The 56101-nt window shown below is 58.8% G+C and carries 57 protein-coding genes (1 of these 57 only partly in view); 18 read left to right on the top strand and 39 right to left on the bottom strand.

Going from position 1 to position 56101, the window contains the following annotated elements:
• The first annotated feature begins 211 nt into the window (after nt 1-211).
• Nucleotides 212-676, top strand: a complete 465-nt coding sequence (nrdG, locus tag PFH44_RS00255; RefSeq protein ID WP_045853315.1) for an anaerobic ribonucleoside-triphosphate reductase-activating protein — start codon at nt 212-214, stop codon at nt 674-676.
• Nucleotides 677-682: 6 nt separating this feature from the next.
• On the opposite strand, the gene PFH44_RS00260 is transcribed toward nrdG, so the two are convergent.
• From PFH44_RS00260 to pmbA, 12 genes are all read right to left on the bottom strand, one after another.
• Nucleotides 683-2593 (bottom strand): BglG family transcription antiterminator, encoded by a 1911-nt coding sequence (locus PFH44_RS00260; protein WP_283824043.1) that lies wholly within the window; start codon nt 2591-2593, stop codon nt 683-685.
• Between the two features lie 23 nt (nt 2594-2616).
• On the bottom strand, nt 2617-3768 hold the full coding sequence (locus PFH44_RS00265) for a lactonase family protein (RefSeq protein ID WP_283824044.1): 1152 nt from the start codon (nt 3766-3768) through the stop codon (nt 2617-2619).
• Between the two features lie 86 nt (nt 3769-3854).
• A complete protein-coding gene (dagF, locus tag PFH44_RS00270; protein ID WP_041143765.1) occupies nt 3855-4595 on the bottom strand; it encodes a 2-dehydro-3-deoxy-phosphogluconate aldolase in 741 nt (246 codons plus the stop codon).
• Nucleotides 4592-5710, bottom strand: a complete 1119-nt coding sequence (locus tag PFH44_RS00275) for a DgaE family pyridoxal phosphate-dependent ammonia lyase (protein ID WP_283824045.1) — start codon at nt 5708-5710, stop codon at nt 4592-4594. The genes dagF and PFH44_RS00275 overlap by 4 nt, the downstream gene beginning before the upstream one ends.
• Nucleotides 5694-6827, bottom strand: coding sequence for an amidohydrolase/deacetylase family metallohydrolase (locus PFH44_RS00280; RefSeq protein WP_283824046.1), 1134 nt, complete (start codon nt 6825-6827; stop codon nt 5694-5696). The genes PFH44_RS00275 and PFH44_RS00280 overlap by 17 nt, the downstream gene beginning before the upstream one ends.
• Before the next feature lie 42 nt (nt 6828-6869).
• The gene (locus tag PFH44_RS00285) at nt 6870-7514 is read right to left on the bottom strand and encodes a DUF4310 family protein (RefSeq protein ID WP_032689791.1); all 645 of its coding nucleotides are present in this window, start codon (nt 7512-7514) and stop codon (nt 6870-6872) included.
• Nucleotides 7515-7527: 13 nt separating this feature from the next.
• Nucleotides 7528-8304, bottom strand: coding sequence for a DUF4311 domain-containing protein (locus tag PFH44_RS00290; protein ID WP_041143762.1), 777 nt, complete (start codon nt 8302-8304; stop codon nt 7528-7530).
• Between the two features lie 21 nt (nt 8305-8325).
• Nucleotides 8326-8625, bottom strand: coding sequence for a DUF4312 family protein (locus PFH44_RS00295; protein ID WP_041143761.1), 300 nt, complete (start codon nt 8623-8625; stop codon nt 8326-8328).
• A 2-nt stretch (nt 8626-8627) separates the two neighbouring features.
• Nucleotides 8628-8990: an SFCGS family glycine-rich protein gene (locus tag PFH44_RS00300; protein WP_045853321.1), complete on the bottom strand. Its 363-nt coding sequence runs from the start codon at nt 8988-8990 to the stop codon at nt 8628-8630.
• A gap of 11 nt (nt 8991-9001) precedes the next feature.
• On the bottom strand, nt 9002-9340 hold the full coding sequence (locus PFH44_RS00305) for a glycine dehydrogenase (RefSeq protein WP_041143759.1): 339 nt from the start codon (nt 9338-9340) through the stop codon (nt 9002-9004).
• A gap of 301 nt (nt 9341-9641) precedes the next feature.
• Entirely contained in the window at nt 9642-10031 is a 390-nt protein-coding gene (gene cybC / locus PFH44_RS00310; protein WP_045853322.1) for a cytochrome b562, read from the bottom strand.
• A gap of 111 nt (nt 10032-10142) precedes the next feature.
• Nucleotides 10143-11495 (bottom strand): metalloprotease PmbA, encoded by a 1353-nt coding sequence (gene pmbA / locus PFH44_RS00315; RefSeq protein ID WP_283824047.1) that lies wholly within the window; start codon nt 11493-11495, stop codon nt 10143-10145.
• Between the two features lie 94 nt (nt 11496-11589).
• On the opposite strand from pmbA, the gene yjgA reads away from it, so the two are divergent.
• Entirely contained in the window at nt 11590-12141 is a 552-nt protein-coding gene (gene yjgA / locus PFH44_RS00320) for a ribosome biogenesis factor YjgA (RefSeq protein WP_283824048.1), read from the top strand.
• 555 nt (nt 12142-12696) lie between these two features.
• Nucleotides 12697-13905, top strand: a complete 1209-nt coding sequence (locus PFH44_RS00325; protein ID WP_283824049.1) for an aldose 1-epimerase family protein — start codon at nt 12697-12699, stop codon at nt 13903-13905.
• An 88-nt stretch (nt 13906-13993) separates the two neighbouring features.
• On the opposite strand, the gene PFH44_RS00330 is transcribed toward PFH44_RS00325, so the two are convergent.
• Together PFH44_RS00330 and mpl are read right to left on the bottom strand one after the other, a co-directional pair.
• Nucleotides 13994-14515: a GNAT family N-acetyltransferase gene (locus PFH44_RS00330; RefSeq protein ID WP_283824050.1), complete on the bottom strand. Its 522-nt coding sequence runs from the start codon at nt 14513-14515 to the stop codon at nt 13994-13996.
• A 64-nt stretch (nt 14516-14579) separates the two neighbouring features.
• Nucleotides 14580-15953: a UDP-N-acetylmuramate:L-alanyl-gamma-D-glutamyl-meso-diaminopimelate ligase gene (mpl, locus tag PFH44_RS00335; RefSeq protein ID WP_283824051.1), complete on the bottom strand. Its 1374-nt coding sequence runs from the start codon at nt 15951-15953 to the stop codon at nt 14580-14582.
• Nucleotides 15954-16128: 175 nt separating this feature from the next.
• Here mpl and fbp point away from each other — a divergent pair, with 175 nt between their 5' ends.
• A complete protein-coding gene (fbp, locus tag PFH44_RS00340) occupies nt 16129-17127 on the top strand; it encodes a class 1 fructose-bisphosphatase (protein WP_283824052.1) in 999 nt (332 codons plus the stop codon).
• A 47-nt stretch (nt 17128-17174) separates the two neighbouring features.
• Here fbp and yjfF read toward each other — a convergent pair whose 3' ends face one another.
• The 4 genes from yjfF to ytfQ form a co-directional block, all read right to left on the bottom strand.
• Nucleotides 17175-18158: a galactofuranose ABC transporter, permease protein YjfF gene (gene yjfF, locus PFH44_RS00345; RefSeq protein WP_045853330.1), complete on the bottom strand. Its 984-nt coding sequence runs from the start codon at nt 18156-18158 to the stop codon at nt 17175-17177.
• Nucleotides 18145-19170, bottom strand: a complete 1026-nt coding sequence (ytfT, locus tag PFH44_RS00350; protein WP_045853331.1) for a galactofuranose ABC transporter, ATP-binding protein YtfT — start codon at nt 19168-19170, stop codon at nt 18145-18147. The genes yjfF and ytfT overlap by 14 nt, the downstream gene beginning before the upstream one ends.
• A gap of 9 nt (nt 19171-19179) precedes the next feature.
• Nucleotides 19180-20682, bottom strand: a complete 1503-nt coding sequence (ytfR, locus tag PFH44_RS00355; protein WP_283824053.1) for a galactofuranose ABC transporter, ATP-binding protein YtfR — start codon at nt 20680-20682, stop codon at nt 19180-19182.
• A 74-nt stretch (nt 20683-20756) separates the two neighbouring features.
• Nucleotides 20757-21713, bottom strand: a complete 957-nt coding sequence (ytfQ, locus tag PFH44_RS00360; protein ID WP_041143748.1) for a galactofuranose ABC transporter, galactofuranose-binding protein YtfQ — start codon at nt 21711-21713, stop codon at nt 20757-20759.
• A gap of 401 nt (nt 21714-22114) precedes the next feature.
• On the opposite strand from ytfQ, the gene ppa reads away from it, so the two are divergent.
• Nucleotides 22115-22645, top strand: a complete 531-nt coding sequence (ppa, locus tag PFH44_RS00365; RefSeq protein ID WP_041143747.1) for an inorganic diphosphatase — start codon at nt 22115-22117, stop codon at nt 22643-22645.
• Between the two features lie 139 nt (nt 22646-22784).
• Here the strand turns inward: ppa and PFH44_RS00370 are convergent, their stop codons facing one another.
• From PFH44_RS00370 to tamA, 3 genes are read right to left on the bottom strand one after another with little or no spacing between them, the layout of a single operon-like run.
• Complete coding sequence (locus tag PFH44_RS00370) at nt 22785-23129, bottom strand: gamma-glutamylcyclotransferase family protein (RefSeq protein WP_041143744.1); 345 nt, start codon at nt 23127-23129, stop codon at nt 22785-22787.
• A 2-nt stretch (nt 23130-23131) separates the two neighbouring features.
• Nucleotides 23132-26908 (bottom strand): autotransporter assembly complex protein TamB, encoded by a 3777-nt coding sequence (gene tamB / locus PFH44_RS00375; RefSeq protein WP_283824054.1) that lies wholly within the window; start codon nt 26906-26908, stop codon nt 23132-23134.
• Nucleotides 26905-28638, bottom strand: a complete 1734-nt coding sequence (tamA, locus tag PFH44_RS00380; protein WP_045853334.1) for an autotransporter assembly complex protein TamA — start codon at nt 28636-28638, stop codon at nt 26905-26907. Before tamA ends, tamB begins: the two co-directional genes overlap by 4 nt.
• 209 nt (nt 28639-28847) lie before the next feature.
• Between tamA and msrA the strand changes: the two genes are divergently transcribed.
• The gene (msrA, locus tag PFH44_RS00385) at nt 28848-29486 is read left to right on the top strand and encodes a peptide-methionine (S)-S-oxide reductase MsrA (protein WP_045853335.1); all 639 of its coding nucleotides are present in this window, start codon (nt 28848-28850) and stop codon (nt 29484-29486) included.
• 172 nt (nt 29487-29658) lie between these two features.
• Nucleotides 29659-31002 carry a polyamine export protein PaeA gene (gene paeA / locus PFH44_RS00390; RefSeq protein WP_045853336.1) on the top strand — a complete coding sequence of 448 codons (1344 nt, stop codon included), beginning with the start codon at nt 29659-29661 and terminating at the stop codon, nt 31000-31002.
• 75 nt (nt 31003-31077) lie between these two features.
• Here paeA and PFH44_RS00395 read toward each other — a convergent pair whose 3' ends face one another.
• Entirely contained in the window at nt 31078-31284 is a 207-nt protein-coding gene (locus PFH44_RS00395; RefSeq protein ID WP_041143739.1) for a DUF1107 domain-containing protein, read from the bottom strand.
• Nucleotides 31285-31602: 318 nt separating this feature from the next.
• Here PFH44_RS00395 and PFH44_RS00400 point away from each other — a divergent pair, with 318 nt between their 5' ends.
• Nucleotides 31603-32160, top strand: a complete 558-nt coding sequence (locus PFH44_RS00400; RefSeq protein ID WP_045853337.1) for a YtfJ family protein — start codon at nt 31603-31605, stop codon at nt 32158-32160.
• Here PFH44_RS00400 and cysQ read toward each other — a convergent pair.
• The gene (gene cysQ / locus PFH44_RS00405) at nt 32150-32893 is read right to left on the bottom strand and encodes a 3'(2'),5'-bisphosphate nucleotidase CysQ (protein WP_283824055.1); all 744 of its coding nucleotides are present in this window, start codon (nt 32891-32893) and stop codon (nt 32150-32152) included. The two genes, PFH44_RS00400 and cysQ, sit on opposite strands and share 11 nt — an antisense overlap.
• Nucleotides 32894-33083: 190 nt before the next feature.
• Here cysQ and PFH44_RS00410 point away from each other — a divergent pair, with 190 nt between their 5' ends.
• On the top strand, nt 33084-35024 hold the full coding sequence (locus PFH44_RS00410) for a bifunctional 2',3'-cyclic-nucleotide 2'-phosphodiesterase/3'-nucleotidase (RefSeq protein ID WP_283824056.1): 1941 nt from the start codon (nt 33084-33086) through the stop codon (nt 35022-35024).
• Nucleotides 35025-35032: 8 nt separating this feature from the next.
• Here the strand turns inward: PFH44_RS00410 and PFH44_RS00415 are convergent, their stop codons facing one another.
• Entirely contained in the window at nt 35033-35413 is a 381-nt protein-coding gene (locus PFH44_RS00415) for a winged helix-turn-helix transcriptional regulator (RefSeq protein WP_045853340.1), read from the bottom strand.
• 89 nt (nt 35414-35502) lie between these two features.
• Here PFH44_RS00415 and PFH44_RS00420 point away from each other — a divergent pair, with 89 nt between their 5' ends.
• The 4 genes from PFH44_RS00420 (at nt 35503) to ytfE (ending at nt 39051) form a co-directional block, all read left to right on the top strand.
• Nucleotides 35503-36351, top strand: a complete 849-nt coding sequence (locus tag PFH44_RS00420; RefSeq protein WP_283824057.1) for an SDR family oxidoreductase — start codon at nt 35503-35505, stop codon at nt 36349-36351.
• 80 nt (nt 36352-36431) lie between these two features.
• Nucleotides 36432-37256, top strand: coding sequence for an AraC family transcriptional regulator (locus PFH44_RS00425; protein WP_045853342.1), 825 nt, complete (start codon nt 36432-36434; stop codon nt 37254-37256).
• Nucleotides 37257-37331: 75 nt separating this feature from the next.
• Complete coding sequence (locus PFH44_RS00430) at nt 37332-38306, top strand: DMT family transporter (protein WP_045853501.1); 975 nt, start codon at nt 37332-37334, stop codon at nt 38304-38306.
• Nucleotides 38307-38388: 82 nt separating this feature from the next.
• A complete protein-coding gene (ytfE, locus tag PFH44_RS00435; RefSeq protein ID WP_283824058.1) occupies nt 38389-39051 on the top strand; it encodes an iron-sulfur cluster repair protein YtfE in 663 nt (220 codons plus the stop codon).
• Nucleotides 39052-39383: 332 nt separating this feature from the next.
• Here the strand turns inward: ytfE and cycA are convergent, their stop codons facing one another.
• Nucleotides 39384-40787 carry a D-serine/D-alanine/glycine transporter gene (cycA, locus tag PFH44_RS00440; RefSeq protein ID WP_045853344.1) on the bottom strand — a complete coding sequence of 468 codons (1404 nt, stop codon included), beginning with the start codon at nt 40785-40787 and terminating at the stop codon, nt 39384-39386.
• Between the two features lie 306 nt (nt 40788-41093).
• Nucleotides 41094-41714, bottom strand: coding sequence for an FKBP-type peptidyl-prolyl cis-trans isomerase (gene fklB, locus PFH44_RS00445; RefSeq protein ID WP_041143729.1), 621 nt, complete (start codon nt 41712-41714; stop codon nt 41094-41096).
• A gap of 347 nt (nt 41715-42061) precedes the next feature.
• Here fklB and PFH44_RS00450 point away from each other — a divergent pair, with 347 nt between their 5' ends.
• Nucleotides 42062-42724, top strand: a complete 663-nt coding sequence (locus tag PFH44_RS00450) for a LysM-like peptidoglycan-binding domain-containing protein (protein WP_283824059.1) — start codon at nt 42062-42064, stop codon at nt 42722-42724.
• A gap of 86 nt (nt 42725-42810) precedes the next feature.
• On the opposite strand, the gene rplI is transcribed toward PFH44_RS00450, so the two are convergent.
• The 4 genes from rplI to rpsF are packed head-to-tail and all read right to left on the bottom strand — an operon-like array spanning nt 42811 to nt 44247.
• Nucleotides 42811-43260, bottom strand: a complete 450-nt coding sequence (gene rplI / locus PFH44_RS00455; RefSeq protein WP_041143727.1) for a 50S ribosomal protein L9 — start codon at nt 43258-43260, stop codon at nt 42811-42813.
• Nucleotides 43261-43299: 39 nt separating this feature from the next.
• Nucleotides 43300-43527: a 30S ribosomal protein S18 gene (rpsR, locus tag PFH44_RS00460; protein ID WP_002210155.1), complete on the bottom strand. Its 228-nt coding sequence runs from the start codon at nt 43525-43527 to the stop codon at nt 43300-43302.
• A gap of 4 nt (nt 43528-43531) precedes the next feature.
• Nucleotides 43532-43846 (bottom strand): primosomal replication protein N, encoded by a 315-nt coding sequence (priB, locus tag PFH44_RS00465; RefSeq protein WP_041143726.1) that lies wholly within the window; start codon nt 43844-43846, stop codon nt 43532-43534.
• 5 nt (nt 43847-43851) lie between these two features.
• Entirely contained in the window at nt 43852-44247 is a 396-nt protein-coding gene (gene rpsF, locus PFH44_RS00470; protein WP_004098001.1) for a 30S ribosomal protein S6, read from the bottom strand.
• Between the two features lie 340 nt (nt 44248-44587).
• On the opposite strand from rpsF, the gene PFH44_RS00475 reads away from it, so the two are divergent.
• Nucleotides 44588-44863: a YdgH/BhsA/McbA family protein gene (locus PFH44_RS00475; protein ID WP_283824060.1), complete on the top strand. Its 276-nt coding sequence runs from the start codon at nt 44588-44590 to the stop codon at nt 44861-44863.
• Between the two features lie 76 nt (nt 44864-44939).
• Here the strand turns inward: PFH44_RS00475 and yjfP are convergent, their stop codons facing one another.
• Entirely contained in the window at nt 44940-45656 is a 717-nt protein-coding gene (yjfP, locus tag PFH44_RS00480; RefSeq protein ID WP_283824061.1) for an esterase, read from the bottom strand.
• A gap of 209 nt (nt 45657-45865) precedes the next feature.
• Here yjfP and bsmA point away from each other — a divergent pair, with 209 nt between their 5' ends.
• The gene (bsmA, locus tag PFH44_RS00485) at nt 45866-46174 is read left to right on the top strand and encodes a biofilm peroxide resistance protein BsmA (RefSeq protein WP_041143723.1); all 309 of its coding nucleotides are present in this window, start codon (nt 45866-45868) and stop codon (nt 46172-46174) included.
• Nucleotides 46175-46312: 138 nt separating this feature from the next.
• Entirely contained in the window at nt 46313-46588 is a 276-nt protein-coding gene (yjfN, locus tag PFH44_RS00490) for a DUF1471 family protease activator YjfN (RefSeq protein WP_045853502.1), read from the top strand.
• Here yjfN and PFH44_RS00495 read toward each other — a convergent pair.
• Nucleotides 46579-48216 (bottom strand): isovaleryl-CoA dehydrogenase, encoded by a 1638-nt coding sequence (locus PFH44_RS00495; protein ID WP_283824062.1) that lies wholly within the window; start codon nt 48214-48216, stop codon nt 46579-46581. The genes yjfN and PFH44_RS00495 overlap by 10 nt on opposite strands.
• Before the next feature lie 195 nt (nt 48217-48411).
• Here PFH44_RS00495 and PFH44_RS00500 point away from each other — a divergent pair, with 195 nt between their 5' ends.
• Entirely contained in the window at nt 48412-49704 is a 1293-nt protein-coding gene (locus PFH44_RS00500) for an MFS transporter (protein WP_045853348.1), read from the top strand.
• Between the two features lie 16 nt (nt 49705-49720).
• On the opposite strand, the gene rlmB is transcribed toward PFH44_RS00500, so the two are convergent.
• The 7 genes from rlmB to PFH44_RS00535 all read right to left on the bottom strand — a co-directional run.
• A complete protein-coding gene (gene rlmB / locus PFH44_RS00505; protein ID WP_045853349.1) occupies nt 49721-50452 on the bottom strand; it encodes a 23S rRNA (guanosine(2251)-2'-O)-methyltransferase RlmB in 732 nt (243 codons plus the stop codon).
• Between the two features lie 106 nt (nt 50453-50558).
• Entirely contained in the window at nt 50559-51359 is an 801-nt protein-coding gene (locus PFH44_RS00510; RefSeq protein ID WP_283824063.1) for an ABC transporter ATP-binding protein, read from the bottom strand.
• On the bottom strand, nt 51356-52345 hold the full coding sequence (locus PFH44_RS00515) for an ABC transporter ATP-binding protein (RefSeq protein WP_283824064.1): 990 nt from the start codon (nt 52343-52345) through the stop codon (nt 51356-51358). Before PFH44_RS00515 ends, PFH44_RS00510 begins: the two co-directional genes overlap by 4 nt.
• Nucleotides 52338-53195 (bottom strand): ABC transporter permease, encoded by an 858-nt coding sequence (locus tag PFH44_RS00520; RefSeq protein ID WP_283824065.1) that lies wholly within the window; start codon nt 53193-53195, stop codon nt 52338-52340. The genes PFH44_RS00515 and PFH44_RS00520 overlap by 8 nt, the downstream gene beginning before the upstream one ends.
• Nucleotides 53195-54151 (bottom strand): ABC transporter permease, encoded by a 957-nt coding sequence (locus tag PFH44_RS00525; protein WP_283824066.1) that lies wholly within the window; start codon nt 54149-54151, stop codon nt 53195-53197. Before PFH44_RS00525 ends, PFH44_RS00520 begins: the two co-directional genes overlap by 1 nt.
• Nucleotides 54152-54163: 12 nt before the next feature.
• Nucleotides 54164-55726, bottom strand: a complete 1563-nt coding sequence (locus tag PFH44_RS00530) for an ABC transporter substrate-binding protein (protein WP_045853353.1) — start codon at nt 55724-55726, stop codon at nt 54164-54166.
• A 22-nt stretch (nt 55727-55748) separates the two neighbouring features.
• Nucleotides 55749-56101, bottom strand: partial view of a M20 family metallopeptidase gene (locus PFH44_RS00535; RefSeq protein ID WP_283824067.1) — the 3' portion only. 865 nt of this gene lie beyond the right edge of the window; 353 of the gene's 1218 nt are visible here — the last part of the coding sequence; the start codon falls outside the window, past its right edge; its stop codon occupies nt 55749-55751.

Raw genomic sequence — 56101 nt, forward strand, 5'->3', positions numbered from 1 at the left:
AGTAGCCGTTTGACCATTCAGGAGCCGCTCCCGGATCGCGCCGCAAAGCGCTTTTTATCCGGGGCTACCGCCACTATATGGGTTTCCTCAAATCAGTTGGCGTTGTAGCAAGGCGGCAAGCGAGCAAGTCCCGGGGAGCTTACTGTAGTAAGTGACCTGGGCGCACGAGCGCAGCCAACGCCGCTACAGCGTCAAATGAGAAGAGGAAACAATGAATTACCATCAGTACTACCCGGTAGATATCGTCAACGGCCCCGGCACCCGCTGCACCCTGTTCGTCTCAGGCTGCGTCCACGAATGCCCCGGCTGCTATAACAAGAGCACGTGGCGGCTCAACTCCGGCCTGCCGTTCACCACCGAAATGGCCGACCGCATCATCGCCGACCTCAACGACACGCGCATTCAGCGCCAGGGGATCACCCTCTCCGGCGGCGATCCCCTGCATCCGCAGAACGCATCGGAGATCCTCGCGCTGGTGCAGCGCATTCGCGCCGAGTGCCCCGGGAAGGATATCTGGATGTGGACGGGCTACAGGCTTGAGGAGCTCAACGACGCGCAGATGGCGGTGGTCGACCTGATTAACGTGCTGGTCGACGGCAAGTTCGTGCAGGATCTAAAAGACCCGATGCTTATCTGGCGCGGCAGCAGCAACCAGGTGGTGCACCATCTGCGCTAGCCGCGCTTAAAAGCGGCTGACGCACTCCATTGCCACGGTTTTAAATTCGTCAAAGCTGCCGGTGGCGGCAAGGCGGGTCATCGCGCGTTCGCGCAGGAAAGTCACAAAAATATCGTAGATCGCCATCGCCTCTTCATACTCGCTCTTGCTGATGGCCAGCAGGAAGATGATGTGGGCGGTTTCGTCGCCCCAGACCATGCCGTGCGGGGCAATCACGGTGTAGACCACCGTTTTTTTCGCCAGCAGGCCGAGGGCGTGCGGTAGCGCAATGCCGTCGCCGAGCATGGTGCTGACGATGGCCTCACGCTCGACAACCGAGTCATAAAAACCGGCGTCGACAAACCCCTCCTCCTGCAGCTGCTGGCACAGTTCGGCAAACAGCGTCTGGCGATCGATGGGGGTGTCGATGACCCGGAAATGGGCCTCGTCGAAATACTTATCCAGCATCCACGGACGGGTTCTGTCCACCAGCACCAGCTTACCGATCTGATCCAGCTGATAATCCGTCGGGAACGGGGCGATGGTGACCACCGGCTTATCCTTTTCGCCGATGCGCACGGTGGAAATCACGAAATCCTCGGCAACGGCCGCAAGCTGCTCGTAGTCGCGCTGCGACAGGGTGGCGGCAATTTCCAGCTGCGGATATTTGCGCTGCAGGGTCGCCTCGATCATCCGCACCATCGCGTTGCTGGTATCGCACACCAGCAGCACGCGCGGCTGGCGCTGGTAGCCAATATTGTAATGGCGCTCGAGGCCGACGCCGATATGCAGCACCAGGAAGCCGATCTCGTTTTCGCTTATCGCATAGGGGGTGTATTTCCCCCAGCTGGAGACGGCCGCCAGGGTCATATCCCACGCCATCGGGTAGTGCTGCTTGATGTTATCCAGCAGCGGATTGGGGATCATTATCTGGTAGCGCACCCGGGTGATCATGGTCTTAATATGGGTCAGCAGATCGGCGTGCAGCTGGGCGTCATCGAGCAGGTTGTAGTTATACTGGGTGTTGATATAGCGCAGGATGTAGTTCACCAGCGCTTCGTCGTCGTCGGCGCTGATGGTACCCGGATCGACGTCCTGCACCTGGCGGGCGGCAAGGTGCACGCACAGCCACTCCTCTTCCGCCGCGGAGAGCGCCTTCCCCGCCAGCTGCTGCAGCATACCGACCAGCTCCCTTGCGGCATCGCGCACGTTCTGCGCCACGTCTTCAGCGCTAAATTCCGCCAGCGGATAGCCCTCGCTGGCGCGACGCACCACCACCGCGCTGTAGAGGCGGATAAAGCGCTCGCCCTCATCCGTCAGACGGACGTGGTGGCGGGTGAGGATCTCCTGCAGTTCGCGCGCCAGCCGGGCGGAACCCTCCGCGCTCAGCCCGCCTTTATCCACCGGCAGCGGCAGCCCGCCCTGCTGCGCATGCTCCCACAGGAGATCGGTCAGGCAGGCGCGAATCGACACTTCGCTGCCGAACAGCTTCATGCCGTGGCGCGGGCGCGTCTCGAGGGTCAGCTGGTAGCGCTGGAAACGTTCGCGCACGTCCACCATATCGCTCTGCAGCGTGGCGCGGCTGACGAACCACTCGTCGGCAAGGTCTTCGAGCTTGAGCGAAAAGGCCGAGGTCAAAAAGCGTATCAGCAAAAAGTTGATGCGATCCTGCGCGGTACGCGGAATATGCTGCGCCTTCGGCGCCGTCTCCGCCAGCGTCTGATACAGCGTCGGGTCGTCAACGTTGAGCCGATAGCCGCTGCCGCGGATAAGCATAAACTGCGCCCCGTAGGGCAGCAGCAGCGCGTTAAGCGCCGTGATATCGGCGCGTACGGTACGGGTAGAAACTGACAGCCGCTGCGCCAGTTCATCCTGCGGCAGCGTTTCGTTTTGCAGCAGGCTAAACAGCTGCGCTAAACGTTGGTTGGGAAATCGCATGTCAGTTCCTTCATCTTTACGGCTCAAGGTTGAGCGGATATCACCATCTGTGACGGACTGCCTACCGGAGTATAGTCCGGGGCAAAGGTCAGCCTGCCGCTTTTGGGCGCCACGCTGAAACGGGTGATATTATCGCTACGCTGGTTCATGACGTACAGCCATTGCCCCTGATTATCCAGCGTGAGCGTTCGTGGGTAGTCCCCGCGCGTCCAGATATCTTCCTGATGGCTCAGGCTACCGTCCGCCATCACGCTAAAGTGCGCGATGCTGTTGTGCAGGCGGTTCGCCACGTACAGCTGCCTGCCGTCGGCGCTCAGCGCCAGGCCGGCGCCAAAGCTGGTGCCTTTATAGCCCTTCGGCAGCGCGGAGATCGTTTTGCCCTCGCGCAGCAGGCCGCTGGCCTTATCAAGATGATAGAAGGTTAGCGTAGAGGACTCTTCGTTAATCAGCCACAGCCCGTCGCCCTTCGGCGTGAAGACAAAGTGACGCGGCCCGGCTCCCGGCGAAGACGCGGCGATAAACGGCGGATCGTTGGGCGTCAGCTTGCCGCTGGCGCCGTCCATCCGGTACTGATAGATCCGATCCAGCCCCAGATCGGTGGAGTAAACGTATTTCCCGCTGGGATCGGCCGAGATCATATGGGCGTGGGGGCCGTTATGGTCGCTAATGGCAAAGCTGCCCTCAACCGCCGCCGCCGGGCGCGCCGCGCCGGCCGGACCCTGGTCCTGATGCACGTCCACCGCCTCGCCCAGGCGACCGTCTTCCTGCACCGGCAGCACGGCGGTGGTGCCGCTGACGTAGTTTGCCACCAGCAGATGGCGACCGTCCGGCGTCAGGGAGAGATAAACCGGCCCGGCTCCGCCGGAAGAGACCTGGTTTAGCTCGCTCAGCTCGCCGTTAGCCCCCACGCGCCACGCCTGCACCGCGCCCTTTTCCACTTCGCTGGCGGCGTACAGGGTTTTGCCATCGCGCGAAACGGTGAGCTGCGCGACGTTGGGCAGGGAGCTGACCAGCGTTCTGTTGCTCAACGCGCCGGTTTTCGCCTCGACGGTAAAGCGATACAGGCCTTCACCGTTGGGGTTGTAGGTGCCGACCCAGGCGTACTGCGCCTGGGCACAGGTGCTGGCGGCGAGCAGGGAAAGTGAAGCAACAAGCAGGTGACGAGCGGCAGGCATAGTGACTCCTTGATGGTTCGGTAGGGTAAGGTGGCCGTCCTCCGCCCCGCCCTTGCGGTGGGGTTCGGGGGACGGCAGGGCAATGACTATTTAACCAGCGCCCTGGTCATCTCCAGCAGCTGACGCACGTCCGCCGGACGGGTGTTGCCGCTCTCTTTATCGATAATAGAGCTGTAGATGTGAGGGATGATTTTGCTGACGCCGGCGTCCAGCGCGATCTGCAGGATCTCGCCGTAGTTTTGCAGATCGATCCCGCCGGTCGGCTCCAGCCAGAAATCGTGGCGGGCGCAGGCCTGGGCAACGGCGAGGTACTCATCGCGGTGCTTAAGGCCACCCATCGGGAAGTATTTGATTGAGCTACCGCCCATATCTTTTAGTAACGCAATGGCGGTTTCCAGCGGCACGATCCCGTCCGCCGCGCCGCTGCTCAGCGGGCCGGTGGAGATCTTCACCATCCCCGGCGTGCCGGTCGGGGAAACCAGGCCGTTGACGACGGTTTCGCTCTGCCCCAGCAGCGCGCGGCTGGTGCCGACGCCGGTAAAGACCTGGTTGACGTGCTGCGGCTGCACCTGGCGGGAGATCTCGCTGACCATCGCCGACTGGTTTGGATCCCCCGCGCCGAGGCCCACCGACAGCGCGTTATCGATAAGCCGGGCGTATTCACGCATATCGGCCACCGCGCTCGCCACGTCCGGATAATTTTTAGAGAGCACGCCGACCAGAACATGACCTTCCGCCGCTTCGTAGATGTCGCGGGCGTTGTCTTTGCTGCCCGCCAGGACGTTCAGGCACACGCGATCGCGGTAAAAATTCGGGGTCAGTTTCATGCTTTCTTCTCCATGTTCAGAACTTCGCCGATGCGGCGGGAGACGATCTCCAGCTGCTGTGCGCTAACGCTGCGCACGTCGGCCTCAATAATGCCTTCGTTGGCCTTATAGCCGCGGAAGTAGATGGCGTATTCGCCCTGCTTCAGCGCCTCAACCAGCTCGCCGGTGGCGATGCCGGTCACGGCTTCAGTAAACTTAATTTCCGCCCGCGCGATATCGCGGCCGGCGCTATCCCAGACCACCCGCGCGCTCACCCCGGTGAGGGCGTTGAGCTGGTCAATGAACGGCGTCATCTTCGCCACCATCTCATCGCCGCTCTCCTTGCGCGCCGTCAGGTAGTGTTCAATGGCGCAGGTCAGGCCCAGAATGCCCTCTTTACCGACCTTCATCGCCCGGCCAATGCCGGCAGACTGGCGTTTGACCCACTCGACGTACTGCGTTTTACCGATCACCAGGCCGCTGGTTGGGCCCTCAATCGCTTTGGCGCCGCTGTAAATCACCAGGTCGGCGCCGGCGCTGTAGTAGCACTGCAGATCTTCTTCCGCCGCCGCGTCGACGATCAGCGGCAGGTTGTGCTTACGCGCCACCACCACCGCCTGCTCAACGCTGAGCATGCTTTTCTGCACGCAGTGGTGCGATTTGATGTAGAGGATCGCCGCGGTGCGCGGGGTGATCGCCGCCGCCAGCTGGTCGGCGGAGCATTCGTTGGCGTAGCCGGCTTCCACCAGCCTGCCGCCGCCCAGCGCCACCATCGTGCCCACCGGCGCGCCGAAGTTAACGTTATGGCCTTTCGGCAGGACGATTTCGTTGTTTTCGATCGGCGTGACGTGGAGGTTCTCCAGCAGCCAGCTGCTGTCTTTCACCAGCACCGCCGCCACCGACTGGGCGATCCCCGCGGAGGCGCAGGAGACAACGGTGGCCCCTTCGACGTCCAGCAGGTTGGCGATGTACTCGCCGGTTTTATTGACCAGGTCCTTCATTTCGAAGTAGTGATTCATGCCGCTCATGACGGCTTCAACCACTTCCGGGCGCGGCGTGGATACGCCCAGCGCCGTCATGCGGCCTGAAGTATTAATAACCTGTTTTAAATTGTACTTTTCAAAAATCGAAGGCATTTTCCGCGCTCCCTTGTTCGGTCAGATAGCCCTTGCCTGCGCGAATCGCGGCAAGCGGCACCAGAATATTGTCAGCCTGCAGGCTCTCTTTTTCGGCGTCGACCAGTACCGTCGGCGCGTGCTGCAGAGCAAACAGGGTTAAATCTGCGTCGTAGCCCACGGCCAGGCGCCCTTTTTGCGTCAGGCGCAGCCCATCGGCGGCGCTGGCGGTAACGCACTCCACCACCTGCGGTAGCGACATGCCGATGGCGAGAAACTTCGACATCACCAGCGCCAGCGAACGCACCGGGCCGTCAATACGGTTGCGGCAGTAAATATCGGAGCTGATGGTCTGCGGCAGAATGCCCAGCGCTATCGCCCGGCGCGCCACCTCAAAGCTGAAGCTGGCGGTGCCGTGGCCGACGTCAAGGCGCACGCCGCGCTTGAGCGCGCGGGTCACGGAGGCGCGCAGCTCGCCAGAGGCGGTCAGAATGCGGTTCGGCTTGCCGTTATAGCAGTGGGTGATGATGTCCCCCGAGCTCAGCAGGTCGGCAATTTCATCGAGGTTCGGCGGATTGTTGCCGATGTGCACCATCAGCGGCAGGTCGCCGTTTTCGCGCTGCATCGCCTTCGCCCGCTCCAGCGGGGTAATACCGTTGTCACCGACCACGCTGCTGCTCATGCGCGCCTTCAGGCCGACGATAAAATCAGGGTGGCGCTTCACCGCCTGGCTTACCGCATCGGCATCGACGTTGGCCATATTGGCCAGCTCGTTCTGGGCGATCAGCCCGACGCGAGAGATGTTGAGCAGCGCAAAGACCTCGGTGGCCGCGCTGCGGGTCAGCTGATAAAAGTCGTCGATATCGTCCGCGCCGGTGCTGCCCGCGTCAATGACGGTGGTCACGCCGGTGGCAATGCCCACGCTGTCCGGCTGGTCGTGATAAATCGGCGAGTTCGGGTAGCAGTGAACATGGGAGTCAATCCAGCCGGCGCTGGCGTAGCAGCGGCCGTCCAGCTCAATGGTTTTGCGCGCAGGCGCGCTAATCTCGCCCAGCGCCGCAATCTTCCCGTCCTGAATGGCGATATCGGTCAGGGTATCGTCGACGAGGCGCGCACGGCGCAGGAGTAAATCAAACATGGGTCTCTCCTGTTAAAGCGGGCGCTCGCGCGCCCGCAGGACTTAACCAATTGCAATCGGGAAAAGGGAGCCGAGGATCATCGCGCCAAGGATGGCGCCGCCGGTGATCGGCTTCTGCCAGATGTAAAACAGCAGGGCGCCCACCAGAGAACCGATACCGATAGGAATCGATGCGGTCATCGCGCTGAGGATAATCAGCGGCCCGAGGAAGCGGCCGGAGGCGTTGCCCGCCCCCATCATGACGTCGGCACCGTAGGTGGAGTCGCTCTGATTGATGGTGAACTTACGCGCCAGGATGATGATGTAGCCGACGGCGAGGCCCAGCGCCAGGCCGGTAGCCAGCGAGGCGGCAAAGTTGGCCACCGGGAAGACGAAGCCCGCGCCCAGCAGCAGCGCCGGCACGCCGAGGCCGATACCGGTCTGAATCGCGCCGCCGATATCAAGGATACCCACCAGCGAGCCTTCAATGATGCGCGCAAACAGGAAGCTGGCGCCAAACGCCGCGACCGCCCCGTAGGCGCCGGTATCAATGCCCGCTTTCAGCATCGCCACGAAGGCCACTTCGTTAAACGCGCCGATGCCGTAGAGATAGTACATGTGTGTCCCGGCGAAGACGCCGGAGGAGAGCAGGCCAACGAAGATCGGGAACGACCAGTCGGCATACCAAAAACCTTTATTCTGTTCCATTTAGAGGCTCCTGTTATTTGCCGCTGAGCGAGTTGTGAATCAGATCCAGCCAGTTCGGTACGCCCAGGTGGAAGGATTCCAGGGTCTTAATATCGAAGCCGCGGAAGAAGGCGCTCAGCACGAACAGCGCAACAATGGCGGACATCATCACTTTGGTGACGCGGTGCCAGCCGCTCTCTTCGACGCCCTTACCGATCAGGATGCCCAGCACCAGACCCGGAACGGCGTTACCCATAATCAGCTGCGCGGCGCCGCCGAAAATGGTGGCCCAAAAGCCCGACTTTTTCCCGGCATCGATAGCCGCCAGCCAGAAGATAACCGGCATCACCGTGTTAACCAGCAGGTTAGCGGCGGGAACCAGGACCTTAACGGCGGTAACCTGCAGCGCTTCCGGCACGGAAGAGGCGGTCAGGTTAAGGAAGGAGACCACGAACATGCCGATAACGCCGCAGGCAATCGCCATCTTCTTCGGATCGTGCAGCGTCTCGCCGACGTTGCGGTTTTTCAGCATCAGCGCGGCGGCGCCCCAGTTAGGGATGATGCGGTGATCGACGTCCTGGGTGAAGGAGCCTGCTGCGACGGAAGAGGCCCAGGCGTTAAAGAAGAAGCCGAGGCCAAAGGAGAAGTGGGAAGCCGGATCGCCTTCACAGGAGTTCAGCTCGCCCAACGTACGAAATGCACCCATCCCTTGCGTGGTGGGCGCATGAAACATACGTGCCGCTCCGGCGCCCACGCCGACGCCAACCAGGCCGCCGATAATGAGCGATTTTATTAAAATTATCAGGAACATAGTTTAACCCTATGGTGAAAATCAGGTTTGCGTGACGAAATCCACTTTATCGAGATTAATGGCGGTCACGTTGACGGTGACGTTCAGCTCCACGCTGTAGGTCCGTCGTTCACGGCGCAAAAAGAAGAATAAAAAAGCTTCTTTGCGCACCGCTTCACGCGCATGAACAACCTCCACATCCTGTGGCTCAATACGCAGTAAGATGTGCGGCGAGGTTTTCATCACCGCCGCCTGCACGTGGTTCAGGGCATCGGCGAACGCCCTTGTCTTGCTCTCGCCTTTGCCCGTAACGCTCACCGTGGTGGTGAATTGCTCTTTCATACTCAGGCGCCGTATTTCTTTTTCCAGGCTTCTACCAGGCGCTCGCCCAGCTCTTCTTTATCCATAAAGCCAAAGCCCAGAACGTTGTAGCCTTCGTTGATGGCGGTGACGCCTTCGTCAACGGAACGCATACCGTATTTCGCTTTGTAGCCATGTTTGTTTTGCGCGGTGATGGCGCCTGCGCCGCCGCTGCCGCAGAAGGAGATGCCGAAGGTGGCGTTCTCTGCTTTCATCACGTCGCCCAGCTTCATATCAGCGGCAACGCCCGGTACCACGACTGCACGAGCTCCGGCTTTTTCCGCGCCGGCGGCAACTTTCTGTCCTTTACCCAGGCGATCGCCAATTACTACGGTGATTTGTTCCATTTTTTAGCTCCTTACAGGTTTTCTTTTGCGACTTCGAAGTGGACGGACAGCAGCCAGGACTCTTCTTCTGGCAGGTTGCCGAATTGCGCGACCACTTCGCGGGCCAGCATCATTGAATCTTGTGAAATCTCTTCAAACAGGCTGGCATCCACTTCCGGCAGCGGCTCGCCGCTAATTGACCGGTGGGCCATGGCCCGCACGTGGGAGGTCAGCATCTGCTCCTGGACGGCGTTGGGGATGATGTTACGGCGACCTAGCAGGGTATAAACCTGCTGCAGCATCTTCTCAGCCAGCTGCTCGGTTTGCGTTGCCTGCTCCCCTACGTCGTGTGTTACCGCTCCGTTATTCACTTGTCTTACCCCGTTGATGTCTCTGGGGACAAAACTAACGCCGGGGGTGAGGAGTTTGTAGCGAGTTGTTTTCCACTTCGAAGTGGAAAGGCCGCCGGACGATGCGATCCATTGCACAGAATTGGCCTAAATCTGCCGTTTTCGGCAAAAGAGCGTGAGGAGAGTCACAAGAACGTCATTAAATTAGCGTGCGCAAGCGGCCGAAACGGCGGCAGAGAAGAGCGGGAAAATGTGACAGGGAATGGGTTTTATGCAAAGACGTCGTGCAGGAGGTATCGGCTGATACCTCCTGGAAAAGATCTTAACGATACTTCTGGTGGTAGGTGTTACGGGTGGTTTTGAACGCTTCCGCAGCGGCCTGCGCCTCTTTGACCTTGCCTTCATTGGCCAGCTTCAGGGCGCCGTCAATCTGGCCGATCAGGATATCGAGGCCGTGGCGATAGTCCTTCATCTCCGCGCTGTCCGCCGCCTTGCCTTCCAGCTTCGGCGGGGTCTCTTTCTGCGCATCGGCGGCGGCGTCGCGCATCTTCGTCAGCGCCGCTTTCAGCTCGCCGGCATCCGCGGTCTTCTGCACCACCTGCAGGTTCTGCGCGATGGTATCCATATCCTCGCCCAGATCGGCGGCAAACGCCGACGCTGAACCCATCGCCAGGGCTGAGACAGCCAGCGCTGCTAACAGTTTTTTACGCATTGCTCACTTCCTTTTTTATTATTTAAGCACAAGGAAAAGGCGCCACTCGGGCGCCCTTCTATACCCGCTATTCCTCAGGCCGTGGCCTGAATAATCCGGTATAACACGCCGTTATTGCCCGGCGATTTTCATCTCTGGCAGCAGCACGGAACCACACTGGATGTTGCTGCGCATTTCGATATCGTCGGCGACGGTCACGATATTACGCCACATATCTTTCAGATTTCCGGCGATGGTGATTTCGCTTACCGGATACTGAATTTCGCCATTCTCGACCCAGAAACCGGATGCGCCGCGCGAGTAATCGCCGGTCACGCCGCTGACACCCTGCCCCATCAGTTCGGTGACGACAAGCCCGGTGCCCATCTCTTTAAGCAACTTTTCAAAACTCAGGCCGCGGCCGTTGATTCGCCAGTTGTGGATGCCGCCCGCGTGTCCGGTGCTCTTCATGCCCAGCTTGCGCGCCGAGTAGTTGGTCAGCAGCCACTGCGTCAGAATGCCGTCCTTAATGATGTCGCGACGCTCCGTACGCACGCCTTCGCTGTCGAACGGCGTTGAGGCCAGCCCTTTCAGCAGATGCGGATGCTCCTCAACGGTCAGCCAGTCCGGCAGGATCTGGGTGCCGAGGGCGTCAAGCAGGAAGGTCGATTTACGGTACACCGCGCCGCCGGCAATCGCGCCGACCAGGTGACCAAACAGCCCGGTCGCCACTTCGTTGGCAAAAATTACCGGCGCCTTCATGGTCGAGAGCTTGCGCGGCGCCAGGCGCGAAAGGGTGCGGCGGGCGCACTCGCCGCCCACCCACTCCGGCGACGCTAAATCTTCGATCGCGCGGCCGATGGTATAGGCGTAATCACGCTCCATATCGCCGTTTTCTTCCGCGATAACGCAGCTGGACAGCGAATGGCGGGTTGAGCAGTAGCCCTGCAGCATGCCGTGGCTGTTGCCGAACACCTTGATGCCGTAGTGGCTGTTGAAGCTGCCGCCTTCGGTATTGGTGATGCGTTCATCGGCCTGCAGCGCCACCTGTTCAGCGCGGGCGGCCAGCTCGATGGCCCGATCCGGCGTCACTTCCGCCGGGTGGAACAGGTCAAGATCCGGAGCGTCAAAGGCCAGCAGCTCTTTATCGGCAACGCCGGCAAACGGGTCCGGCGAGGTATAGCGGGCAATATCCAGCGCCGCCTGCACCGTGCGGGCAATCGCCTGCGGGCTAAGATCGGTTGAGGAGGCGCTGCCCTTGCGATGCTGATGATAAACGGTGATGCCTAAGGCACCATCGCTGTTGAATTCTACGTTCTCCACCTCGCCGTAGCGGGTGCTGACGCTGATGCCGGTGGTTTTGCTGACGGAGACTTCAGCCCCGTCTGATTTACCTGCCGCCAGGTCCAGCGCCGTGGTCACGGCCTCTTCCAGCGCCTTACGCTGCTGTGCAACTTGAGAGATGACTTTCATCGCTAATGCCATAATGTAGGAAGGAGTTATTTGAAGTCTAACAGAGAACCGTTTTTCAGTGCGCGCCTTAACTGGTAACATTAGCCTCTTTTTTAAGGAGCCTGAGATGACAAAGCAGCCCGATGACTGGCTCGACGACGTTCCCGGTGATGACGTCGAAGATGAAGACGATGAAATTATCTGGGTCAGTAAAAGTGAAATTAAGCGTGACGCCGAAGAACTGAAGCGTCTTGGCGCGGAAATGGTTGAGCTGGGGAAAAACGCGCTGGATAAAATCCCGCTCGATACCGACCTGCGCGACGCCATTGAACTTGCCCAACGGATCAAAAAAGAGGGCCGCCGCCGCCAGATGCAGCTGATTGGCAAAATGCTGCGCAGCCGCGACGTTGAGCCGATTCGCCAGGCGCTGGACAAGCTGAAGAACCGCCACAACCAGCAGGTTGCGCTGTTCCATAAGCTGGAGATGATCCGCGACCGCCTGATTGCCGATGGCGATGACGCGGTGCCGGAAGTGCTGAACCTGTGGCCAGAAGCTGACCGTCAGCAGCTGCGTTCGCTTATCCGTAACGCGCAAAAAGAGAAAGAAGGCAACAAGCCGCCGAAGTCCGCGCGCCTGATCTTCCAGTATCTGCGTGAGCTGGCCGAAGGCGAAAGCTAATTTAGCTCCCGCCCGCCTGGCTTTCCCGCAGGCGGCGCGTCTGTCCGGGCTACCTGATAACGTTTAACCTGTAGCCCGGCATGCGTGCGCATTGCCGGGAAGGCTGGCTCTCCCCGCGCCGCCCGCAGGGTCTCTCCCGCTATCGCCGCCGTCAGGCCGTCCTGAGTTATGTTCAGCGCCTTTCAGCTTTTTTTGCTCCTGTTTTTCCCCTGTTTTGCCCCTGTTTTGCTTCTCTTTGCCTTCTCTTTTGCTCCCTGCTGCTTGCCTGCATTTTTATCCTGCCTGTACGCCGTTTTGCCGGGCGTCAGCAGACGTGACTTTTTTGCTGCCTCAGCCGGCAATAAAAGCTGAATCGTTAAAGCTAATAATGCATGAACTCACAATTTTAGTGGTAACAATAACAACACATTGCATTAAAATAGGACTTGAATCGCAGTTAAAAACAGCAAATCGCGCATATTCTCACCAGGTGAGGCACTTCACATTTTCATCATCCGCTAACTATTAGATTCCCTTCATTGATAACAATATCGATTCAGCAAAAAGAGACGAAAAATGAAAAAAATAGTAGCGTTGACGGCAGTAGCGATGATGATTTCTGGGCAAGTCGCGGCAAAAACCTGGGTGCTGACAAGCGCTGAAAGCAGTACAGAGAAAGGAAACTGGCAGGTAAGCAGCGATCAGCTGAAGATAAAAGATCGCCATTTCAGCATCGAACAAAAAGTGCTCCACGGCGGCAAGCAGGAGGGGAGTAAAGTTATCGTGATTCGCAGCCAGGACGGCCTGACTATCGCCCTCAGCCCGACTCGCGGCATGAATTTACTCAAAATCGAAGGTTTCGGCACGCGGATGGGCTGGGACTCGCCGGTCAAAGAGGTGGTTAACCCGGCCTTTATTAATCTGGAAAGCCGCAACGGGCTGGGCTGGCTGGAAGGTTTCAATGAGATGATGGTGCGCTGCGGCTACGAATGGACCGGTCATCCGGTCACCGCCGACGGGCAGATTTACACCCTGCACGGCAAAGCCGGGAACACGCCGGCCTCGCAGGTTGAGGTCGAGGTTGCCGATAGCGCGCCGTATGAAATTCGCATTCGCGGGCTGGTGAAGGAGAGCACCTTCAAGAAGGCCGATCTGCAGACCATGACCGAGCTGCGCTACGTGCCGGGCAGCAACAGCTTCAGCCTGCACGATGTCTTAACCAACCATGCCGATTATCCGCATGATTATCAGATAATCTACCACAGCAATTTCGGTACGCCGATTCTCGAAGAAGGCGCGCGTTTCCTTGCGCCGATGGCCAGCATCAGCCCGTTCAACGACTATGCCAAAGCCGGTTTGAAAACGTGGCAAACCTATGCCGGCCCGACCAAAGACTTTGACGAGATGGTGTTTAACATTCAGCCGCTCGCCGATGACAATCACCAAACGCTGGCGGCAGTGGTTAACAAGGCTGGCGATAAAGGCGCGTCAATTCAGTTTGATACCCGCCAGCTGCCGGTCCTGACGCTGTGGAAAAACACCGATAGCCAAAAACAGGGCTATGTTACCGGCATCGAGCCAGGCACCAGCTATGCCTATCCGGTGACCATTGAGCGCGAGCAGAAACGCGTGAAGCAGCTGCAGCCGGGCGCCAGCGCACAGTTTGATCTGACCTATACCCTGCTGCACAACAATAAACAGGTTGCCGACGTTGAGCAGAGGATTGCAGCGATCCAGGGCGACGCGAAGGTTGCGGAAAACGACGCGCCGATCGCCAAAGAGTAACCTCCGGCCGGCGCTGCTCCCGGGCTTAGGGCTGAGGCCGCGCCGGCACCGCACATCCCCTTCCCGGCGCCAGCGCCGGGATATCGGTTTAGGCCATCACCACCTGGCGCAGCTGCTGCGCAAAGCGCCGGTACTGCGCCTCGTCAATCGCCTGCGGGTAGCTCAGCACCATCAGCGCATGATCGGCGATGCCGTAATGATAGGTCGGGTGACGATGTGGCCACGGGTTGTCGCTAAAGCCCATCGCGGCGTAAAACTGCAGCCGCCGGCGGGCGATTTCCGTGGTCAGCGGATCGATCTCGAGGATGGTCAGCGGCGCACGCTCCAGTATTTCCGCCAGCAGGCGCTTGCCGTAGCCGCGCGAGCGCAGGCCGTCGTCAATCGCCAGATGTTCAATGTAGCCATAGCCCGCAAACTGCCAGCTGCCGCTCAGCCCGATAAACTCGCCGTCATCAAACCACGCCTCCAGCGCATAGTGCGGGTCGCGCAGCGCGCGCTGTTTAGCCAGCGGCTCGCGCTGCTCGTGCCAGGGAAAAGCCTTGACGTACAGCGCGTCGAGCGCGGGAAAGTGCGGAGAATCGGTCGAAGTCAGTTTTTCAGAAGTGAGCATGACAAAATCCAGGATGGCAAAAAAGTCTGCCCTCGCGCGGAGGGCAGAGAGACGATCGTCGGAACTACTCTGCCGCAACCGCCTTGCTGGCCAGCTTATCCAGCAGCTTCTGATGAATGCCGCCGAAGCCGCCGTTGCTCATCACCAGAATGTGGTCGCCCGGATGGGCGGTTTTGATGATCATATCCACCAGCACGTCGACATCGGCGCTCCAGTGGGCGGGCTGCACGCAGGCTTCAGCCACCTCGGCGACCTGCCACGGAATATGCTGCGGCTGAAGCAGGAACACTTCGTCCGCGCGGCCCAGCGACGGCGCCAGATCGTCTTTGCAGACGCCCATTTTCATGGTGTTCGAGCGCGGTTCGAGCACCGCCAAAATGCGGGCGGTGCCGCCAACCTTGCCGCGCAGCGCCTGCAGCGTCGCCAGGATCGCCGTCGGGTGGTGGGCAAAATCGTCGTACACGGTGACGCCGTTCGCTTCGCCGCGCAGCTCAAGGCGGCGGCGGGCGTTGATAAAGCTGCCCAGGGCGTTGGCGGCGTCCGCCGGCACTACGCCGACGTGGCGGGCGGCGGCAATCGCCATCAGGCCGTTGTGCATATTATGCTCGCCGACCAGCGCCCACTTCACTTCCCCGACCTTCTCGCCGTCAAGCCAGACTTCCCACTGCGAGGCGTCGGCGTTGAGCTTCTTCGCCTGCCAGTGGCCCTGCTCGCCGACCAGCTCCTGCTCGCTCCAGCAGCCCATCGCCATGGTCTGCTTCAGATTGATGTCGTTTTCCGGCAGGATAATTTTGCCCTGGCCCGGGACAATGCGCACCAGGTGATGGAACTGCTTCTGGATAGCCTTCAGGTCGTCAAAGATATCCGCGTGATCGAACTCAAGGTTATTGAGGATCAGGGTTCGCGGGCAGTAGTGAACAAACTTCGAACGCTTATCAAAGAAAGCGCAGTCATATTCATCCGCTTCGATAACAAAGAACGGGCTGTCGCCCAGGCGCGCGGAAACCTCGAAATTGCCCGGCACGCCGCCGATCACAAAGCCCGGCTGATAGCCGCAGGCTTCGAGGATCCAGGTTGCCATGCCGGCGGTCGTCGTTTTACCGTGGGTGCCGGCTACCGCCACAACCCAGCGATCGCGCAGGACGAAATCATGCAGCCACTGCGGGCCGGACATGTACGGAATGTTGTTTTCCAGCACCGCTTCGACGCACGGATTGCCGCGGGTCATCGCGTTACCGATGATCACCAGGTCCGGCCGAGGCTCCAGCTGGCTGGCGTCATATCCTTGAATTAGATCGATCCCCTGGTTTTCCAGCAGGGTGCTCATCGGCGGATAAACGTTAGCATCCGACCCCGTTACCTCATGACCGAGGGAACGCGCCAGCATCGCCAGCCCCCCCATAAACGTGCCACAGATACCTAAAATATGAATGCGCATTCGTCACTTCCCTCTTTAATCTGGCGCACATTTTACCCTTATGTTCGGCATCAGAGAAATGCATTTCAGGCGAATCCGTTTTTTGCTGGCGCGATTCACCTGTGCGTATTTTTTTTATTCTTTGTTAAGATTGTTGCGTTCGTTTTACTTCACATAAACATGCAGGGAACGGGTTATGAAAACGTTAGGTGAATTTATTGTCGAAAAGCAGCACGAGTTCTCCCACGCAACCGGCGAGCTAACTGCTTTGTTGTCGGCGATAAAACTAGGCGCCAAGATCATCCACCGCGATATCAACAAGGCCGGTCTGGTCGATATCCTGGGTGCCAGCGGTGCTGAAAACGTGCAGGGCGAGGTGCAGCAAAAACTCGACCTGTTCGCCAATGAAAAATTGAAGGCCGCACTGCGAGCGCGCGATATTGTTGCCGGGATCGCCTCTGAAGAAGAAGACGAAATCGTCGTCTTTGAAGGCTGCGAACACGCAAAATACGTGGTGCTCATGGACCCGCTGGATGGTTCCTCTAACATCGACGTTAACGTCTCTGTCGGGACTATCTTCTCCATCTACCGTCGCATAACCCCGGTCGGCACGCCGGTCACCGTTGAAGATTTCCTGCAGCCGGGCAGTAAACAGGTCGCCGCAGGCTACGTGGTTTACGGCTCCTCCACGATGCTGGTTTATACCACCGGCTGCGGCGTGCACGCCTTCACCTACGATCCTTCTCTTGGCGTATTCTGCCTCTCCCAGGAGCGCATGCGCTTCCCGGAGAAAGGCAATACCTACTCCATCAACGAAGGCAACTACATCAAATTCCCGCTGGGCGTGAAGAAGTACATTAAGTTTTGCCAGGAAGAGGATGTCGGAACCCAGCGCCCCTACACCTCGCGCTATATCGGCTCACTGGTAGCGGATTTCCACCGCAATCTGCTGAAAGGCGGCATTTATCTCTACCCAAGCACCGCCAGCCACCCGGACGGCAAGCTGCGCCTGCTGTACGAATGCAACCCGATGGCGTTCCTCGCCGAGCAGGCGGGCGGTAGGGCCAGCGACGGTAAAGAGCGTATTCTCGATATCGTCCCGGTTAGCCTGCACCAGCGCCGCTCCTTCTTCGTCGGCAACAACCATATGGTTGAAGACGTTGAAAACCTGATTAAAGAGTTCCCGGACGCGTAACGCCTCTGGCTTCCCCTCTCGCCCGGCGAGAGGGGATCTTTCTTATGCTAGCTCACCCGCGATACCGGCGAGTTCTGGCGGTTTTCCCACAGCACCGTCAGCCCGCGCTGCAGCGCAATAAAGATAAACAGCAGAATGCCTATCGCAATTTTCGTCCACCACGAGCTGAGCGTGCCGTCGAAGTTGATGTAGGTCTGAATCAGCCCCTGAATCGCCACCCCGAACAGCGTGCCTAATACCGTGCCGACGCCGCCGCTGAGCAGCGTGCCGCCAATCACCACTGACGCAATCGCGTCCAGCTCAACGCCAACTCCGGCCAGCGCGTAACCGGCCTGGGTATAAATAGAAAAAACGATCCCCGCCAGCGTCGCCAGCCCGGTCGAGAGCATGTAGATGCGGATGGTGGTCCCACGCGTCGAAATGCCCATCAGGTTCGCCGAGACGGCGCTGCCGCCCATGGCGTACACCTGATTGCCAAAGCGGGTGCGGTGAGCCATAAAAATGCCCGCCACCACCACCAGCAGCATCAGCAGCCCCATCGCGCTCAGGCGACCGCCGCCGGGAATGGTCCACGCCAGCCCGGAGAGCGTGTCATACACCGGATGATCGATAGGGATGGACTCTTCAGAGACGAGGTAGCTCACGCCGCGCAGGAAGAACATCCCGGCGAGGGTAATAATAAACGCCGGGATCTTCAGCGTATCGATAAGCCAGCCCATCAGCGCGCCAAACGCGCAGCCCATTACCAACACCAGCGGGAACGCCAGCAGCGGCGTAATTCCCCAGACGCCAATCGCTTTTGCGAGGAACACGCCGGTGAAGGCGATGACCGACCCGACTGAGAGGTCGATGCCGCCGGAGAGGATGACGAAGGTCATCCCCACGGCGATGATGCCAAGAAAGGCGTTATCGGTGAGGATATTGCAGATCACCCGCGTCGAGGCGAAGCCGGGAAACTGGGTCAGGCAATAGAGGTAGCCCAGCACGAATACGGCAAGGGTAATCATCAACGGCAAGTTACGTTTTATCACGGCCGCGCACTCCTTTCAGTAAGCTGATAAAGCGCGGCGACTGAACGATCAGTACGCACAGCACCACCACCGCTTTCACTACCTGGTTTAACTCCGGCGGGAAACCCGACAGCAGGATCCCGGTGTTCATCCCCTGGATAATCAGCGCGCCGATCACCGAGAGCAGCAGGTTAAAGCGCCCGCCCATCAGCGATCCGCCGCCGATCACCACCGCGAGGATGGCGTCCAGCTCCAGCCACAGCCCGGCGTTGTTGGCATCGGCGCCGCGAATATCCGCCGCCACGATGATCCCGGCTATCCCCGCGCACACGCCGCTGAGCACGTAGGCCAGCATCACGACGATGCGGGTGTTGACCCCGGCATTTTTCGCCGCCCGAATGTTGATCCCGACCGCTTCAATAAACATCCCCAGCGCGGTTTTGCGGGTGAACAGCCAGAACAGCAGCAGCGTGGCGGCTGCAATCAGCACCGGCGTCGGCAGCAGCAGCAGCGAGCCGCTGCCGAGCCACGCCAGAGGCGGCGAGTCAAAGGTGACAATCTGCCCGGAGGTGATCAGCTGCGCGACGCCGCGCCCGGCCACCATCAGGATCAGCGTGGCCACGAACGGCTGAATCTTCAGCACCGCCACCAGGATGCCGTTCCATAGCCCGGCCAGCGCGCCCGCGCCCAGCGAGGCCAGCAGCACCACCGGCAGGCTATGCCCGGCAACGGTCATCGAGGCGGCGGTCGCGCCGGCAATCGCCATCACCGCGCCGACCGACAGGTCAATCCCGCCGGTAGCGATAACCAGCGTCATGCCAATCGCCAGCAGCGCGACCGGCGCCGCGCGGTTAAGAATATCGATGGGGCTACCGAACAGGCGCCCCTCCTGGAGGGCAATCTGGAAAAAGTGCGGCGCCACCAGGCTGTCGACGGCCAGCACCAGCAGCAGCGCAATGATTTGCGGCATACCCTTCGGCCAGCTGAAGCGACGCTTCGTTTGGCCGGTTTGCGGAAGAGACCCTGGCATCATGATTTACTCCTATGCCGCAATAGCGTTCATGATCGCCGGAACGGAGAGCTCCCCGAGCGGGATCTCCGCCACCTGCTTGCGATCGCGCATAATAATGACCCGATCGGCATAGCCCACCAGCTCTTCCAGCTCTGACGAAATGACCAGCAGCGCCAGGCCATCAGCGCACAGGGTTTCAATCAGGCGGATAATTTCGGCGTGGGCGCCAACGTCTATCCCGCGGGTCGGCTCATCGAGGATCAAAAATTGGGGTTTGGTGAGCAGCCAGCGGGAAAGCAGCACCTTCTGCTGATTGCCGCCGGAAAGAAATTCGATCGGCTGCTCGGCGCTGGGGGTGCGGATACCCAGCTGGCGGATAAAGCGTTCGGCTATTTCATTCTGCTCACGCCGGGAAATCGGACGCAGCCAGCCGCGCTGGGCCTGCAGGGCCAGGACGATGTTCTCCCGCACCGACGCCGCGGCGATAATGCCGTCGGTTTTTCGGTCTTCCGGGCAAAAGCCGATCCCGAGGATGGAGGCCTGATGCGGCGAGCGCAGCGTCTGCGGCTTGCCTTTAATCCACGCTTTGCCGCTATCGGCCGGCTTGATGCCAAAAATCACCTCCGCCGTTTCGGTGCGTCCGGAGCCCAGCAGCCCCGCCAGGCCGACGATTTCGCCGGGGCGGACCTCGAGGTCGAACGGCGCGATGGTGCCCTTTTTACCAAATCCTTCAAAGGCAGCGATCGGCTTGTCGCTCAGCAGGGTGCGGCCCGCGCGCTGTAGCGCGTTGTGCTCCAGCTCGCGGCCCAGCATCATTTTCACCAGCTCAATCTGCGGCAGTTCGCGAGTTTCCCGGCAGCCGACGAAGCCGCCGTTGCGCAGGACGGTGATCCGATCGCTCACGGCATACACCTGATCGAGAAAGTGGGTAACAAAAATCAGGCTGACGCCGCTGTCGCGCAGCTGGCGCATCAGGGTGAAGAGCATCTCCACCTCCTGGGTATCCAGGCTGGCGGTAGGCTCATCGAGGATCAGCACCCTGGCCGACAGGTCGATGGCGCGGCAGATAGCAACAATCTGCTGCATCGCCACGGAAAAGCGGTTAAGCGGTTCACGAACGTCAAGGGAGAAGCCGTAGGAGGCCATCAGATCGGTGGCGCGCTTTTCCATCTCTTTGCGCCGCAGCAGGCCAAAGCGGCGGGGCTCGCGGCCGATAAACAGATTGTCCGCCACCGACATATTCGGCAGCAGGTTCACTTCCTGGTAGACGGTACCGATGCCCAGCTGCTGCGCGTGGGCGGTATTTTTCGGCGCGATGGCCTGGCCCTCAAGCCAGATAGTGCCGCGATCGGCGTGATAAACGCCGGTGAGCGCTTTGATCAGGGTCGATTTCCCCGCGCCGTTTTCACCCAGCAGGGCCATGATCTCACCGCGCCGCAGGCTAAAATCGACGTTATCCAGCGCCTTAACGCCGGGAAAAAATTTGCTCAGTCCCTCGGTACGAAGGATCTCCTGGTGTACTTCGCCGTTCATGGTTTCCCCTCCCCTAACCCTCTCCCCACCGGGGAGAGGGAACTAAACCGAGCGTCCTGATGGCCTACGCTCACTCAATAGCCCATGTTTTTCTTCTTCTCTAACTCTTCTTTCGCCGTATCCGGCAGGTAGAGCGTCGATTTGGTGATGGTCAGCTTCTCAGGCAGGGTGCCGTCTTTCTTGAATTTCTCCAGCGCATCAAACGCCGGCCCGGCCATATTTGGCGTCAGCTCGACGCTGGCGTTAGCTTCGCCGGCGATCATCGCTTTGTAGATATCCGGTACGCCGTCTATCGAGCCGGTCAGAATATCTTTGCCCGGCTTCAGCCCGGCCTCTTTAATTGCCTGGATGGCGCCGATGACCATATCGTCGTTATGGGCGTAAACCATGCAGATGTTCTTGCCGTTGTTTTCCGCTTTGATGAAGCTCTCCATAACCTCTTTCCCCTTACTGCGGGTAAAGTCGCCGGACTGGGAGCGGATAATCTTGATGTTCGAGGCCTTAGCGATGGCGTCAGCGAAGCCTTTTTTGCGGTCAATGGCGACGCTGGCCCCGACGGTGCCCTGCAGCTCAACGACGTTGCACGGCTTGCCGTCGACGGTTTTCACCAGCCAGTCGCCAATCAGCTGGCCTTCCAGCACGTTATTGGCGGTGACGGTGGTCATGTAGAGATCTTTGTCTTTTACATCAATGGAGCGGTCGAGCAGGAAGACCGGGATTTTGGCCTCTTTGGCCTCCTTCAGCACCGGCTCCCATCCCGTCGCCACGACCGGGGCGATAAAGATGGCGTCGACGCCCTGCGCAATGAAGGAGCGCACGGCTTTAATCTGGTTCTCCTGCTTTTGCTGGCCGTCGGCAATCTTCAGAGTAATACCGCGCTTAGCGGCCTCCTCCTTCGCAACGCTGGTTTCGGCCGCACGCCAGCCGGATTCAGACCCGACCTGCGAAAATCCTACGGTCAGAGGGGCAGCTATTGCCATAGATGACATAGCTGCGGAAACTGCTGTGACAAGAAGTAAGCGCTTCCACATAAGGCGATCCTCGTAGGGTTATTGTTAGTGAAATCGTTATCTGCGGACAAACTATAGACAATCAGAGATGTAACTGAATGCGTTACATCACACTTCGAAAAAGTAAACTAAATGTTAATTCATGCCGTTTATGGCAGCTTAGAGCGGATAAGGCTTTCGCAGCGATGCTACCATCGCCACTGATGGCGAAATTTTTAGCACTTTGATAAATCAATCACATGCAATGTAAACGGTTACATAAATTTATTCAGGATGTGGCTATGTTTATGGATTTTCAGGTTGTTTTGCGATGAAAAATGACGCCATCTTTCCGCCACCGGAAACAAAAGAAGCGAAGACATTCGATGTGAGTTGGCTATAATACCGGGCACTTGTTTGCTATACATTTTAAAGGAACAGACATGAGCTTACTCAACGTACCTGCGGGTAAAGATCTGCCGGAAGATATCTACGTCGTTATCGAGATCCCAGCGAACGCAGACCCAATCAAATACGAAGTCGACAAAGAGAGCGGTGCACTGTTCGTTGACCGCTTCATGTCCACCGCGATGTTCTATCCGTGCAACTACGGCTACATCAACCACACCCTGTCTCTGGACGGTGACCCGGTTGACGTGCTGGTCCCGACTCCGTATCCGCTGGAGCCAGGCTCAGTGATCCGCTGCCGTCCGGTTGGCGTACTGAAGATGACCGACGAATCCGGTGAAGATGCCAAGCTGGTTGCGGTACCGCACACCAAGCTGAGCAAAGAGTACGATCACATCAACGACGTGAACGACCTGCCGGAACTGCTGAAAGCCCAGATCACCCACTTCTTCGAGCACTACAAAGATCTGGAAAAAGGCAAGTGGGTTAAAGTTGACGGTTGGGACAATGCTGCTGCAGCGAAAGCTGAAATCATTGCTTCCTTCGAGCGCGCTGCGAAGAACTAAGTTCGCCTCTGCGTGAAGCCAGACCCTGAACGCCGCCTGCCGGCTAGTAAGGGTTTTTTTATGCCTGCAGTTTGCCTGCATCAGGCTAACGGGCGATAGCCATAAAAAACAACGCCACCCGAGGGTGGCGCTGTCGTTTTTAATACTGGTCTCTGTCTAACCAGTTACCGCTTTCTATCCGCGTAAATCCCTCAACCGGACGCTGATAGACATACATCCATGCGCCGCCATACGGCGTCTGGATAAGATGGCGCGCGTATTCGCCGCCTTTGGTACGCAGAGCATCCAGCTCGGCCAGCGTCGATGCGTCAATACGATAGACTTCACCATGTACCGTGCCTTCACCGGGCACCGCGCCTGGATAGTGGCCCAGGCTGTACAGCTGATAATCGTTGACACTATGGGCGCCCAGCCACTGAGCGTTGGTCATCCAGTGGCTGTTGCCTTGTTTGCGTCGTAAACTGCCGTAAACAAATATTCGCATTGCTAAAACTCAAACTGATAGAGCAAATCGAGAGCCTGGTCTACGCCAGACACCGCTTCCATATATAGCTTAGGCATCAGGCGATAGCGTAATGTCAGCGTCGCCAGGGAGTCGAAGATACCGACCCCGTATTTTACCTGCAGACCCGGCAGCACATAGCCGCTGACTACCACCTGGGAAGAGTCGCCTACCCCCTCGGTATCCAGCGCCAGATTGCTTACGCCAAACGTCTCGCCGATTTTACCCACAACCTGACCACTTTGTGCAACCCCCAGGCCAATAAGCATTGACGTCATTGCGGCGCTATCGCTCTGCCCGCTGCTCAATCCCTGGCCGCGCAGCAGATAAGAAAGCGCTTCCTGCTGCGACATGACCGGGTCGGAGAAGATCTCCGCCCGCGGCTGGTCGGCGGAGCCGGTGACGCGAACGCCGGCAATTACGTCGTCTTCTGTGGCATCCGGGTTGCGAATGGCTTCGATATTCAGCGAAGGCTGATCCGGCGGACCGGAGAACAGCAGCTCGCCTTTGCGGACGATCAGATCCTGACCGTAGGCGTGGAAGCGCCCTTCAGGAATATTGATCTGCCCGTTGAGGCCCAGACCCTGTTTATCCTGAGCAACTTTTAAATCGCCGGTCAGGCGCGCCTTCAGGCCAAACGCGCTGAGGCGAACGTTGTTACCGACATGGATAGTCAGGTTGCTGTTGATCGGGATACCGGCGCTCTGCGGCTTAATCGGCTGCAGGGAGTCGTTCAGCATCACCTCATCGGAAGAGACGCCGACCGCGCTCTCCGGCACGTCGTTAACCACAATACGCGCCCACGGAATATCGACGCTACCGTCAAGATTAAACAAGCTCGGCGTCGCGGTAAAGACCACGTCCGGCGAAACGTCCAGCCGCACCATCGGCGGTACCGTAATACGCACCCGGTTGCCCTTCGCCGCAATCTGCGCGCGCCAGTTGTCTATCTGGGTCCAGTCGGCGTTACCGCTCAGGCTAATCTGGCCCTGGCTTGTATTCACCGTGCCCTGCAGCGTCGAGCGAGTGCCGTTGAAGTTCATCGCCAGCTGGCTCGGCTGCATATCGAACGGCATAAAGTTACCGTCAATATCCACACCGTTCAGCTGCATCTGACCAAACAGCTGCGGATTTTTCACATCGCCGCCGAGGCGCAGGTTGGCGTTAAGCCGCCCTTCCGCCTTTTCCCCGCGCGAGAAGATCGGATTAATCATCGCCAGCGAGAAGTTATTGATGTTGATATTGCCGCCGAGATTGCGTCGGCCCTGCGGGTCGGTGACCTGAACCTGCCCGTCAAGCTGACCGTTATTGGTCAGGCGGATCAGCCAGCCGAGCTGCGCGCGGTTGTTGTGCAGATCGGCGGTGAGGTTCAGGGTATCGAAAGCCACCGGCAGCGGCGCATCGTTGACCGTCTGGGTCACCTTCACGTTGCGCCCGCTCAGCGTCACCTTGCCCTGCGGCAGCCCCTCTTTGGTGGTGTCCCAGCTCACGTCGGCGTTACCGCTAAATACGCCGCTGGCCTGGGTGGCTTCCGGCATAAACGGCTTGAGCATCGCGAGGTCGAAACGGTTGAGGTTGACGACCGCCCGTCCGCTCGCGCCCGCATCGATCGTCTGCGGCACGCAAAGCTCGGCGTTAGGGTTGGCCCAGCAGTGCGGCCCAATGCTGATTTTCTGCTCGCGGTTACGGTAGTCCAGCGCGATATTACGCGTCAGCGAAACCGGGCCCACCGGCGTCTGGAAGCGGGTATTGCTCAGCGTTCCTCTCCAGCGCTCCTCTTTGCGGTCAAAGCTTCCCGCCAGCGACAGCTGGCCGGATACCGGGTCGCCCTGCACCCTAAGCTGCAGGTCATGCTGCTTCTCATTCCCCTTCGCATTGAGCTGCACCAGGCTGATATTGACGCCCGGCTGGCTGATACGATCGATACGCACGTCGAGGTTGCCGGCAATCTGATCGCTGGATTTCACGTCGCCTTTGACGTTAACCTGGGCGATCGACAGCTCCTGCCAGCGCAGGGCGCGGGCGGTGATATCCGCCAGCAGCTGCGGCGCCTCCACGGTGCCGCGCACCTTCACCAGCCCTTTCGCCGTTCCGCCAAGGCCCGGCAGGGCGTTGTCGAGATGCGGGGCATCAATGGTGGCGTCGAGATCGAGATCTTTAACCCCCAGCTCACCCTTCACGTCGGCGCTGTTGGGACCTAACGCCAGGTGCAGGCCGGGAATTTTCCACTGCATATAGCTATTGCCCTGCAGGGAACCGCTGACATCAACCTTATTCTGCTTCACGTTACCGGTGATTTTCAGCTCCGGCACCGACATCTGCCAGCTGCCGCCGTAGAGGCTGCCCTGGGTTTTGATCAGACCGTTGAGCTTCGAAGGCCAGTCCGGAACCTCTTTGGCCGTGTTAATGCCGTCGAGGGTCAGCTCGCCGCGCCAGCTAATCGCCTGCTGCCAGTCGAGCAGCGCCTTTAGCTCGGTTTTCCCTTCCAGCGCGGCGACGGTCAGCTTATCAATATTCACCTGCTGTTCGTTGCCCTTAGCATTGAGGCTGATTTTCGCCGGCGGCAGGGATTGCCCCTTCACCGCGGTGCTCATCGCCAGGGCGTAGTCGGTCATCTTGCCGCTGAACGTCAGCTGCAGATCGTCGGCCTGGAACTGCTTTTCCCCGCTAAACGGCCAGTAGAGCTGCTTGCTTTTCAGTTCCATATTGAGCGGCAGCCCGGCTTCCGCCAGCTGCGTTTCGGCGCGCAGCGTCATCGCCACCGGGCCGGCTAAATCAACGCCAACCGTCAGCTTTTTACGCATCTCGCCGCCGACCTTCAGCTGGACCTTCTCGCCCTTGAGCGGGTCAATATTCAGCGCGCCGTTGAGGGTGATATCCACCGGCCAGCTGTCCTGCAGCTGCGCGCTGCCCGAGGCGGTGACTTTGCCCTGGTCGGAATCGACATCCAGCGTATCGAGCTTCATCTGCCCGTCAATGCTGCTGACCTTCAGCAGCAGGCTGTAGATGGTCATATCGGTATCGCCGGTGATCCGCAGCTGCTCGCCGCGGAACTCCTCGATATTGAGGTTGAGCGGCAGGTGGACATCGGCCATTTCCGGAAGCACCGGCTTCTCAAACAGCGCCTTCATCGTCTCGCCGAGCGGTTTCTCTTGCGGCTGCGGATCCTCTATCTTCGGCTCAACGATCTGCTCCTGCGCCACCTTCGCGACTTTCGGCAGCGCGATAAGCAGCCCCTGCAGCGACGTCGGCGTCAGAGTCAGGTTTTTCTCCTGCCAGCGCAGGCCGGTGGAGAAGTCGCGCACCGAGACGGCGGTATCATCAATTTTGACGTTAACGTTTTGCAGCGCGACGCGGCTTAGGGTGATGGGATACGGCGTGGAGAGATTCAGCGGCCCTGAATCTTCCTCTTCTGGCGGCGCGGAAGGCGGCATTTTTGCGGTATCGATAGCGACGTAGATATCGCGCAGCGAAATATCGTTGACGCACAGGCTGCTGTCCCACAGGCAGCGTAATTTGACCGCAAGATGGAACTGACCGGCGGTTACCGCCACGCCCGGCTGGGCAAAGCGCACGTTCTCCAGCGTCAGGTCACGCCAGCCGCCGGTGACCTTGCCGATCTCCAGGCCAGGTACCCAGCGGTCCGCCGCCTTCAGCACCAGGTGTAGGCCGCTGGTGGTGCCGACCAGGAAGCCAACCGTGCCCAGCAGCAGGACCAGAAAGAGCACGACCCCGAGGCTTATCTTCTTCCATAAACTCATAATTCAGGCCCCAGACCGATGTAAAACTGTAAACCGTGTTCGTCTTTATCGCCGACCGGAGCGGCGATATCCAGCTTGATCGGGCCGACCGGCGACTGCCAGCGCACGCCAACCCCGGCGCCGGTTTTGAAGTCGCTTCTGCGGATATCGCTGACCGCTTCACCGCCGTCGACAAACATCGCGCCCCACCATTTTCCGCTGACGTTGTACTGGTACTCCAGCGAGCCGGTGGCCAGCTTCGATGCACCAATCAGCTTGCCATCATCGTCTTTTGGCGAGATAGATTTGTATTTGTAGCCGCGAATGCTGCGGTCACCCCCGGCGAAGAAGCGCAGATCCGGCGGGACCTTGTCGAAATTATCGGCCTCAATCCAGCCGAGGTTACCGCGCACCACAAAACGGTGGCGATCGTAGAGGGTGCGGATCCACACTTCCTGCGCCTGGGCGACGACAAAGTTAATGTCCGAGCCCCACATGGTATTGGAGTAGTCCACCGAATAGCGCTGGGAATCGCCCCAGGTCGGCATCAGGCCGCCCCGCGAGCGGGTGCGGTTAACCGATACCCCGGGATAAATCAGCATGGTGGTATTGGTGACGTTAGCCTGGGTAAAGTGATCGAGGCTCCAGCGCAGGTTGATCGCGCGCTGCCAGCCGCTCGACATCTCCCAGAAACGCGACGCCCCGAGAGTGGTGGAGTCGGCTTTGGTATCGTTGAGATCCGTGCGCTTGAAGCCGCCCTGCATCAGGTAATACTGCTCCAGCGGGCTTTTCAACAGCGGAACCTTATAGCTGAAATCAACCTGCTGCTCCGGCGCGGAGAGGCTGAGGCTGGAGGTCAGGCTGTGGCCGTAGGAGTTCACCCACGGCTTTCTCCACGTCGCCTTCACCCGCGGCCCGACGTCGGTCGAATAGCCGACACCGGTTTCGACGGTATTCTCTTTGCGCGGTGCGACGACGCCCTTCAGGGGCAGAACTTTCGTTTTTCTGGATTTTTCAAACTCCGGCGCGACCACCACCGAGCTGAACCAGCCGGTGGCCGCCAGGCGGCGGTTTAGCTCCGCCAGATCCTCGGAGGTGTACTCATCCCCCTGCTTAAACGGCACCAGATTTTGCAAATATTCGTCGCGGATCTGCGATCCGCTGAAGGTCACGGCGCCGAAGCGATAACGCTCGCCGCTGTTGTAATCGATATCCCAGAAGGCCTGATGGCGATCGAGAGAAACCCCGAGCTGGCTTTTATTGAATTCACTATCAAAGTAGCCTTTGCGCAGCGCAACGCGGGTCAATGAGCTTTTAAAACCGTCGTAATCGCCGTGGTTCAGCACGGTGCCGATTGCCGGACGCGTTTTTAACAAATCCAGATAGTCACGGTCGGTTCGCGCGCCGCCGCGCAGGATCACGTCGGTGCCGCCAATACGCACCGGTTCGCCGGGCGTCACTTTGGCGATCAGCACCTGCCGCCCTTTTGCCGGCGGCGGACGTAAATCAAAATCGATCGTCGGTTCGTAGTAACCCAGCGCTTTCAGGCCTTCACGGATGGCATCATCAACGCGCGCGCGAAAGCGGCGATCCGGCGTGACTTCATCGCTTTGGATCGTCGACAGCCGGGCACGGACGTTTTTTTGCAGCTCCCCGGATAGCCCCTCAACCTGCAAACGCACGCTCGCGGCGCTAGCGACCCCGCTGACCAGCAAAAGGCTGGTGACACATAACTGGCGGATTTGTAGCACGTTTTCTCCTGAATATCCTTGTTTCCCCCCGAAGGAAACGAAAGCGCCGATCCCCGGCTTAACAAAACCCTAACAACTAAGGGTTGAAAAAGTGACGATAACCCAAATAATTCTTATGTTTAATCCAGACGTACCGATCGTGTTTATTGTGTAAAAAGACACGCATCGTTACAACCTTAACTACGACTTATGTTTCAGAGAGGCCAACCGTGAGTCTATTTGATAAAACGCATCTTGTCGCCCAGGCGGATGCGCTACCCGGACGCAACACCCCCATGCCGGTGGCAACGCTCCACGCCGTCAATGGCCACTCCATGACTAACGTTCCTGCGGGAATGGAAGTTGCGCTGCTGGCGATGGGCTGCTTTTGGGGAGTTGAGCGCCTGTTCTGGCAGCTGCCCGGCGTTTACAGCACCGCCGCAGGCTACACCGGCGGCTACACCCCTAACCCCACCTACCGCGAAGTCTGTTCCGGCGACACCGGCCACGCCGAGGCCGTACGCATCGTGTATGACCCGCAGGTCGTCAGCTATGAGCAGCTGCTGCAGGTATTCTGGGAAAACCACGACCCGGCTCAGGGAATGCAGCAGGGCAACGACCGCGGTACCCAGTATCGTTCGGCCATCTATCCGCTGACGCCGGAGCAGGATGCGGCCGCCAAAGCGAGCCTGGCGCGTTTTCAGGCGGCGATGCGCGACGCCAACGACCCGCGGCAGATCACCACCGAGATAGCCACGGCGAAGCCGTTCTACTATGCTGAAGACGACCACCAGCAGTATCTGCATAAAAATCCGTACGGATACTGCGGGATCGGCGGGATCGGCGTATGCCTGCCGCCACAGGCCTGATAGTGAATATTACCGGGGCGCACAATTAACGCTCTGGCGGCTTTACAGTACCTTACGCTATACTAGGCAGTGTTGTAGCCGGTCCAGTGCCTTCGGACCGGTTTTTTATGTATTCCACATTAGCGTTATCAACTTCCCTTCCGAGGATCTGGCCTCAACGGCTAGATAAACTATGTTAAACAGTATTTTAGTAATACTTTGTCTGATTGCCGTCAGCGCATTTTTTTCGATATCCGAAATCTCGCTGGCCGCCTCACGTAAAATCAAACTCAAACTGCTGGCCGATGATGGTCACGTGAACGCTCAGCGCGTTCTCAAAATGCAGGAAAACCCCGGGATGTTCTTCACCGTTGTGCAAATCGGCCTCAACGCGGTGGCGATTCTCGGCGGTATCGTCGGCGATGCGGCATTCTCCCCGGCCTTCAACGGCCTGTTAAGCCGCTATATGTCGCCGGAACTCTCCGAGCAGCTCAGCTTTATTATCTCCTTTACTCTGGTCACCAGCCTGTTCATCCTGTTTGCTGACCTGACCCCGAAACGCATCGGTATGATTGCACCAGAAGCCGTGGCTTTGCGCATCATCAACCCGATGCGCTTCTGCCTGATGGTGTTCCGCCCGCTGGTGTGGCTGTTCAACGGCATGGCCAACAATATTTTCCGGCTGTTCAAAATACCGATGGTGCGTAAAGACGACATCACCTCCGACGATATTTACGCGGTCGTTGAGGCCGGCGCCCTGGCCGGCGTGCTGCGTAAGCAGGAGCATGAGCTGATTGAGAACGTGTTCGAGCTGGAATCGCGTACCGTTCCGTCGTCGATGACCTCGCGTGAAAACGTGATCTGGTTCGATCTCCACGAAGACGAACAGAGCCTGAAGAACAAGGTTGCGGAGCATCCGCACTCCAAGTTCCTGGTCTGTAACGAAGATATCGACCATATCATCGGCTACGTGGACTCCAAGGATCTGCTGAATCGCGTGCTGGCGAATCAAAGCCTGGTGCTGACCGGCGGCGTGCAGATCCGCAATACGCTGATTGTCCCCGATACCCTGACGCTCTCCGAAGCGCTGGAAAGCTTCAAAACCGCCGGCGAAGACTTTGCGGTCATCATGAACGAATATGCGCTGGTGGTGGGGATTATTACCCTGAACGACGTCATGACCACCCTGATGGGCGATCTGGTTGGCCAGGGGCTGGAGGAGCAGATCGTCGCCCGCGATGAGAACTCGTGGCTGATTGACGGCGGTACGCCGATTGATGACGTGATGCGCGTGCTCGATATCGACGATTTCCCGCAGTCCGGCAACTATGAAACCATCGGCGGCTTTATGATGTTTATGCTGCGTAAAATCCCCAAGCGTACCGACGCGGTGAAATTCTCAGGCTACAAGTTTGAGGTGGTGGACATCGATAACTACCGCATCGATCAGCTGCTGGTCACCCGCATCGATAACAAGCCGACGGTGCTGGTACCGAAGCAGTCGGAAACGATGACAGGCGAAAAAGAGTCGGCATAATCGCCGCCTTCAGAAACACTAACGGCTCCTATCAGGAGCCGTTTTTCTTACCGTACAGCTATACCACTTTTCAGATTAAGCCATCTCTGTTTGCAGACGCAGAACCTGACGATTGACCTCGGACATCACAGAAAAATGCTGTTTGTCCTTTACCTTCGGGATAAGGATTTTGCCCTTATCAAACTCAAAAGCGCCAACATCCTTGATATATAACCGTCCACGGAACAGGATCTTCACGTACTTCGCCACTTGCAGCGGATTGTAGCGTTGGAAAATTTTCATTGTTGTCTCCTGCCAGGGTTACGCTCCTGTGGTGCCACACTTAGCCCACGAATCCAGAGCGCAAATTTTAATGCCCTGAAACTATAGTCCAGAACTTCTGTAATACCCAGCATGCATAAGTTTATTTACCTTTTGATGACATTAATTAAGAATTTTCTTTTCATACATACGTAGAAGTGAGTATAAGTCACCGATTTTATTCGAATATGTGCGTTAACACGCAATCTGGCACTCTGATTGCGTGTCATGCCGTTAAATCGCACTTATGCTTAAGCCAGACCAAGTGGTCGGATCACCTGTACATAATAAGGAAACATCATGACCCTACGTAAAATTCTGGCGGCCTCACTCCTTCTGCTTCCGCTGATCGCCTCGGCGCATAATTTTGTCGATGGCCAGCGCGTCGCGCCGGTTGGCATCGCCGACCGGGGAGAACTCATTCTGGATAATGATAAGTTTAGCTATAAAAACTGGAATAGCTCGCAGCTGGCAGGAAAAGTGCGCGTGATACAGCACATCGCCGGGCGCACCGCGGCAAAAGAGAAAAACGCCACGCTGATAGAGGCGATCAAGGCCGCGAAGCTGCCGCACGATCGCTATCAGACCACCACTATCGTCAACACCGATGACGCGATCCCGGGCTCAGGAGTGTTCGTGCGCAGCAGCATTGAGAGCAACAAGCAGCTCTACCCGTGGTCGCAGTTTATCGTCGATGATAACGGTCTGGCGCGTAAGGCGTGGCAGCTGCAGGAGAAGAGCTCGGCCATCGTGGTGCTGGATAAAGACGGCCGCGTTCAGTGGGCTAAAGACGGCGCGCTGACCCAGGATGAGGTGCAGCAGGTTGTCGCCCTGCTGCACAAGCTGCTCAGTAAATAGATACCCGGAAGCCGGGGTTGAGGAAGGATTCACGCGGCGTGTAGTCGAGCGTTCTGCCCTGCCAGTCGTGAACGTGCGCCCCGGCGGCAACCGCGACCGCATGACCTGCGGCGGTATCCCAGCTATTGGTCGGCCCGAAGCGCGGATAGAGCTGGGCCTGACCTTCCGCCACCAGGCAGAACTTCAGCGATGAGCCGATCGAGGTGGTTTGGTGTTCGCCAAGCTGCTCGAGGTACTCCTCCAGCTCCGGATCGTTGCCGTGGGAGCGGCTGATGACCACCAGCGGAGGCCGGGCGTCGCGAACCTGAATTTGCTTACGCCTGCCGCACTCCTCTTTCCAGGCCTTGCCGTTTTCCGCGCAGTACAGCACCTTCATCACCGGCGCATAGACCACGCCAAGCACCGGTTTGCCCTTCTCAATCAAGGCGATATTGACCGTGAACTCGCCGTTGCGCTTGATAAACTCTTTGGTGCCGTCCAGCGGATCCACCAGCCAGTAGCGCTCCCAGTGCTGGCGCACCTGCCACTCCTGGGGGTCTTCTTCAGACAGGATCGGGATATCGGGGGTCAGCGCCAGCAGGCCGCTCATAATGACTTTATGCGCCGCAATATCCGCCGCGGTGACCGGAGAATCATCCTTCTTGCTGGCGACGTCCATCGGCTGATTTCCATCATAGACTTCCATAATGGCATCGCCGGCGATCCGTGCAAGCTGACATACTTGTTCTAACATTCTCCACCTCATCTGGTTGCAGTGGCGTTAACTCGTTGTTTTATTTATATCGCATCGCTGCGAGTTGCGCTATCTGTGATAGCGATGACGGTTTCAATTGTCGTTTTTCTGGCATGATTCACAATTCTGTAAGCAACAGAATGTAAATACATTTTCTTCTGTGCCATTGCTCATAAAAAGGACGCCTCTGATGATTAAGTTTAGCGCAACGCTCCTGGCCACGCTGGTCGCTGCCAGCGTAAACGCGGCGACGGTCGATTTGCGGATCATGGAAACCACCGATCTGCACGGTAATATGATGGATTTTGATTATTACAAAGACGCCGCTACGGAAAAATTTGGCCTCGTGCGCACCGCCACGCTGATTGAAAAAGCCCGCCAGGAGGTGAAAAACAGCGTGCTGGTCGATAACGGCGACGTTATTCAGGGTAGTCCACTGGGCGATTATATGGCGGCGAAAGGTCTCAAAAGCGGCGATATTCACCCGGTTTATAAGGCCATGAACACGCTGGATTACGCCGTGGGCAACCTCGGCAACCACGAGTTTAACTACGGCCTCGATTTCCTGCACAAGGCCCTCTCCGGCGCGAAATTCCCCTACGTCAACGCCAACATTATCGACGTAAAAACCGGCCAGCCGATGTTCACCCCGTACCTGATTCAGGATACCAAAGTCGAGGATAGCGAGGGCAAAACGCAGACCTTGCGCATCGGCTATATCGGCTTCGTGCCGCCGCAAATCATGACCTGGGATAAAGCCAATCTCGCCGGCAAAGTGACCGTTAACGACATCACCGAAACCGCGCGCAAATTCGTTCCACAAATGCGCGAGAAAGGCGCGGACCTGGTGGTGGTTATCGCCCACTCGGGGCTCTCCGCCGATCCGTATCAGGTGATGGCGGAAAACTCGGTCTACTACCTCAGCCAGGTTCCGGGCGTTGATGCCATTATGTTCGGCCACGCGCACGCGGTATTCCCGGGGAAAGATTTCGCCAACATCAAGGGCGCGGATATCAAGCAGGGCACGCTTAACGGCGTTCCGGCCGTGATGCCCGGCATGTGGGGCGATCATCTCGGCGTCGTCGATCTGGTACTGAACAACGATGGCGGAAAATGGCAGGTCAGCCAGGCGAAGGCCGAAGCCAGGCCAATCTACGATCCGCTGGCGAAGAAGTCGCTGGCCGCGGAAGATGGCAACATGGTGACGGTGCTAAAAGCCGACCACGACGCGACGCGCGAATTTGTCAGCAAGCCTATCGGCCGCGCCTCCGACAATATGTACAGCTTCCTTGCGCTGGTGCAGGACGACCCGACCGTGCAGGTGGTCAATATGGCGCAGAAAGCCTACGTCGAGCACTTTATTCAGGGCGACCCGGACCTGGCGAAGCTGCCGGTCCTCTCCGCCGCCGCGCCGTTTAAAGTCGGCGGACGCAAGAACGATCCCGCCAGCTTCGTCGAGGTGGAGAAAGGCCAGCTCACCTTCCGCAACGCCGCCGATCTGTATCTCTATCCGAACACCCTGGTGGTAATGAAGGTCAGCGGCAAGGAGGTTAAAGAGTGGCTGGAGTGCTCTGCCGGACAGTTCAATCAGATAGACCCGAGCAGCAGGCCGCAGTCATTAATCAACTGGGACGGTTTTCGCACCTATAACTTCGACGTGATTGACGGGGTCAATTACCAGATTGACGTCAGCCAGCCGGCGCGCTACGACGGCGAGTGCCAGATGATTAACCCGCAGGCGCAGCGCATTAAGGATCTGACCTTTAACGGCAAGGCCATCGACCCTGCGGCCACCTTCCTTGTCGCGACCAACAACTACCGCGCCTACGGCGGCAAGTTCGCCGGTACCGGCGATAGCCACATTGCTTTTGCTTCCCCGGATGAAAACCGTTCGGTGCTGGCGGCGTGGATTAGCGCTGAGTCGAAAAAGGCGGGGGCCATCCACCCGGCGGCGGATAACAACTGGCGCCTGGCGCCGATCCACGGCAAGGTGCCGCTGGACATCCGCTTTGAAACCGCGCCAACCGAAAAAGCGGCGGCATTTATTAAAGAGCAGGCGCAGTACCCGATGCGTCAGGTCGCCACCGACGATATCGGCTTTGCCATCTATCAGCTGGACCTGAGCAAGTAGCTCTCTGCTCAGGCAACGGTCTGCTCGTGGTTCGCCAGAACCGCGGGCAGATTCAGCTCAATCCAGTCGGCCAGCGCCGCCACCTTCTCGCTCACCTGCTCACCCAGCGGAGTCAGGCTATATTCAACGTGCGGCGGGACCACCGGATACGACACCCGGTCGATAAAGCCATCCTGCTCCAGCGCCTGCAGCGACTGGGCCAGCATCTTTTCACTCACCCCGCCCATCTTGCGGCGCAGATCGCTGAAGCGGTGGGTTCCCGCGCGCAGCGCCACGAGGATCAGCACGCCCCAGCGGCTGGTGACGTGCTTCAATACATCGCGGGACGGGCACTGCTCGGCAAACAGATTGCCGTCGCGCAGCTGTTCACTTAGCGTCAGATTCGCCATTTCATACTTACCTTTTTGTACGTACTTACTAAAAGTTAGCTAAGGTGTTAGCTTACCACAACAGTCAATAAACACGAAGGAGAACACCCATGATCGCAATTACCGGCGCCACCGGCCAGCTAGGCCACCACGTTCTGCAAGAGCTGTTAAAAACCGTTCCCGCCAGCCAGATTGTGGCGATTGTCCGTAACCCGGCGAAGGCCGAATCCCTGAGCCAGCAGGGCCTCGTCGTCCGTCAGGCGGATTATACCGACCAGGCGGTGTTCACCGCCGCGCTGCAGGGCGTGGATAAGCTGCTGCTGATCTCATCCAGCGAAGTGGGCCAGCGTGCGTCCCAGCATCGCAACGTCATCCAGGCGGCCAGGGCCGCCGGGGTCAAATTTATCGCCTACACCAGCCTGCTGCATGCGGATCAATCTCCGCTTGGCCTGCACGTTGAGCATGTGGAAACCGAGAAGATGCTGGCCGAATCCGGCATCGCCTATACCCTTCTGCGCAACGGCTGGTACACCGAGAACTATCTCGCCAGCGCGCCGCCGGCTCTGGAACACGGCGTCTTTATCGGCGCCGCCGGCGACGGTAAAATTGCCTCAGCCACCCGTGCCGACTATGCCGCCGCCGCCGCCCGCGTCATCGCCGAAGAGGGCCACGCCGGGAAGGTTTACGAGCTGGCGGGCGACGAGGCCTGGACCCTCAGCGAGCTGGCCGCCGAGCTGAGCAAACAGAGCGGTAAGAACGTGGTTTATCAGAACCTTAGCGAAGCCGACTTCGCCGCGACTCTGAAGAGCGTGGGCCTGCCGGCCGGGCTGGCGGATATGCTGGCGGACTCCGATATCGGCGCCTCTCAGGGCGGCCTGTTTGACGATAGCCATACCCTGAGCAGCCTGATTGGCCGCCCGACCACCTCCCTGGCGGAGAGCGTCAAAGGCATTCTGTAACTGTTGCAAACTGGTTAATTTTTGTAGCATCCCCGCAGGTCATCTCCGATAATCAGGGATGGCCTACGGGGAGAAAGCAGATGCAGGGCGTACCGGAACAGTTCAGCGATGAGAGAGACAGCGCGCGCTTTCGCCATCTGGCGCAGGTGCCGGGCGTGGAGCTGTATCACGCCCATATCTCCCGCTACGCCTTCGAACCGCATACCCACGAAGCCTTCGGCATTGGCGCGATTGAGCTGGGCGCCGAGCGCTTCCGCTATCGCGGCAGCCAGTACGTCGCCGCGGTGAACTCCATCGTCACCATGAATCCCGACGAGCTGCACACCGGTGAAGCGGAAACCGCCGACGGCTGGCGCTATCGGATGGTCTACCTCGATCCCGCGCTGCTGGAAGAGGTGACCGGCACGCGCCACTGGTGGTTCAGCGAAGTGGTGCGCCAGGATCCAAAGCGCTCGCGACAGCTCTGCCATCTCATATACGGCCTGTGGCACACCGACGATCCGCTGGCCCAGCAGGGCCTGCTGCTCGACGTTATCGACACCTTTCGCCCGTTTGCCCATCACGCGCCGGTACTGACGGAAGCGGCCCATCGCTTCGAGCGCGTGCGCGAATATCTGCACGATAACTATATGCGCGCGGTCACCCTGGATGAGCTGGCGCAGGTTGCCGCCCTCAGCCCGTGGCACTTTCAGCGCCAGTTTAAAGCCCATTTCCACGTCACGCCCCATCAAATGCTGATGGCTATTCGCCTGTGGCGCGCCAAAGCCTTCCTGACGCACGGGATGCCCGCCGCCGAAGTTGCCGCCGCCGCCGGCCTTACCGACCAGTCGCATCTCACCCGCGCCTTTACCCGCCGCTACGGGATTACCCCGGTGCGCTATCAAAAGCAGGTCATCCGGCGCTAATGCGCAATCTCATACAATATTCCCGCGCCGGCCTCCCCTACACTTTTGCCAGGGATAACGATGATGGATGGCAAGATGATTAGCGGCGTGCTGTATGCCCTGCTGGCAGGGTTGATGTGGGGGCTGATTTTTGTCGGCCCTCAGGTGGTGCCGGAGTACCCGGCGGTATTGCAGTCAATGGGGCGCTATCTGGCGCTGGGGCTCATCGCCCTGCCGCTGGCGTGGCTCGGCCGCGTGAGGCTGCGCCAGCTTTCGGCACAGGACTGGTGGGTTGCCTGCGGGCTGACCATGATGGGCAACCTTATCTATTATATTTGCCTGGCCAGCGCTATCCAGCGTACCGGCGCCCCGGTCGCCACCATGATTATCGGCACCCTGCCGGTGGTGCTGCCGGTGTTGGCTAACCTGCTCTACAGCCAGCGCGACGGCAGGCTGCCGTGGCGGCGCTTATTCCCGGCGCTGGCGTGCATTGCGCTTGGCCTGACGTGCGTTAATATCGCCGAACTGCGCCAGGGCATGGAGGCGTTTAGCTTCTGGCGCTACGGCTCCGGGATCGCGCTGGCGCTGATCTCCGTTGCCTGCTGGGCGTGGTACGCGCTGCGCAACGCCCGCTGGCTGCGCGAAAATCCGGATAAGCATCCGATGATGTGGGCAACGGCACAGGCGCTGGTGACGCTGCCGCTGTCGCTGGTGGGCTACGTCGCCGCCTGCTGGTGGCTGCACGGCCAGCAGGTCAGCTTCCCCCTTCCCTTTGGCCCGCGTCCGCTGGTCTTCGTGACGCTGATGCTGGCTATCGCCGTGCTCTGCTCATGGGTCGGGGCTTTGTGCTGGAACATCGCCAGCCAGAAGCTGCCGACGGTGATCCTCGGGCCGCTTATCGTCTTCGAAACGCTTGCCGGTCTGCTGTATACCTTCCTGCTGCGCCAAAGCCTGCCGCCGCTGCTGACGCTCAGCGGTATCCTGCTGCTGGTATTAGGCGTTATCTCCGCCGTGCGCGCCCGACCGGAAAAGCCGCGGCTGGTGGCGCAGGTCAGCGCGAATAAAAAATAGCCTGGTATCCGAAAGGGGTATTCCCTTGTCGATAAGATGCATTTAAAATACATTTTATATTCTTGATGACGAGGTAATTGCTATGGCTTTCCGTGACCAACCTTTAGGCGAGCTGGCGCTGACGATCCCGCGCGCCTCCGCGCTGTTCCGTAAATACGACATGGACTACTGCTGCGGCGGGAAACAAACGCTGGATCGCGCAGCATCGCGTAAAGAGCTGGACGTCGCGGTCATCGAAGCGGAGCTGATGAAGCTTGCGCAAGAGCCGGCAGAGCGCGACTGGCGCATCGCGCCCTACGCCGAGATCATCGACCACATTATCGTGCGCTATCATGACCGCCATCGCGAGCAGCTGCCGGAGCTCATTCTGCAGGCCACCAAAGTTGAGCGCGTGCATGCCGATAAGCCTAACGTGCCGAACGGCTTAACCAAGTACCTGACGATGCTGCACCAGGAGCTCTCCAGCCACATGATGAAAGAGGAGCAGATCCTGTTCCCGATGATTAAGCAGGGCATGGGGACCCAGGCCGCTGGTCCCATCAGCGTGATGGAAAGCGAGCACGACGAAGCGGGCGAGCTGCTGGAAGTGATCAAGCACATCACCCATAACGTGACGCCGCCGCCGGAAGCCTGCACCACCTGGAAAGCGATGTACAACGGCATCAATGAGCTGATCGACGATCTGATGGAGCACATCAGCCTGGAAAATAACGTCCTGTTCCCGCGCGCCCTTGCCGGAAACTAAATAAAAAAGGCGCCCGCGGGCGCCCTCGATACTGTCAGTCTTATTGGCCACTCCGGGTGGCCTTTTTTTATGGCGGGCCGTTGCAGGCAACGTTGAAAATCGCTCCCGAAGATTTTTTATGACGGGCATCCTGCCCGTCCCCCTACGGGCCGTTGCAAGCAACGTTAAAAATCGCTCCCGAAGATTTTTTATGACGGGCGTCCTGCCCGTCCCCCTACGGGCCGTTGCAAGCAACGTTAAAAATCGCTCCCGACGATTTTTTATGACGGGCGTCCTGCCCGTCCCCCTACGGGCCGTTGCAAGCAACGTTAAAAATCGCTCCCGGCGATTTTTTATTTCGCCAGACGCTTCTTACCGGCAAAGAACCAGCCCACCGCCAGCAGAATAAACCACAGAGGCGTCACCATCAGCGCCTGGCGCGTGTCGGTCTCCAGCGTCAGCAGCACCAGAACGAAGACGAAGAACGCCATACAAACCCAGCACATCAGCTTGCCCAGCGGCATCTTATACTTCGACTGCTCGTGCAGCTGCGGGCGCTTTTTGCGATAGACCAGATACGAGCACAGGATAATGGTCCAGACGAACATAAACAGGATCGCCGAAACCGTGGTGATCATGGTGAACGCGGAAATCACGCTCGGATTCACCATCAGCATCACCACGCCGCCCAGCAGGCACATGCAGGAGAAGGTTAGGCCTTTCGCCGGTACCGCACGTTTCGACAGTTTGGCGAACATCGACGGCGCCTGACCATCCTGCGCCAGGCCAAACAGCATACGGCTGGTGGAGAATACGCCGCTGTTGGCCGAAGAGGCCGCGGAGGTCAGCACCACGAAGTTAATCAGGCTGGCCGCAGCCGGCAGGCCCACCAGCACAAAGAGTTCGACGAACGGGCTCTTGGTCGGAACCACCGAGCTCCATGGCGTCACCGACATAATCACGATCAGCGCGAAAACGTAGAACATAATAATGCGCAGCGGGATAGAGTTAATCGCGCGCGGCAGGGATTTCTCCGGATCTTTGGTTTCCGCAGCGGTGGTGCCCACCAGCTCAATCCCAACGAAGGCGAAGACCGCAATCTGGAAGCCGGCAAAGAATCCGCTGATCCCTTTCGGGAACCAGCCGCCGTCATTCCACAGATGAGCAAAAGAGGCTTCTACGCCGGTCGGCGATTTGAAGTGCATCATCACCATGACCAGGCCGACGACAATCAGCGCCACGATAGCGACGATCTTGACCATCGCAAACCAGAACTCCATTTCCCCGAACATTTTCACGGTGGCAAGGTTCAGGCTCAGCAGCAGCAGGATAACCGCCAGCGAGGCCACCCAGTCGGAGAGGCCCGGGAACCAGAACTGGGCGTAGGCGGTAATCGCCACGACGTCCGCCATCCCGGTCACCACCCAGCAGAACCAGTAGGTCCAGCCGGTAAAGTATCCGGCCCACGGCCCCAGAAGATCGGCGGCGAAATCGCTGAACGATTTATATTCCAGATTCGACAGCAGCAGTTCGCCCATCGCACGCATGACGAAAAACAGCATGAAGCCAATGATCATATAAACAAAAATGATGGATGGCCCGGCGAGACTGATGGTTTTACCGGACCCCATAAATAAGCCGGTACCAATAGCGCCGCCGATGGCAATAAGCTGAATATGCCGGTTTGTGAGATTTCGCCGCAGCGTTTGTTCCGTCGGAGCCTGCTCTTCAGCAGCGACTTTAACCTGATCTACCATGTGATATTTTCCTGTTGTACCTGTCTGTGTTGTTCAGGCTCTACTGGCCCGTCATTAGTCATCACCCCTGGAAAAGGGCTTATCGATATTAGGTAAGAATCGGAAGGATGAATACTATGATTTAGATATAATGTTAATTTTATGTTTAAAGTGAGTGTTATATCACTCCGGTCACGCGAAACAGCTCACAAAACTACGCCAAAAAATCATTTAAGCAACATTAAACTCTAACTAAATTCAAACTTAAGCGTTTTACGCTATTTTTAAGCGCTTCCCCGCCCCATGGGGAGAGGAAGCCACTACTGCTTAGATAATATCCAGCAGCTCTACTTCAAAAATCAGGGTGCTGAACGGAGGAATCGATGCGCCCGCGCCGCGCTCGCCGTAGGCCAGGTTGTGCGGAATGGTCAGCTCCCATTTTGAGCCAACCGGCATCAGGGTCAGCGCTTCAATCCAACCGCCGATCACGCCGGTTACCGGGAATTCAGCCGGCTCGCCGCGCGCAACGGAGCTGTCAAAAACGGTACCGTCGATGAGCTTACCGGTGTAGTGCACGCGAACGTGGTCGGTACGCGCCGGGATAGCGCCTTCGCCCTGGGTCAGGACGCGGAACTGCAGGCCAGATTCGGTGCTGTTCACGCCTTCGCGCTCGCGGTTTTCATCGAGGTATTTCTGGCCATCTGCCGCCAGCTCCTGGAAACGTTCGCGGCGTACCGCATCGGCACGTTCGTGAATTTCACGCAGCGCGCGGTGAACGGCTTCTACCGGCACCTGCGGCTGATTGCCTTCCAGCGCATCAGCAATACCGGCTACCAGCGCTTCAGGCAGCAGCCCCTGCAGGCCAGATTCGCTCAGCTGTTGTCCAACCTGCAAGCCGATACCGTAACTTGCCTGCGCTTCGATAGTGTCAAAAGTCGGGGTTGCCATCTTAGTTCCTTTTTTGGGGGGAAAATTCATACTCTATAAACGTCGGCCTGCGGGAAGGCGGCAGGCTCCTGAGCCTTAGCGGTATAAATAACGCCATAAGCGAAGCGAGCGGCACTGCCGGCGAGCCGGCAACCCGAAAGACGACGAGTATAAAGCGGTGGGCAGCATATCAGCCACAGCGCGATGGGTAAAACTTTGTCGCTGGATGATGACAAATCTGAGGGAAACAGAAACAATAGGCAATATCAGGCTAACCTCACGAAACATATCTTTGTCTCGTCCATCAGGAAGTTAGCCATCTATACTCTACGGAGCAGCATAAAAATATGCGGAGCAGGAGGAAAGCCATGCCCGGGCGCTTTGAAATGACACCTACCCTGGCGAAGATCTGGCACGCCCCGGATCATATTCGCATTATGGATCCGCTGCCGCCAATGCACCGTCGGGGCATTATCGCCGGAGCCCTGCTGGTGGTTATCGGCATACTGCTCCCCTCCGAGGACAGCAGCACGTCCGCCCAGGTCAGTCGCGACGCCAGCCTCGATATGCAGTCGCAGTCCCAGCCGCAATCGTCGTCGCAGGCGATGCCGCTGCCGCCCATTACCTCAACCCCTACGGTGAGCGACGCCGATCAGATGGCGCCGGTGGCGCCAGAGCCGGTTCAGGACGAGCAGCCGACCGAGCAGCAGAATCAGACCTACTCTCCGCCTCAGCAGCAGCAACAGCAATCTGCCCCGGGCATCGAGCAGCAGTGGCGCACCTATCGCATCGAATCAGGGAAAACCCTGGCCCAGCTGTTCCGCGACCATAACCTGCCGCCAACCGACGTTTACGCTATGGCTCAGGTCGAAGGTTCGGGAAAACCGCTCAGCTCGCTGCAAACCGGGCAAACGGTACAGATTAGGCAGAATGCGAATGGGGTGGTAACCGGCCTGACTATCGATATCGGCGGTGGGCAGCAGGTGCTGTTTACCCGTCAGGCAAACGGCAGCTTTATTCGTGCGCGATAGCCTATCGCGAATAGATTAGCGTGAGGGAAGGCAGAAAAGCAAAACGCCGGCACAAGGCCGGCGTCTCGACGCGAGCAGAGTAAAAATTACTCAGCTACAACGTTAACAACCAGTTTCGCGAAGACTTCGCTGTGAACCTGGAAGTCCACTTCGTGCTCACCGGTGGTGCGCAGAACGCCGTTAGGCAGACGAACTTCGCTCTTAGCGACGGCAACGCCAGCTGCAGTTACAGCGTCAGCGATGTCGCGGGTACCGATGGAACCGAACAGTTTACCTTCGTCGCCTGATTTAGACGCGATGGTAACGTTGCCCAGTGCATTGATTGCTTCAGCACGTGCGTTAGCAGCTGCCAGAACGTCAGCCAGTTTGGCTTCCAGTTCAGCGCGACGCGCTTCGAAGAATTCAACGTTTTTCTTGGTAGCTGGAACAGCTTTACCCTGTGGAACCAGGAAGTTACGAGCGTAGCCCGCTTTAACATTAACCTGATCACCCAGGCTGCCCAGGTTTGCTACTTTATCAAGCAGAATAACTTGCATTACCTTATCCTCTTAAAGTCGTTAATAGACAGCGGCCGATTACTGATGACGATCGGTATATGGCAGCAGGGACAGGTAGCGAGCGCGCTTGATGCAGCGAGCCAGCTGACGCTGGTATTTTGCGCGAGTACCGGTAATACGGCTCGGGACAATTTTACCGCTTTCGGTAATGTAGTTTTTCAGCGTAGCGATGTCTTTGTAATCAATCTCTACAACGCCTTCCGCGGTGAAACGGCAGAACTTGCGACGACGGAAATAACGTGCCATTTGGCTAGTCTCCAGAATCTATCAATTCAATCTGCTCGGCATGCAGAACCATTTTGCTCAGGCCGTTCTTTGCCTTGTGGCAAGAAATGAACCCCCGAACGATTACTGCACTACCGACCGTTATACTGTGAGTAATGGCCTGGTTTTGGTGTCCGCTAATGATAACGGGCATTTGGCACCATGCCTGCCGGTGAAAACCGGCTTCCTCCTGCACTGAACGATGCTCAAGCACGAACTGGCAGTGTGGAATTCCTGACGGGCTGACCTTACGAATTGGCGTCCTGCAGATAATGCCGGACAGCTCCAGACGGTTGGTCATCAGGATTACTCTTCAGAATCCCCAGCTTCGGAATCATCTGCGGTTTCGTTTGCGAAATCTTCGCGACGCTCACGGCGCTCGTCTTTCGCTTTAACCATCGGAGATGCTTCGGTAACAGCGTGCTTAGTACGCATTACCATGCTGCGGATAACGGCGTCGTTGAAGCGGAAGTTTGTTTCCAGCTCATCGATCGCTTCCTGCGGGGCTTCAACGTTCAGCAGAACGTAGTGAGCTTTGTGCAGTTTGTTGATCGGGTAAGCCAGCTGACGGCGGCCCCAGTCTTCCAGACGGTGGATCGTACCTTCTGCTGCAGTGATTGCACCAGTGTAACGTTCGATCATACCCGGAACCTGTTCGCTCTGGTCAGGATGGACCATAAAAACGATTTCGTAATGACGCATCGAATTGCTCCTTACGGATTATTCAGCCTCCTGTCTGGGTCAGCCGCGGCCCATGGAGGCAAGGAACGTGGTTAAAGGGCGGCTGAAAAATTGACGCGTCATTCTAATTGCGAACCACCATAAACTCAAGCTGATTGCGCAAATAATTCGCACTAACGGCAAAGCCGCGCTAAGTCAGTGATTTAAAATTAATCAACGGCAGCAGCGACATTTTTTTGAACAACTTCATCAGAAATGGTCGCGATGCACCCGGCAGGGAGTGATTACACTTACAGCAAGAGCAATCTGTAGCCCAAGGGAGCCCGGGTTAACGTCAGGACAGTTATAAGGAGCGTAGATTATGAAATACATCCTCATTGCCGTAATGGCTGCGCTTTTACTGAGCGCCAACGCGCTGGCAGCCATCAAAATCGATGGACGTCAGGCACGTAACATGGACGATGTACAGAGCCTGGGCGTTATCTATATCAACCACAATATGGCCACTGAGCAAGAGGCCGATAAGGCCCTTAACCAGCTGAGCGACGAACAGGGGGCAAAATACTTCCAGCCGATCCTGATCCACGAACCGGAAAGCAACGGCACAATCCACGCCAGCGCCGCGCTCTATCGCTAACCCCTCTTATCTAACCCCTCTTATCTAACCCCTTCGTCTCCGCTACGGGGACGAAGGGTCCAGCCCGCCGCCGCGCCTAAAGGGTGCGCTTAAAGAACTCAACCGTTTCGGCCAGCGCCTCTGGCGTAATGCGATGGCGCACGCCCTGCTGCCAGACGCAGGTCAGGTTTTCGGCCAGGCCGCTTTGCTGCAGGGCCTGCTGGAGGCGGAAGGTTTCGCCAGGCGGTACCACGTCGTCCTCATCGCCGTGCCAAAGCAGCAGCGGCCTGCTGGCGAGCGTCGCCAGCTGATGGCTGACGTCCCACTCCGTCAGCCGCGCCGCGTCCAGAGAGGGTGAGGGAAACAGGCTTTGCGCGAGGCTGCTGAAATAGCCGGATCCCATCAGACAGGCGACGCTTTTCAGCTGCGGATGATGAGTCATAATGCCCAGCGCCGTCATTCCGCCCATCGAGGCGCCGGCGACCGCCAGCCTGTCATCCGCAATCCACCCCTGCGCGGCGATCGCCTCGCGCAGCGCGGCGAATTCGGTGAAGTTCTCCAGCAGAATGGGCCAAAAGCGCTGCAGGCGCCCTTTTTCATCACCGCGGTAGCGCGCGCCATGCTCCGGGGCATCGGGCATAATGACCCGAAATCCCGCTTCCGCCAGCGCCACGGCAAAATAGCTATAGACCAGCTTCGAAGAGGTGAATCCGTGATAAAAAACGATACACGGCAGAGGCCGGTCTGACGCATTTTGCGGACAGGCATGAAGCACCTCGCCGCCCGCAAGATTACGCACTTCCAGTACAATCATTTATCGTCTCCCGTCTCTAGAGTAGCGCTGTACCATGGGCTAACATATAGCCCGAGGCGTGGGTTCCGCCGCGATTTATAATGTTGAGAACTGGGTTACGCTTTCACAACATTTTCATTCGAAAATCGCGTCAGAGATAACAATTCGGGAACATTCCCCGGAAATGTCATTCAGGCTACCACTACACTGTGACTAACAGGAAACGAGATATGGTTATGCGTAGGTTTACTCCGTGGTTACTGGCGATTGTTCTGAGCGGCTGTAGCGCCCTGCAGGGAACGCCTGAAGCCCCGCCGCCTGCGACCAGCCATCCGCAAGAGATTCACCGTAACCAGACCAGCGGGCTACAAAAAATGGGGACGGTGAGCGTGCTGATGTACGGTTCGCCGATGGATGTTGAAGCTGCGCTGAAGGTCAAAGCAGAAGCGGCTAAAGCGGATTACTACGTCATCATAATGATTGATGACACCCTGGTTCCCGGCCAGTGGTATTCGCAGGCAATTCTGTATCGTAAATAACGGTGCGACGCCTTTAACCCCGCTTTACATTGCTTTGCATCCGTTCACGTTCTCCTGTGCATAATAACGTTCAGCCAGTCAAACCTGGCAGGACGTTAGCAACGGACTGCCCTCGGGCCACGCGAAATGGAGCTGACGATGAAACGATCATTTACCCTACCCAGCCTGCTGTTTAACGCTACAACGGCACATACTGCAGCACAGTCCGCAGAATTTGCCAGCGCGGACTGCGTCACTGGCCTGAATGAAATCGGCCTGATTTCCGTCAACAATATTGCCGGCAGCCAGCAGGACGCCGAGCATGCCATCGCCGTGAAGGCCGATGAGCAGGGCGCTTCCTGGTACCGCATCGTCCAGATGTACGAGGAACAGCAGCCGGACAGCTGGCGGGTACAGGCCATTCTCTACGCCTGAGGCGCCTGGCGCCCGCGCCCGGTGCCGCGCAGCAGCAGGTCATCGAGCGTTTGCGCATCCAGCCGCACGCCGCCGCGCGGGTCGAGCATCATTCGACACCAGGCCTGAGCCAGCGGCGGCGAGGCGTAGCGCAGCATCTGCGCTCCCGCGCCTAGCCGGTACACCAGCCGGGTTATCTCCCGGCCCTGTTCTTCCGCTGGCCGCCTCAGCAGCTGCTGCAGCTGGCGCCATGCGCGATCGAAATGGCGATTCTGCCCTTTAACTTCCGCACACTCTGTCGCCAGCAGCTCCAGCGCCGCCGGCTGCTTGCCCAGCACCCGCATCACGTCGAGACACATAATATTCCCCGAACCTTCCCAGATACTGTTCACCGGCATCTCCCGGTACAGGCGCGGCAGCTCGCTCTCCTCGCAGTAGCCGATACCGCCCAGCACCTCCATCGCTTCGCCAACAAAGGGGATCCCGGATTTGCAGATAGCAAACTTCGCCGCCGGGGTAAACAGGCGGGCCCACAGCGCCTCCTGCCCATCGTCGCGCTTATCCCACGCGCGCGCCAGGCGGAATAAAAAGGCGGTTTGCCCCTCAAGCTGCAGCGCCATCTGGCCCAGCACCTGGCGCATCATCGGCTGCTCGACCAGGCTTTTACCGAACGCCTGGCGCTGAAAAGCGTGATAGAAGGCGACCGACCACGCCCGACGCATTAAGGCATGGCTGCCCAGCACGCAGTCGAAGCGGGTCAGGCTGCCCATTTTAAGGATTTGCCGTACGCCGTCCCCCTCTTCGCCCACCAGCCAGCCGCTGGCGTCATAGAACTCCACCTCGCTGCTGGCGTTAGAACGGTTGCCGAGCTTATCTTTGAGCCTTTCGAGGTGCAGCGCATTGCGCTGGCCGTCCGGCAGAAGGCGCGGCACAAAGAAACAGGAGAGCCCGCCGGGCGCCTGCGCCAGCACCAGGTGCGCATCGCTTTGCGGTACCGAGAAAAACCACTTGTGGCCCACCAGACGATAAAACCCGTCGGCGCTCTTTTCGGCGCGGGTGGTATTACTCAGCACATCCGATCCCCCCTGCTTTTCCGTCATTCCCATGCCGATCAGCAGCCCGCGCTTCTGGCTGCCCGGCGCCAGGTGCGGATCGTAGCGATCGCTCAGCAGCGGCGACAGCCAGTCGCTAAACGGTCTGGGGAGCGACTGCAGCAGCAGAGGCGTGGCGGCGAACGTCATGGTTATCGGGCATAGCGTCCCGGCCTCCACCTGGGCATGCAGCGTAAAGCGCGCCGCCCGGGCCACGAAAGCGCCGGCGCGCGCGTCGTCCTGCCAGGCGAGATTATGCACCCGGTTAGCGCACAGACCCTGCATCAGCAGGTGCCAGGCGGGATGAAAGCGCACATCGTCAAGCCGCGTGCCGGTCGCGTCATAGCGCAGCAGCTCCGGCGGGTTAACGTTCGCCAGCCTCCCCAGCTCCAGCGACTCTGCCGTTCCCAGCTGCTGGCCGATGCTGGCCAACAGATCGCCATCCCAGGCGGCGCCCTCCCGGGCCACGGCTTCGCGCAGCGCGGTATCGGACAAGAATAAGTTGCTGTTCAGCAGCGGCGTCGGCTGATTAAACACGGTATGAGTTGGCCAGTGCATAGTGCTTCCCTCCGTCAATGGCGTTGTACTCAGTATGGTCAGCCAGGGCCGGGAGCGCCCGCGAGCCGGGTCACAAAAAAACCATCCCCCCCTTCGTGAGGCGCATCACAGGCATAAGAATTTAAAATTTCACAAGGCTAAAGTTGTGGAATAATTTATTCACTTGTTATTTTTTTGTTGAAATCAGGATGGCCTATGCAGACCGCGACACGCCCTGCGGGCGCGCACAAGCGCGCGCTGATCGCCGGATCTATCGGCAACTTTATTGAATGGTATGAGTTTGCGGTCTACGGCTTTCTGGCGACGGTTATCGCGCGGAACTTCTTTCAGCTGGCCGGCGAGGCGCCGCTGACGGGCCTGATCCTGACCTACGCCTCCTTCGCTATCGCCTTTTTCTTCCGTCCGCTAGGCGCCATTATTTTTGGCCGCATCGGCGATCGAATCGGCCGCAAGCCGACGCTGATCGTCGTCCTGGTGATGATGACGCTCGCCACCACGGCAATTGGCCTGGTGCCGACGTATGCCAGCATCGGGGTAGCGGCCCCGCTGATTTTGACCGGGCTGCGCATTCTGCAGGGGCTGTTTGCCGGCGGGGAATATGGCGGTGCTGTCTCGCTGATGACCGAGTTTGCGCCTCGCGGCAAGCGCGGCCTGTATGGCGCATGGCAATCCTTCACCGTCGCCCTCGGCCTGCTGGCCGGCGCCGGGGTCGTCGCCCTGATATCCGCGGCGCTGAGCCCGGAAGCGCTCCATGCCTGGGGCTGGCGAATTCCGTTCTTCCTCGCCATCCCGATGGGGGGAGTCGCGCTCTGGCTGCGGGTGAAAATGGAAGAGACGCCGGGGTTTCTCCGCCAACAACAGCAGCAGCGTCCGCAGGCCAGCGCCGACCTGAGCCATACTCTGAAAGCAATTATCACCGGCATCGGCCGCCTGATGGTCTGGTCCGCCGCAGGCTACACCTATCTGGTGATTATGCCCGCCTACCTGCAGTCGGCGCTGCACACCGGCTTTAACCAGGCGCTGCTGATCGCGGTGATCTCCAATATTGGTTTTGCGCTGACCATTCTTCCGGCCGGGATACTCAGCGATAGGTGGGGTCGGCGTAACGTGATGGTGATGGCCGCGGTGCTGCTGCTGATCCTGGCGCTGCCGCTGCTGAAAATTCTTCAGGCGGAATCCAGCACGCTGCTGATAAAAGGCGCGGTGGTGCTCGTTGCCGGCGGTCTGGTGGGGGTGCTGGCAGGGCCGGGACCGGCGATGCTGGCAGAGATGTTCCCGACAAGGGTGCGCTATACCGGCCTTGGGCTGGCCTATTCGCTCTCTAATGCGGTGTTTTCCGGCTGCGCCGGGCTGATTATTACCGGCCTGATTAAACAGACCGGTAATCTTGATATTCCGGCTTACTACGTCATGGCGACGGCGGTGGTCAGCATCATCGCGCTGATGACGCTCAATAAGAACGATCATCTGCGCTCGCTGGACGAGTAGCCGCGCCCGGCGTTAATCAGCTGCGCTGGCGCACGGCTTCAAACAGGCAAATGCCGGTCGCGACGGAGACGTTCAGCGAGGAGACGCTGCCGGCCATCGGAATGCTGATCAGCTCATCGCAGTGTTCGCGCGTCAGGCGACGCATCCCTTCACCCTCGGCGCCCATCACCAGCGCCATCGGGCCGGTCATCTTGCTCTGGAAGAGGGTATGGTCCGCTTCACCGGCAGTGCCGACGATCCAGACGTTCTCTTCCTGCAGCAGACGCATGGTGCGCGCGAGGTTAGTCACGCGGATCAGCGGTACGTTTTCCGCCGCGCCGCAGGCGACTTTTTTCGCCGTCGCGTTCAGCTGCGCCGAACGGTCGCGCGGCACGATCACCGCGTGCACGCCGGCGGCATCGGCGCTGCGCAGGCAGGCGCCAAGGTTATGCGGATCGGTAACGCCGTCGAGAATCAGCAGCAGCGGCTGATCGAGAGAGGCGAGCAGGTCAGGCAGGTCGTTCTCCTGGTACTGACGTCCCGGCTTCACGCGGGCAATAATCCCCTGATGCACGGCGCCTTCGCTTTTCTCGTCGAGAAACTGGCGGTTAGCGACCTGAATCACCACGCCCTGGGCTTCCAGCGCATGGATCAGCGGCAGCAGGCGTTTATCCTCGCGGCCTTTGAGAATATAGACTTCCTGAAAACGCTCGGGAGCGCGCTCCAGCAGGGCCTGCACCGCGTGGATGCCGTAAATCATTTCACTCATTAAAGGTACTCATCTGGGGCGATATGCGCCGGGTTAATAGGGCCGTGAACCACTTCACTTGCGCCTATTATAACCGACATGGCGTTCAAATCGACTCCTGTCCTCGTTAACCGTTGGCCATCGCGCGCCTCTCGCCCGCCACCGCCGGATGCGCGGGTAAAATGGCGTTAAGTAAATAGCGCGTATAGTCATGACCGGCCTGGGTGAAAATGCGCTCCGTCTCACCCTGCTCAACGAGCTTGCCCTGGTACATTACCCCCACGCGATCGGCAATGTGCCGGACCACGTTTAAATCATGAGAGATAAACAAGTAAGCCAGCCCATATTCGCGCTGCAGCGCCATCAGTAAATTGAGTATTTGCGACTGGATCGACACGTCTAAGGCCGAAACGGGCTCATCGCAGACGATCAGTTTCGGCTTGAGGATCAGCGCCCTGGCGATGCCGATACGCTGGCGCTGGCCGCCGGAAAACTCATGCGGGTAGCGGGCGGCGTCCTGCGGGCGCAGGCCAACCTGCTCCAGCATTTCGGCGACCCGCATTTTACGCTTGTCTATGCCGTGAATAATGAGCGGCTCTTCCAGGCTGTAGCCGATACGGCGCCGGGGATCGAGCGATGAGAGCGGGTCCTGGAAAATCATCTGCATATCCCGGCGCACGCTGCGCCAGCCTGCGGCATTAAGCCCCGTCAGCGAGCGCCCTTCAAAGACTATGTCACCGTCGGTCGCCGGCGTTAACCCTAACACCAGCCTTCCGGTGGTGCTTTTACCGCTGCCGGACTCCCCCACCAGCGCCCAGGTCTCGCCCGCCTGGAGGCTGAAGCTTATGTTATCTACCGCGCGCACGGAATTCCCGCGGCGCAGGAACGTCTTTGATAGCTGGTTGACCGTCAGCAACGATGTCGTCATTGCACAATTCCTCCTTCTTCAGCTCGCCAGCAGCGAACCTGATGTCCCTCGTTGCCAACGGGGCGCAGCGCTGCCGCCTGTGTCCGGCATCGGGGCTGCGCCAGCGGACAGCGATCGGCATAGGCGCACCCGACGGGTAACGCGTGCAGAGAGGGCACCTGCCCGCTAATTTCCGCCAGCGGCGTTTTCGGCGGATGATTTGCCGAAGGCCGCGCCGCCAGCAGCGCGCGAGTATACGGATGGCGAGGCCGCTCGAAGAGCGTATACACGTCCGCTTCCTCCACCACCTGCCCGGCATAGAGCACCACCACGCGCTGGCACAATCGCGCTACTACGCTGAGATCGTGGGTGATAAAGATAATGCCCATGCCGGTCTGCTGCTTTATCTCATCGAGCAGATCGAGGATCTGCGCCTGAATAGTAGCGTCCAGCGCCGTGGTCGGTTCATCGGCAATCAGCAGCGAGGGAGAGGTAGCAATCGCCATCGCGATCATCACGCGCTGGCGCATTCCGCCGGAAAGCTCATGCGGCCAGGCGCCGGCACAGCGCGCCGGCTCGGGTATGCCGACCTGCGCCAGCAGGCTGAGGATTTTCTCCCGCCGCTGCGCGCGAGAAAGCGCCGTATGCAGCCGCAGGCTTTCATCAATCTGTAACCCAATGGTCATCACCGGGTTCAGGCTGGCCAGCGGATCCTGAAAGATCATCGCCATATCCCGGCCGCTTATCTGCCGGCGGACCTTCGCCGGGAGCGAATGCAGCGCTTTACCCGCCAGCACAACCTCCCCCTCAACGCGGCTGATGCGGGGGGGTAGCAGCCCCATCAGCGCCTGGGCGGTGACGCTTTTGCCACAGCCGGATTCGCCAATAATGCCGAGCGTTTCACGGGCGTTGACCGCAAACGACACCCCACGCACGGGGGAGATTACCCCCTGACGGGTCGCGAAGCGGACGTCCAGTTGATTAACCCGCAGCAAAGTCTCAGCCATAACGTCCCCCTTGTTTCAACAACCGGAGTATCCGACGCGGTAAGGGTTTAAGCCCCGGATCGGCGCTATCGCGCAGGTCGTCACCGATAATATTCAGCGCCAGAATCAGCAGCACGATGGCTACCCCAGGGAAAAAGGTCATCCACCAGGCGCTAAAAATCACCGCTTTGCCTTCCAACAGCAGATTACCGAGACTGGGCATCGGCGCCGGTACGCCGGAGCCGAGAAAGCTCAGCGCCGCCTCGGTGAGGATGGCGACCGAAAACACCCAGCTGACCTGGACGATAAACGGTGAAACAACGTTAGGCAGCAGGTGCAGCCATATAATCCGTGACGAAGTGGCCCCCTGCGCGCGCAGCGCTTCGATAAAATTTTTCTCTTTAATCACCATCGCCGCCCCGCGGATCACGCGGGCAATCGACGGGACATATACCAGCGAGAGCGCCAGCACGACGTTGGCGATATTCGGCCCCAGTACGCCGACGATCGCAATTGCCAGCAGCAGGGAGGGAAAAGCGAACAGGCCGTCGCAAACGCGCATCAGCACCCGGTCTAGCGGGCGATACCAGGCGCACAGCAGCCCGATGACCATCCCCGTCACCCCGGCAATAGCCGCTACGGCAGCGCCCACCGAAAGAGACACCTGAACCGCCAGCGCCACCCGAACAAACAGATCCCGGCCGAAGTTATCGGTACCGAACCAGTGAGCGGCGGAAGGGGATTTCAGGCGGCTTAGCGGATCGATGCTGTAGGGATCCCATAGGCTGAAGGCGCTGGCGAAAAAGGAGAGCAGCACGATAGCCAGCAGCAGGCCGGGCCAGACCAGGCGCGCGGGATTCTTTATCACCATCACTTTTCCCCTTCGTCGACGGAAAGACGCGGATCGGCCAGATAGCTCAGCAGATCCACCGCCAGGTTGATCAGCACATAGCAGACGGTAATCAGCAGCACGACGCCCTGGATCACCGTCACGTCCCGGCGTTCGATGGAGTCAACGATCAGCGAACCGACTCCGGGAATGCCAAATACGCTTTCAATCACAATCGTACCGGTGACCAGCGAGGCGAACGATTCGCCGCAAATCGTCAGGATCGGAATCAGGCTATTTTTCAACGTGTGGCGCAGCAGCACCAGCCGCTCCGGCACCCCTTTCGCCCGTGCGGTACTGATAAACGCTTCCTGCATCACGTCCAGCATGACCGCACGGGTCATTCGCGCGATCAGCGCCGCAATACGCAGACCAAGCGCAAAAGCAGGCAGCGTCAGATACCAGACGTTTAACCAGAAAGATGCGTTGGTGGAGCGATAGCCCACCACCGGGAACCAGCGCAGCTGCACGGCGAAAAAGAAAATCAGAAACAGGCCAAGCAAAAAGCCCGGCACCGACATGCCGAAGGTCGCCAGCATACGAATCACGCGGTCCGTCGCGCTTCCGTGCCGCCACGCGCTGATGACGCCGCCCGCCAGCCCCAGCGCCAGCGCAATCGCCTGGGCATACAGGGCCAGGGCCAGCGTCGGCGTCAGGTGCTGTAAAAACAGGCTCATTACGCTGGTATTTAAAAACAACGACTGCCCCAAATCGCCCGTCAGCACCTCGCTAAACCAGCTGGCGAACTGGACCAGCAGCGGCCTGTCCAGCCCCATCTGCTGGCGCAGCGCGGCAATATCCTGCGGACTGGCGTCATTTCCCAGAATAACCAGCGCCGGATCGCCAGGCGCCAGGTGAATCAGACAAAACACCACCACCGCCACCACCAGCAGTACCGGCAGGAGCGCCAGCAGGCGGTGAAACAGATATCTTTTCATCGCCTTCTCCCGTCAGGGCGCGGTGACGCTAACGTTCCACAGGATCGGTCCAATCAAATCCTCGTAGCCTTTAACATTGTTTTTGATTGCCACGGCGTCCGGCGTGGTGCGTCCCAGCACGATCGCCGGCAGATATTGCCAGCTCAGCACGTTGAGTTTATCCACCAGCGGTTTCGCCGCCTGTAATGACGCGGCCTGCTTGATCTCATCGAGAACGGCGTCAATCTCCGGGCTGTCGCTCAGCCCCGGGAACCTGGCGCGGGAATCGAGGAACGGATACTGATGCAGCACCTGGCGCATGGAGAACTCCAGCGCGCAGAGATCGAAGTTTTTCGGATCCTGGCGGCGCTGCAGCACCGTTGGCCAGTCGTATACATCCAGGCGGGATTTCACGCCAATCTGCTTAAGAACCTGCTGGGCGACAATCGCCAGGTTATAAAGCTCGGCATACTCTTTTGTGGCGATAATCACCACCTCCTCGCCTTTGTAGCCGGAGGCTTTCACCAGCTCACGCGCCTCATCCAGCTTGCGTTGGTTCCAGTAAGGTTTTCCGGCTTCGCTATACCAGTCCACCTGTTCCGGAAAGCCCAGCGAAGGGTCCTCTTTAAAGAAGCGCGGATCGCTATAGCCCGCCAGCAGCGTTTGATGTACGTCGAGCGCAAGATTGAAGGCCTGGCGCAGCTTTACGTTGGCGAACGGCCCTTGATGCTTATTAAACAGATAGGTGATCAGCGAGCCGCCGCTCTGCGGCTGGAACAGCGACAGATCCGGCGCGCGGCTCAGGGTTTCGATATTGTCTTTCGGCAGCTGGAAGACGAGGTCGTATTCTCCGGTCATCGCCCCCGCCAGACGGGTAGACTCATCGGTGATATAGCGGAACCAGATATCCTTCACGTCGGCCTTTTTCTGCCCGGATAACCCGCTTGCCGGTTCTGACCGCGACTGGTACTGGTCATAGCGCGTTAAATGCAGATAATCTCCAGGCTTAAACTCCGCCAGCTTGTAGGGACCGGTGCCGATAAGCTCGGTCACCGGCTTTTTGCTGCCGTTCGCTTCATTGATAATCCGCGCAGGCATGATGGCGGCGATATTTTTCACATCTGCCAGCACGTTGAGGGTTATCAGCGACGGAGCAGGTAGCGTGAAGCTCACTGTTTTATCATCAACCTTTGTGAACTGAACGCCGGGCAGATTGGCTTTGCCCTGGGTGGATACCGCCAGCCAGCGGTTCATTGAGGCCACCACATCGTCCGCCGTCAGCAGCTGCCCGTCATGGAAATGGATCCCCTCGCGCAGGACGAGCGTGTAGGTTTTACGGTCGTCGCTGAGGGTGTAGCTCTGCACCAGCTCAGGCACCGGCTCAAACTTTGCGTTGATGGTGAACAGCGTTTCGAAGATATGGCGGTCGACATCGGAGGTGGCGTTATTGGTCGTCAGGTAGGGATCCAGCGTGCCGGGACGATTACCATAGGCGATGTTCAAGGTGGCGTTACGATCGACGCTTTGCGCCTGCGCGCTTCCCAGGGGTAAAACCGCCGCCAGCATCAGCGCGGCGGCAGAAAACAGCATTTTCATTATGATGGTGCTCCGGTGAAGGTCAGGCGGCCTGCGTAGCGGCTGTGCGCCCGGCAAACTCATTTTTGGCATCCGCCAGCAGCGCGGCGTCCGTTAGCAAGCGCAATCCGGTCCGCGCCAGCACCAGCGCCCCGGTAACCAGGGCATCGTATCCCTGAGGCGAATTAGCGGCTTCGCGAAAGGCAACGGTATGGCCAATCAGATCGTCCGGGCCTATTTTGATATATGGATGCGCGGTGGGGACGGCGTGGCTGATATCGCCGGCGTCGGTGGAGCCCAGCCCCTCTTTCTCTTTCAGCTCGACGCTTTCGCCCGCGGCGGTGAACTCCTCCAGCAGCACGCCGTTGAGCGTATGGTTGATATTGAAATCGCGCG

It is taken from the genome of Klebsiella sp. Ech2A (assembly GCF_030078455.1).
Taxonomy (GTDB): Bacteria; Pseudomonadota; Gammaproteobacteria; order Enterobacterales; family Enterobacteriaceae; genus Klebsiella; species Klebsiella terrigena.

Bases quoted from the DNA above. Each gene is read 5' to 3' on its own strand.
- dagF (WP_041143765.1), bottom strand. From the start codon at position 4,595: ATGAAACTGACCCCGAATTTTTACCGCGATCGCGTGTGCCTGAACGTC.
- PFH44_RS00520 (WP_283824065.1), bottom strand. From the start codon at position 53,195: ATGGTGATAAAGAATCCCGCGCGCCTGGTCTGGCCCGGCCTGCTGCTG.
- rlmB (WP_045853349.1), bottom strand. From the start codon at position 50,452: ATGAGTGAAATGATTTACGGCATCCACGCGGTGCAGGCCCTGCTGGAG.
- paeA (WP_045853336.1), top strand. From the start codon at position 29,659: ATGTTAAACAGTATTTTAGTAATACTTTGTCTGATTGCCGTCAGCGCA.
- PFH44_RS00330 (WP_283824050.1), bottom strand. From the start codon at position 14,515: ATGCTCACTTCTGAAAAACTGACTTCGACCGATTCTCCGCACTTTCCC.
- PFH44_RS00325 (WP_283824049.1), top strand. From the start codon at position 12,697: ATGAAAAAAATAGTAGCGTTGACGGCAGTAGCGATGATGATTTCTGGG.
- ytfQ (WP_041143748.1), bottom strand. From the start codon at position 21,713: ATGTGGAAGCGCTTACTTCTTGTCACAGCAGTTTCCGCAGCTATGTCA.
- PFH44_RS00515 (WP_283824064.1), bottom strand. From the start codon at position 52,345: ATGGCTGAGACTTTGCTGCGGGTTAATCAACTGGACGTCCGCTTCGCG.
- PFH44_RS00430 (WP_045853501.1), top strand. From the start codon at position 37,332: ATGATTAGCGGCGTGCTGTATGCCCTGCTGGCAGGGTTGATGTGGGGG.
- rpsF (WP_004098001.1), bottom strand. From the start codon at position 44,247: ATGCGTCATTACGAAATCGTTTTTATGGTCCATCCTGACCAGAGCGAA.
- PFH44_RS00475 (WP_283824060.1), top strand. From the start codon at position 44,588: ATGAAATACATCCTCATTGCCGTAATGGCTGCGCTTTTACTGAGCGCC.
- PFH44_RS00525 (WP_283824066.1), bottom strand. From the start codon at position 54,151: ATGAAAAGATATCTGTTTCACCGCCTGCTGGCGCTCCTGCCGGTACTG.
- PFH44_RS00500 (WP_045853348.1), top strand. From the start codon at position 48,412: ATGCAGACCGCGACACGCCCTGCGGGCGCGCACAAGCGCGCGCTGATC.
- fklB (WP_041143729.1), bottom strand. From the start codon at position 41,714: ATGGCAACCCCGACTTTTGACACTATCGAAGCGCAGGCAAGTTACGGT.
- rpsR (WP_002210155.1), bottom strand. From the start codon at position 43,527: ATGGCACGTTATTTCCGTCGTCGCAAGTTCTGCCGTTTCACCGCGGAA.
- cysQ (WP_283824055.1), bottom strand. From the start codon at position 32,893: ATGTTAGAACAAGTATGTCAGCTTGCACGGATCGCCGGCGATGCCATT.
- nrdG (WP_045853315.1), top strand. From the start codon at position 212: ATGAATTACCATCAGTACTACCCGGTAGATATCGTCAACGGCCCCGGC.
- PFH44_RS00395 (WP_041143739.1), bottom strand. From the start codon at position 31,284: ATGAAAATTTTCCAACGCTACAATCCGCTGCAAGTGGCGAAGTACGTG.
- cycA (WP_045853344.1), bottom strand. From the start codon at position 40,787: ATGGTAGATCAGGTTAAAGTCGCTGCTGAAGAGCAGGCTCCGACGGAA.
- PFH44_RS00415 (WP_045853340.1), bottom strand. From the start codon at position 35,413: ATGGCGAATCTGACGCTAAGTGAACAGCTGCGCGACGGCAATCTGTTT.
- rplI (WP_041143727.1), bottom strand. From the start codon at position 43,260: ATGCAAGTTATTCTGCTTGATAAAGTAGCAAACCTGGGCAGCCTGGGT.
- PFH44_RS00425 (WP_045853342.1), top strand. From the start codon at position 36,432: ATGCAGGGCGTACCGGAACAGTTCAGCGATGAGAGAGACAGCGCGCGC.
- pmbA (WP_283824047.1), bottom strand. From the start codon at position 11,495: ATGGCATTAGCGATGAAAGTCATCTCTCAAGTTGCACAGCAGCGTAAG.
- ytfE (WP_283824058.1), top strand. From the start codon at position 38,389: ATGGCTTTCCGTGACCAACCTTTAGGCGAGCTGGCGCTGACGATCCCG.
- ytfR (WP_283824053.1), bottom strand. From the start codon at position 20,682: ATGAACGGCGAAGTACACCAGGAGATCCTTCGTACCGAGGGACTGAGC.
- ppa (WP_041143747.1), top strand. From the start codon at position 22,115: ATGAGCTTACTCAACGTACCTGCGGGTAAAGATCTGCCGGAAGATATC.
- PFH44_RS00300 (WP_045853321.1), bottom strand. From the start codon at position 8,990: ATGGAACAAATCACCGTAGTAATTGGCGATCGCCTGGGTAAAGGACAG.
- PFH44_RS00450 (WP_283824059.1), top strand. From the start codon at position 42,062: ATGCCCGGGCGCTTTGAAATGACACCTACCCTGGCGAAGATCTGGCAC.
- PFH44_RS00410 (WP_283824056.1), top strand. From the start codon at position 33,084: ATGATTAAGTTTAGCGCAACGCTCCTGGCCACGCTGGTCGCTGCCAGC.
- PFH44_RS00280 (WP_283824046.1), bottom strand. From the start codon at position 6,827: ATGTTTGATTTACTCCTGCGCCGTGCGCGCCTCGTCGACGATACCCTG.
- tamB (WP_283824054.1), bottom strand. From the start codon at position 26,908: ATGAGTTTATGGAAGAAGATAAGCCTCGGGGTCGTGCTCTTTCTGGTC.
- fbp (WP_283824052.1), top strand. From the start codon at position 16,129: ATGAAAACGTTAGGTGAATTTATTGTCGAAAAGCAGCACGAGTTCTCC.
- yjfP (WP_283824061.1), bottom strand. From the start codon at position 45,656: ATGATTGTACTGGAAGTGCGTAATCTTGCGGGCGGCGAGGTGCTTCAT.
- PFH44_RS00290 (WP_041143762.1), bottom strand. From the start codon at position 8,304: ATGTTCCTGATAATTTTAATAAAATCGCTCATTATCGGCGGCCTGGTT.
- cybC (WP_045853322.1), bottom strand. From the start codon at position 10,031: ATGCGTAAAAAACTGTTAGCAGCGCTGGCTGTCTCAGCCCTGGCGATG.
- PFH44_RS00400 (WP_045853337.1), top strand. From the start codon at position 31,603: ATGACCCTACGTAAAATTCTGGCGGCCTCACTCCTTCTGCTTCCGCTG.
- PFH44_RS00510 (WP_283824063.1), bottom strand. From the start codon at position 51,359: ATGACGACATCGTTGCTGACGGTCAACCAGCTATCAAAGACGTTCCTG.
- PFH44_RS00295 (WP_041143761.1), bottom strand. From the start codon at position 8,625: ATGAAAGAGCAATTCACCACCACGGTGAGCGTTACGGGCAAAGGCGAG.
- PFH44_RS00370 (WP_041143744.1), bottom strand. From the start codon at position 23,129: ATGCGAATATTTGTTTACGGCAGTTTACGACGCAAACAAGGCAACAGC.
- PFH44_RS00530 (WP_045853353.1), bottom strand. From the start codon at position 55,726: ATGAAAATGCTGTTTTCTGCCGCCGCGCTGATGCTGGCGGCGGTTTTA.
- bsmA (WP_041143723.1), top strand. From the start codon at position 45,866: ATGGTTATGCGTAGGTTTACTCCGTGGTTACTGGCGATTGTTCTGAGC.
- PFH44_RS00495 (WP_283824062.1), bottom strand. From the start codon at position 48,216: ATGCACTGGCCAACTCATACCGTGTTTAATCAGCCGACGCCGCTGCTG.
- ytfT (WP_045853331.1), bottom strand. From the start codon at position 19,170: ATGATGCCAGGGTCTCTTCCGCAAACCGGCCAAACGAAGCGTCGCTTC.
- mpl (WP_283824051.1), bottom strand. From the start codon at position 15,953: ATGCGCATTCATATTTTAGGTATCTGTGGCACGTTTATGGGGGGGCTG.
- PFH44_RS00275 (WP_283824045.1), bottom strand. From the start codon at position 5,710: ATGCCTTCGATTTTTGAAAAGTACAATTTAAAACAGGTTATTAATACT.
- yjfN (WP_045853502.1), top strand. From the start codon at position 46,313: ATGAAACGATCATTTACCCTACCCAGCCTGCTGTTTAACGCTACAACG.
- PFH44_RS00285 (WP_032689791.1), bottom strand. From the start codon at position 7,514: ATGGAACAGAATAAAGGTTTTTGGTATGCCGACTGGTCGTTCCCGATC.
- PFH44_RS00420 (WP_283824057.1), top strand. From the start codon at position 35,503: ATGATCGCAATTACCGGCGCCACCGGCCAGCTAGGCCACCACGTTCTG.
- PFH44_RS00265 (WP_283824044.1), bottom strand. From the start codon at position 3,768: ATGCCTGCCGCTCGTCACCTGCTTGTTGCTTCACTTTCCCTGCTCGCC.
- yjgA (WP_283824048.1), top strand. From the start codon at position 11,590: ATGACAAAGCAGCCCGATGACTGGCTCGACGACGTTCCCGGTGATGAC.
- priB (WP_041143726.1), bottom strand. From the start codon at position 43,846: ATGACCAACCGTCTGGAGCTGTCCGGCATTATCTGCAGGACGCCAATT.
- PFH44_RS00260 (WP_283824043.1), bottom strand. From the start codon at position 2,593: ATGCGATTTCCCAACCAACGTTTAGCGCAGCTGTTTAGCCTGCTGCAA.